The sequence below is a fragment of the Rhodanobacter sp. ANJX3 genome (assembly GCF_014200755.1).
Taxonomy (GTDB): domain Bacteria; phylum Pseudomonadota; class Gammaproteobacteria; order Xanthomonadales; family Rhodanobacteraceae; genus Rhodanobacter.
This window is the reverse complement of record NZ_JACHCM010000001.1, coordinates 646,367-702,677: the sequence shown is the minus strand read 5'-3', so window position 1 is coordinate 702,677 and position 56,311 is coordinate 646,367. Positions and strand designations below refer to the sequence as shown.

Below are 56,311 nucleotides of genomic sequence, written 5' to 3'. Positions count from 1 at the left end.
GCAAGGCGATGAACCAGATCGCCACCGCAGGCACCAACGGCAAGACGCTCGACGATATCCGTCGCGACCTGTTCTTCAAGCTGGGCTTCCAGTACGTCGACGACGCCACCATCAAGCCGAGCGATATCACGATCAAGCGCGATGCGGGCGGTGGCAACACGCTCAATGTCGATTACGACAAGCAAATCCCGTTCATGTACAACATCGATTTTCTGCTGCACTTCCACAAGAGTGTGCCGCTGCAGGGCAATGTAGGCCAGTAAATGGTGCAACTGTCCTATCGTTTTCGCGACCCGGCGCTGGCGCAGCTGGCGCTCACCCACCGCAGCGTCGGCAAGCCGAACAACGAGCGACTGGAGTTTCTTGGCGATGCGTTGCTGGGTGCCGTCATCGCCGAACTGCTGTTCGAGGTTCATCCCAAGGCCAGTGAAGGCGAGCTTTCACGGCTGCGCGCGCAGCTGGTCAACGGCCAGGCTCTCGCCGCGGTGGCGCGCGAACTGGCGCTGGGTGACGAGCTCAAGCTCGGGCCCGGGGAGCTAAAGAGCGGCGGTTTTCGTCGCGATTCGATTCTGGCCGATGCCTTTGAGGCACTGATCGCCGCGGTGTATCTCGATGGCGGCTTCGACGCCTGTCGCGAAGTGCTGCGCGGCCTGTTTGGCGAGCGGGTCATCGCGTTGCGTCGATCCTCCAAGGATGCCAAGACCCGATTGCAGGAGTATCTGCAGGCCGGCGGCTGGCCGCTGCCGCAATACGATCTGCTCGCCAGCCACGGCGAGGATCACGCCAAGACGTTCGATGTCCGTTGCGCCATCGATCAGCCGCTGCCGCTGAGCGCACAGACGCGCGGCGACAGCCGCCGCGCCGCCGAGCAGGACGCGGCCGACATCGTGCTGAGCGAGCTGCTGGAAAAGCAGCGCAAAAAATCCTGATTTCTCTCGCCATGGCCGCCCTTTGGCGTTCGGCGGGCCTCTCCCAACCCGCCGGGGACTTCGTGCGCACCGGTCACCTTTCCATGCTGTTTGCGGCGAAGCACTACACTTGCCGTCCGACTTGTCGAGCAATTCACCTCATGAACCACGAACTGGACCACCCCAAAGACACCGGCCCCGAGCTGCCGCACGAGGATTTTCGCTGCGGTACGGTGGCGCTGGCCGGCCGTCCGAACGTGGGCAAATCCACGCTGCTGAACGCGCTGATCGGCTTTCGCCTGTCGATCGTCAGCCCGCGGCCGCAGACCACGCGCCACCGCATTCTCGGTATCGCCACCAGCGAAGCGGGGCAGATTCTGTACGTCGATACGCCCGGTCTGCATCGCGGTGCCAAGCGCGCCATGAACCGCAGCCTGAATCGCGCCGCGCGTTCGGCGATCAGCGACGTCGATCTGGTGGTGCAGGTGATCGAGGCCGGTCGTTTCACCGATGAGGACGAGGCGCTATATGCGGCGTTGGTCGAGCAGTCGTCGCCACGCATTCTGGTGATCAACAAGGTCGACCTCAACAAGGACAAGACGGTGATGCTGCCGTTCGTCACCGAGTTGGTGACCAAGCATAGTTACGATGAAATCCACTACGTCAGCGCGCTGAAAAAGCAGGGTTTGAGCGAGCTCGAACAGGCGATCCTGAAGCGCCTGCCGGTGCAGCCGCCGCAGTATGCCGATGACGAGGTCACCGACCGCAGCGAGCGCTTTCTGGCCGCCGAAATGGTGCGCGAACAGCTGATGCTGCGGCTCGATCAGGAGCTGCCGTATGCCACCACGGTAGAAATCGAGCAGTTCAGCGACCGGCCCGACGGCATCGCCGAAATCCACGCCATCATCTGGGTCGAGCGCGACGGCCAGAAAGCCATCGTCATCGGCAACGGTGGCGCCCAGCTCAAGGCGATCGGCAGCGGCGCCCGCCGCAATATGGAGCGCATGTTCGAGCGCAAGGTCTTCCTCAAGCTGTGGGTCAAGGTGCGCGAAGGCTGGGTGGACGACGAGAACATGCTGAAGAAGTTCGGGTATACGGATTAGGAGCGAGGGACGAGAGGCGAGTAGCGAGGGCGCCCTCAGGAAGGCTCTTCGAAACATAACGCCGAAGAAGGCGATTCGGATTTACGCCCTCGCGACTCGTCCCTCTCCCCTAGACAGCCGCCATGCGCATCGAACAGCAACCCGCCTACGTGCTGCACGCGCGGCCTTACCGCGAGACGTCGTTGTTGCTGGAGTGTCTGACGCGCGAGCACGGCCGCATCGGTGTGATCGCGCGCGGCGTGCGCGGCGAAAAGGCCCGCCTGAAGCGGGCGCAGCTGGAGCCGTTCCAGCCGATCGCGATGGATCTGCTGCTGCGCGGCGAGCTGGCCACGTTGACCGCGGTCGAACCGGTCGGCGTGCCGCTGCGGATGGTCGGCGACGCGGCGCTGGCCAGCCTCTATCTCAACGAGCTGGTGGTGCGGCTGACCGAGCGGCAGGATCCGTTTCCCAGCCTGTTCGATGCCTATGCGACCACGCTGGTACGGCTGGCCGGCGGCGAGCCGCTGGCGTGGACGCTGCGTCGGTTCGAGCGCGATCTGCTGGAAGCGATCGGCTATGGCCTGCAGCTGGAGCTCGACGCTGAAAACGGCGAGCCGCTGGAAGCCGACGAGCACTACCGCTATCGGGCCGATCAGGGTGCCGTGCGCAGCGTAGCCAGCCATGCGCGGGCCATCCGAGGCAGCGATCTGCTCGCGCTTCAGCAGGATCGGATGCCGGACAATGCCGGCTTGCGTACGCTGCGCGACCTGATGCGCGAGATCATCCGCTTTCATCTCGGCGGCGGCGAGCTGCGCGCCTGGCGCGTGCTGGCCATGGCCAGCACGCGCCGCTGATCAGCGATCCAGCGCCTGGATCGTCGCCAGCAGCGCGCGGCGGAAACGCACCAGCGAGACCGGCGCGGCATCGGCTCGGGCCAGCTGTCTTTGCAGCAAGGCCGTCTGCGTCGAGAGCGTGGCGGCGCCGCAAAATCCGCATGACGACCGCAGCCGATGCAGGCGCTCGCCGAAGTCGACGCGATCCAGGCTGACCTGGTCCAGCTCGCGCTCGAGCACCGCCAGCTCTTCGCGCAGCAGCAGGCGCAGCGCGCGCATCGTGGTGGTATCGCCGGTGGTCATCAGCGCGGCGCCGTCGTCGAGTATGGCGATGCCGCTGCGATCCGACAGCGTCAGCAGGCGCTGCAGATCGCTCAGCCCGCAGGGCTTGAGCAAAATCTCGCTGAAGCCGGCGCCGAGCAGCGCCTTGCGATCGGCCGGCGCCAGTTCGGCGGTCGTCGCCACGGCCGTGCTGTCGGCGGACAGTGCTTCGGCGTCTTCGCGCAGCAGAGTCAGTATTTCCAGCGCACCGGCGCCAGGCATCCGGCAGTCCAGTAGCAGCAGATCGAACGTTTCCAGCCGCGCTCGCTCCAGCGCCGACAGGCCATTGCCGCAGGCCTCGGCGCGCGCGCCCATCGAGCGCAATCCATCGCACAGGAAGCGGCAGCTGCCGGGATCGTCGTCGGCGACGAGTACGCGTAAATGAGTGGCTTGCAAGGGTTTGACGGAACCAGCGGCTGGGCTGTCGATGGACGCGGCCGCCTTCGAAGATGAGTCGGAAAACCATCGATGCATAACGAAATCCATATCGTTCATCTGAGTTTGGCAGAATGGCGCGACATGCGTTCGACATCAAGCCATCTTTTGCTGTGCTGCCTGCTCCTGCTGGGCAGCCTGTGGGTAGCGCCCGCGCGGGCGGATATCGTGCTGAGCGCCAGGGCCGTCAGCGTGCCGGGCGTTCGACTGCAGTCGGTGAACGTGCGCATCGGTGAGGACGGCAAGGGCGGCCTGCGCCTGCAGCTGCATGCCGCACAGGCGGATATTGCGGCCATGGGCTGGCATCGGCTCGGCCTGACGCTGGATGGCAGCCTGCAGCGCGACTCGCAGCTGCGCTGGATTGTCGACAGCGGCGTGCAGCTGGCGAATGCGCCAGGCGGTGCGTTGAGCAACGCGCATGCGGTCATGCAGCTCAGCGAAGCGGCCAATACCCTGCAGATCGACATCGCCCAGGGCAAGGCGCAGGTCAGCACCGCCATGCCGCTGGATCAGCTGAGCCACCTGCAGATCGACCTGAAAAACCTGCCCGCCGGCTGGTTGCAGGGCCTGCTCGGCACGGTGTGGTCGGGCCACGCGACCGGCGGCAAACTCGACGCCAAGCTGGCGCTGGACGTGCGCGATGTCGGATTGCAGTCGTCCGGTCAGTTCACTCTCAGCGACGCGGGCTTCGATACGCCGTCCGGCACGCTGGCGGCGCAGCGGCTCAGCGGTGGGGGCCAGTTCGATCTGGACACTACCGACGGGCCGGCACAGATCGATCTGGAAACCAGCCTGCGTGGCGGCGAGATCCTGCTCGGGCCGATCTACGCCAAGCTGCCGAACCATGCCGTGCCGCTGAGCTTGCAGGCTACCGCGCAGAACGGTGCCTTCGCCTTGAATCGCCTGCAGATCAACGACGCCGACGCGCTGCAGCTCGAGGGCGCGCTGGCATTCGATGCCAAAGGCATGCTGAAAACCCTGAGCTTGGATCGCTTCCACGCCAGTTTTCCGGCCGCGTATCAGCGCTACGGCGAGGCGTGGCTGGCCACGATGGGTCTGCGCAACCTCACCAGTGCGGGGCAGCTCAGCGGCACCGTGGATATGCGCGCCGATGGGCTGCATGCGTTCGCCTTCAACACAGATAATCTCGATCTGGCCGAGGCAGACGGTAGTGTGGCGATCAGGAATCTGCGCGGCGGCATGGACTGGGCGGTGCAGGGCGATCGGCCGGCCACCACGCTGGGCTGGAGCGGCCTGCAATTTTATCGCCTGACCAACGGTGCCGCCCAGGCGCACTGGCAAAGTCGCGATGGCCTGCTGAGCCTGCAAAAACCACTCGACGTGCCGTTGCTGAACGGTCATCTACGCGTAGGGCAGCTGGACTGGCGCCCGGCTGCGGCGAAGGGGCAGCGGCTCACCACCTCCCTGGTTCTGCTCGGCATCGACATGAGCGCGTTCAGCCGTGCCATGGGCTGGCCCGCGTTTCCCGGCACCCTGGCCGGCGCGATTCCCTCGCTGCGCTGGATCGACGATCGCATCGAGTTGCAGGGCGGACTGTCGGCCAGCCTGTTTGGCGGCTTTGTCGACATCACTCGGCTGTCCGTGCAGCAGCCGTTCGGCCCGAGTCCCGCGCTGAGCGGTGACATGAGCCTGCGCCAGCTCGATCTGGGCGCGATGACCAGCGTATTCGACTTCGGCAGCATCACCGGCCGCATGGACGGCTCGATCGACAAGCTGCAACTGGTCGACTGGAAGCCTGTGGCGTTCGACGCACGCCTGCTGGCCGGCAGCGGCGGGCGGATCAGCCAGCGCGCGGTCAACAATCTCACCACGGTCGGCGGTGGCGGCATCGCGGCCGGCCTGCAGGGCGTGGTGCTCAAGCTGTTCAAGACCTTCGGCTACAAGCGCATCGGCCTCAACTGCACGCTGCAGGCATCGGTCTGCCGGATGAGCGGGCTGGACTCCGGCGGCGACAGCTACACTATTCTCGAAGGCAGCGGCCTGCCGCGTTTGCAGGTCGTCGGCCATCAGGCACAGGTCGACTGGCCGACCCTGGTGGAGCGTCTGCAGGGGGCCATCAACGGCGCCGCGCCGCAGGTGCGTTGAGGCGTTTCTTTCACCCCTTGTCGTTATTCAACGTTGGAAGGCTCATGCGCAAACTCGTCGTCGGACTCCTCGCCACTCTGGCCATCGCCCTGGTCGGCTGCGTCACCATCAACGTGTATTTCCCCGAGGCCGCCGCACAAAAGGCCGCCGATCAGTTCATCGGCAACGTGATCGACAGCGCCAGCCCGGCCAAGCCCGCGCCCAAGGATCCGCCGCCGGCAGCGGATAGCGGCCAGCACCCGTCGGCGATGCTGCTGGACGTGCTGATTCCCACCGCCGCCGCGGCCGATGTGCCGAACATCCGTGTGCAGACCGCCGCTACCGAAGCCATCAGCGCCCGCATGAGTGGACGCTTTCAAGGGCCGCTAGGAGCGCTGCTGGACAGCGGCGCGGTGGGCTTCACCCGCGATGGCATGGTCGCCATGCGTGACGCGTCCAAGGTGCCGCTGAGTGAGCGTGCCCAGGCGTCCGCCACGGTGGCCGACGAAAACCGCGATCGCGCCGCGCTGTATCGCGAAGTGGCCAGTGCCAACGGCCATCCCGAGTGGCAGGCGCAGATCCAGGCGACGTTTGCCAAGGGCTGGATCGATCGAGCCAAGGCCGGCTGGTATGTGCAGAACGCTTCAGGCGCCTGGCAGCAGAAATAGGCGCGTTGTCCTTGCCGCAAGGCGGCGTGGCAATCGATCTGTGATAATCGGCGGCTAATGTGTTTCGCATCCGTCGATGCGCCGATTTTCTGGCTTGCTGATTACCTATGTCCCGATCCAATTCCGTATCCACCACACCGTTCGAAGCGGTGATCACCGACCTCAGCCACGACGGTCGCGGCGTCACCCGCGTCGACGGCAAGGCGGTGTTCGTCAGCGGCGCGCTGCTGGACGAACACGTGCTGCTGCGCTTGCGCAAACGCCATCGGCATTTCGACGAGGCCGAGGTGGTCGAGCTGATCACCCGCTCGCCGCACCGGGTCGAGCCGCGCTGCCGGCATTTCGGCGAATGCAGCGGCTGTTCGTTGCAGCATTTGGACGCGGACTCGCAGATCGCCACCAAGCAGCGCGTGCTGACCGAAAACTTCGAGCGCATCGGCAAGGTGACGCCGCAGCAGTGGCTGCCGCCGCTGACCGATCAGTCGTGGGGCTATCGGCGCAAGGGCAGGCTTTCCGTTCGCAACGTGGTGAAGAAGGGCCGCGTGCTGGTCGGCTTCCGCGAAGAGAGTAACCACGCCTTTGTTGCCGACGTCCAGCAGTGCGAGGTGATGCATCCGGCGCTCGGTCCGAAGATCGGCCTGCTGGCCGATCTGATCAACGGCATGGATGCGGCCAGCGATATTCCGCAGATCGAGTTCGCTGCGGGCGACGACACTATGGGACTGGTTTTCCGGCACATGCAGCCATTGAGTGAGTCCGATCTGGCCAAGCTCACCGCGTTCGGTCAGCAGCACGATCTGGCTATCTTTTTGCAGCCCGGCGGCAACAGCAGTGTGCATCCGCTGTGGCCGGAGAACCCGCGTCTGGCCTTCCGCATTCCCAGCGCAGACACGGCCATCGACGACGTCGAGCTGGAATTTCAGCCGCTGGATTTCGTCCAGGTCAATGCCGGCATGAATGTGCGGATGATGGCGCGCACGATGGAGCTGCTCGATCCGCAGCCGACCGATCGCGTGCTCGACCTGTTCTGCGGCTTGGGCAATTTCACGTTGCCGATCGCCCGGCGCGTCGCTGAAGTCGTCGGCGTGGAAGGCGAGCACGGTCTGGTCGAACGCGCGGCGCAGAACGCCGCGCGCAACGGCATCGCCAACGCGCGCTTTCAGGTGGCCAACCTGTTCGAGGATCAGCGCAGCGCCGACTGGGCGCGCCAACCATGGGACAAGATGCTGCTCGATCCACCGCGCGCTGGCGCCGACAAGGTGCTGGAATACCTGCCGCACAAGCAGACGCGCCGCATCGTCTACGTGTCGTGCCATCCGGCGTCGCTGGCGCGCGATGCCGGCATCCTGGTCGATCGGCACGGGTTTACCCTGAAGTCCGCCGGCGTGATGGATATGTTTCCGCACACTTCGCACGTCGAATCCATTGCTGTATTTATGCGTTAGTCCTTTAACGCGAAGATCAAAAAGCGGCCATCCATGGCCGCACTTTTCAACTAAAAGCCATGGCCATCGAAATCGAACGAAAATTTCTTCTGCGCGACGACAGCTGGCGCGCCGGCGTTTCGCACAGCAAGACCATCGCGCAAGGTTATCTGGTCGGTGCGCAGGCGCTGCGCAATGGCGACGCACGCGCGTCCGTGCGCGCGCGCATCGCCGGCGACCAGGCCTGGTTGAACATCAAGGCGGCGGTGGCGGGTATCGAGCGGGCCGAGTTCGAGTACGCCATTGCGCTGGCCGACGCGCAGGCGCTGCTGGCCACGTTGTGCGACGGCGTGCTGGAAAAGATTCGTCACCACGTACACGTCGGCGAGGCACTGTTCGAGATCGATGAATTTCTGGGCGAGAACCAAGGTCTGATCGTGGCGGAGATCGAACTGTCGGCAGTGGACGCCGCGTTTCCGAAACCCGCCTGGCTGGGCGCAGAAGTGAGCGCGCTGACGCGTTACTACAACGTCAACCTGATCGCCCATCCGTTCACGCAGTGGTCGCCGGCAGAGCGCGCCGCGGAGGACGCGGCATGCTGATGATCGGTATCGCCGGCCTCGAACTGGCCGATCACGAAAAGCCCTGGCTCGCGGCGCCGGGCGTCGTCGGCGTGCTGCTGTTTTCGCGCAACTACGCCAGCCGCGAACAGCTGGTGGCGCTGTGCGATGCCATCCGCGAGGTCGGCGGCGACGAGCTGCTGATCGCGGTCGATCAGGAAGGCGGCCCGGTACAGCGCTTCCGCGACGGCTTCACCCGGCTGCCGGCGCTGGCACGCATCGGCGAGGTATACGATCGCGATCCGCTGGAAGCGGTGCGGCTGGCCGAGGAGCACGCCTGGGTCATGGCCAGCGAGCTGCGCGCCAGCGGCGTGGATTTCAGCTTTGCGCCGGTGGTCGATCTGGCGCGTGGCAACGCGGCCATCGGCCTGCGCGCGTTCCATGCCGATCCGGCGATCACCGCCGAGCTGGCGCAGGCCTATGTGCGCGGCATGCATCTGGGCGGTATGGCAGCGGTACTCAAGCATTTCCCCGGCCACGGCTCGGTCGCTGCCGATACGCACAAGGCGCAGGCGATCGACCCGCGCGATCTGGACACCATCCGCCGTGACGATCTGCTGCCGTTTGCCGAATGCATCGAGGCCAAGGTCGAGGCGGTGATGATGGCGCACGTCACCTATCCGGCGATCGACGGCGAGCCTGCCGGCTATTCGCGCGTATGGATCGAGCAGATCCTGCGCGGCGAGCTGGGTTTTGCCGGCGCGGTGATCAGCGACGACATCAGCATGGCCGCCGCCGGTGCCGCCGGCAGCGTGGAAGAGCGCGTGTGCGCCCACCTCGACGCGGGCTGCGATCTGGTACTGGCCTGTTTCCCCGACGTGGTGGCGCAGGCGATCGCCGCCGTGCAGGATCGCGCCTCCGACCGCGCGAGCCTGAGCGCCCTATCGCCCGAACTTGCCGCGCTTCGCGGCGCCATCGGCGCCAGCTGGGCCGGTCTTCTCAACAATCCACAGCGCGATCGTTTCGTCGCGCGCATCACGGCGTTGAACGCCGATCGGGAAAACGCATGAACACGCTCACACCTTCGCTCGCCGATGCGCTCGCTACTGCCGACCTGCTGCATGAGCGCCAAGAGATCGACAGCGTCATCGCCGAGATGGCGCACAAGATCGATGCGGCGCTCGACGGCGAGCGTCCGGTGTTTCTCACCGTGATGAACGGCGCGCTGATCTTCGCCGGTCAGCTGGCTCTGGCCATCCGCACCGATCTCGAATTCGACTACGTCCACGCCACGCGCTATCGCGGCGAAACCACCGGTAGCGAACTGCACTGGCTGCGCGAGCCTCAGGTGTCGCTGGTCGATCGGGTGGTGCTGCTGGTCGACGACATCCTCGACGAAGGCCACACGCTGAAAGCCGTGCGCGACGACTGCTACCAACGCGGCGCAAAAAGGGTGCTGATCGTCAGCCTGTGCACCAAGCGCCACGATCGCCTGGTCGAAGGCATCAGCGCCGACTTTCACGGCATCGAACTCCCCGACCGCTACGTGTTCGGCTTCGGCATGGACTTTCACGAGCAGGGCCGCAATCTGCCGGCCATTTATGCGTTGAAGGAGGGCTGAGCTATGAGCAACATCGACCTCGCCGTGATCGGTGGCAGCGGCCTGTACAAGTTTCCCGGGCTGGAAAATACCGTGCGGCATGCAGTGGATACGCCGTACGGCCCGGCCGCCGGTGACGTGGTGATCGGCGATTTTGCCGGCAAGCGGGTGGCCTTTCTGGCCCGTCACGGCGAAAGCCACAGCCTGCCGCCGCATCGAGTGAATTACCGTGCCAACCTGTGGGCGTTGCACAGTCTGGGCGCGCGCAAAGTCATCGGCGTCAACGCCGTCGGCGGCATTCGTGCCGATATGGGGCCACGTGTGATCGTGGTGCCCGATCAGGTCATCGATTACACCCACGGCCGCTATACCAGCTTCTGCGACGCCGACGGTGCCGAGGTAAAGCACATCGATTTCAGCGAGCCGTATACCGAGTCGCTGCGGCAGACGGTGCTGGCCGCCGCGGCCAAGGCCGGCATCGCGGTGATCGCCGGTGGTTGCTATGGCGCCACCCAGGGACCGCGACTGGAAACCCGCGCCGAGATCGCGCGCATGAAGCGCGACGGCTGCGATCTGGTCGGCATGACCGGCATGCCCGAGGCCTCGCTGGCGCGCGAGCTGGAGCTGCAATACGCCTGCCTCGCGCTGGTCGCCAACTTTGCCGCCGGCTGCGGCGACGAGTCGGAAATCAGCATCGAGGAAATCTTTGCGCACCTGGCGGCGGCCACGGCCGAGGTGCCGCGCATTCTCGCGGCACTGCTCGAGAGCTGAGGATGCCGTCGCGGTCTACGGTAATTTCCTAGGTCGCGGATATTGCGCTGAGACCGGACATGTTGATATTTTTCGGCAGGTCGGGGGCGGCGAACCAGGGGAACGAGGGTGGTTCTGCGCGCGCCTGGCGCACCCAATCCATGTTCAGAGGTTCACGCAATGCGTTTCGGTACGGTCAAGTGGTTCAACGATGCCAAGGGTTTCGGTTTCATCGCGCCCGAGGACGGTGGGGATGACGTTTTCGTCCATTTTTCGGCCATCAACACCAAGGGCTTTCGCAGCCTGCAGGAAGGCCAGCGCGTGCAGTTCGAAGTGACCCAGGGGCCGAAGGGGGCCCAGGCCTCGGCGGTCGAGGCAGCGGCCTGATCGACAGGCCTGCGTTGTGAGGCACAAAGGAACCCCGCACACTGTGCGGGGTTTTTTATTTTCCGCAATGGAGCACCGCATGACCGATCGCAGAAATTTCCTGAAGGCCTCGCTGCTGGGCGCGTCCGCCTCGGCGCTGGCATGGGCCGGCAAGCTGGCGGCGAAGCAGGCATCGACGAGCCAGGCTTTCTCCGGCGCGCGTGTCGTCTCGACCTGGGATTTCGGCGTGGCCGCCAACAAGGCGGCGTGGACGGTGCTGAGCCAGGGCGGCCACGCGCTCGATGCGGTGGAAACCGGCGTGCAGGTGCCCGAGTCCGATCTGAAAAACCATAGCGTCGGCAAGGCCGGTTATCCGGATCGCGATGGTCACGTCACGCTCGACGCCAGCATCATGGACGCCGACGGCAACTGCGGCGCGGTCGCCGCGCTCGAACATATCGAGCATCCCATTTGCGTGGCGCGCCTGGTGATGGACCGTACGCCGCACGTGCTTCTGGTCGGCGAGGGCGCGCTGCAGTTTGCGCTGGCGCAGGGCTTCAAAAAGCAGGAACTGCTGACGCCCGAATCGGACAAGGCCTGGCACGAGTGGCTGAAGACCGCGCGCTACCAGCCGTCGATCAACAGCGAAGTGCACGACTACGGCCATGGCGGCAGCCCCGGTATGCCCGGCGGCGCCGGCAATCATGACACCATCGGCATGCTCGCCATCGATGCGCAGGGCCGCCTCGCCGGCGCCTGCACCACCAGCGGCATGGCCTGGAAAATGCGCGGCCGGGTCGGCGACAGCCCGATCATCGGCGCCGGCCTGTACGTGGATGGCGAAGTCGGCGCGGCCACCTCCACCGGCGTCGGCGAAGAGGTGATCCGCAACGCGGGCAGCTTCCTCGTGGTCGAGTTGATGCGCCAGGGGCGCTCCCCGCAGGAGGCCTGCAAAGAGGCCGTGATGCGCATCATCCGCCGTCGGCCCACCCAGACGAAAGAGCTGCAGGTCGGCTTTCTCGCCATGAACAAACACGGCGACGTCGGCGCCTGGGCGATCCAGCACGGCTTCTCCTATGCCGTGTGCGATGCCAAAAAACAGGATGGCCTGATCCCCTCATCAAGCGTCTACAGCACGAGCTTTTCGTGATGTTGGAAATCGCCGCCAACTCCGTCGCCTCAGCGCTGGCCGCACAGGCAGGCGGTGCAGGGCGCGTCGAACTGTGCACCGCGCTGGAGCTGGGCGGCCTCACGCCCTCGTATGCGCAGATCGCGCTGGCGCGCGAAAAGCTCACCATTCCGCTGTACGTGCTCATTCGTCCCCGCGCCGGCGACTTTCTCTACAGCGACCTCGAATGCGAGACCATGCTGCGCGATATCGAAGCCTGCGCAAAGGCTGGTTGCGATGGTGTAGTCCTCGGCGCGCTCGATGCCGACGGCCACATCGACCTGCTGCGCTGCCGTTCGCTGATGGCCGCCACGGGCAATATGGGAGTGACCTTCCACCGCGCCTTTGATCTCACTCGCGATCCGCTTTCGGCACTCGAAGACGTGATCGCATTGGGTTGCGAGCGCGTGCTGACCTCAGGTGCGCAGTTGACGGCGATCGAGGGAGCCAAGTTGATTCGTCAGCTGGTCGAGCTGGCTGGGGGACGTATCGCCATGATGCCGGGGGCAGGGGTGAGTGTCGGAAACATCGGCGAGTTGATCGCGCTGACGGGAGCGAGCGAGTTTCATGCGTCGGCGAAGCGGCTGCTTGCGTCGCAGATGAAATGGCATCCATCGTTGCTGAAAGATATGCAGGGCGGCGAGTGGCAGAGCGATGTCGAACAAGTACGAAGCATCAGCACGGCATTGAACGAAGCGCGACATGCTAAAAATCAATTGGCCTTGGGCGGCTGACCCATGCCAGCTCATCGCGCCATCACCGTTCGAACATTCAAAGCAACAGAATTTCGGACTTATCGGAACCTGCGTTTGTCGGCGCTTGAAGAGTCGCCCAATGCTTTTTCAAGCACTCTCGCTTTAGAGCAATCGCACACCGATGATGAGTGGGATTCGCGGCTTCGTGTGGCGAGCAACTCGGGCTTCGACCTGCCATTGATCGGTTACGTCGGCGCGAAGACAGCCGGTTTGGCCTGGGGTAAAGTCGATCGCTCTGACAGCACCATCGTCAACGTTTACCAAATGTGGGTAGCGCCGGAGTGTCGAGGCCACGGTTTGGCGCGTCTTCTGTTGCGAACGATCGTTGATTGGGCGGTATCAATGCGGGCTCGCTCAGTGCAGCTTGAAGTGGTCTGTTGTGACTCATCGGCCATGCGCTTGTATGTCAGCGAGGGTTTCGTTCCGATGGAAAAAGTTGCGCCATTACGCTTTGCCCCCGTGCTGATGACCCAACGTATGCGGAGGCACATTCCTTAGGTCGGTGTCTGAATGCGGTCCGCTGAAATCGCCGCAGGAGCGCGGCAATACACGCCTTATCGATCCGAACAAAGGCGTCATCAGTATGGCTCAGGCGCGCGTGTGTTTTTAATGCAGAAGATTCGTATGGCGAGAAACGAATTGAAAGCCGGGATAAACAAGAATTTTTCAAGCGCTCCATTTATCCCACGCCAGCTACGCATACAAACATGGCAGCCGGACAGCCAAAACGCGCTTATGTGCCTGTGGCCGATTTCGCTGTTACGCTGGCAAAAGACCAGCTGCGCGATAACTATCAATCAGTGAGTCGTACAGCGCGATATCCGAACGGCTTCTTGCCATCAATTGGGCGCCAGCGACGGCCGCAAAAATGGCGCGCGCGCGTGGTTCGCTCTTTTCAGGACTGACCACGCTTGCAGCGATAAGAACCTTGGCCAGCCACGCGACATTCACGTCGGCAAAGGTCTGCACTTCTTTCTTTACCGCTTCGGGCAGGTCGTCGTACTCGGCAGCCATGAAGCTGCACATGCACATGCGGTTGTCGCTCTCCAGCGGCTTGCGGAACGTGTCTGGATAATCGCGCAGGCTTTGGATCGGATCCGAGGAATCGGCCAGCAAAGCATCCAGACGATTCGCTGAGTCCTCCCAATAACGTTTCGCTACGGCAGCGCCGAGATCGGCCTTGCTGGGGAAGTGGTGATACATGCTGGCGGCCCGGATGCCGACATCTTCGGCGAGCTCGCGAAAATTCAATCCGCCGTAGCCGCGCGCCTGCGCGGCGCTTCGTGCTGCTGCCAGGATGTTTTCCCTGGAATTTGAGCTCACATCATTTTTCACGGCTGCAGCCCTCGAGCGAAAACAGAACACGGTTGTTGACGGCGGAGATTATATCCTGCAAAGTATACCTACCAAGTGATCGGTAGGTACATTCTTCCACACGTAAATCCGCGCCGCCGTCGTCTTCCGGCATCTTCAACGCCATGCGCACCAACATTGAGGAAACAGCACCATGACAAACAAACTCCGCCTCTTCACATCCCCTTCGGCCTTCCCCAACCCCCAGCGCCTTCGCCTTTTCCTGCATGAAAAGGGTATTGCCGATCAGTTTGATGAGCGCATTTACGATATGTCGCCGGTCGGCGAGCAGCGGCAATGGCCGCATCTGAAAATGAACCCGTGGGGCGAAACGCCCACCTTGCAGCTGGCTGACGGCAGTTTTATTTCCGAGACGGCTGCCGTCGTGCGGTATCTCGATCAGTCTTTCCCCGGGCGCAAGATCATGGGCGAGAGCGCGCTGGAGCAAGGCCTCGACAACATGTGGGATAACCGCATCTGGGTGCACATCCTCTATCGCATCGTGACCGCTTTCCACGTTCTGCATCAGGGTCTTGGACCCAAGCTTGAACTCACTACCAATCACGCCTGGGGCGAGCACTGCCGCAAGGAAGCCTTGGCGCATGCGGGTCTAGTCAATCAGCATTTGTCGGATGGACGCGAGTGGCTGCTCGGCGGCGATACACCGACCTTCTCGGACATCACGCTGGCCACCGCCATCGCTTTTTCCAAGTTCCCAGTCAACGCGACCCCGTTGGATGAGCGCTTCGAACATCTGGATGCGTTCTGGAAGCGCTGGCAGCGTCGGCCGAGCTTTCAGGCGGCCTATGCCGACCGCAGCAGCGGCGTGCCGGAGTTGGATAATCCCAAGTAAAAATAATCCGAACGGACGGCGAAGGATCTGCGTGCGCTTGTCTCGAGCTTAAGTCGCAACCGGCACCAACCCCGCCGGTGTAACGGCAACAATGCGTTCGCCGGGTGTAGGCGGTGTTTCATGCAACCCCGTCAACGTACCGAACGCGGGCAGCAGTCCGCTGTGCTCGCCAAAACGAAAGGCCGGCAGGCGATGCTTTCGCCAGCCGTCGTGCAGCATGATGCCGGGGTGGACGTGCCCTGCGAGAACGTAGCGGCCCTCGATGGTGGCGGGTTCGTGGCGCAGCAGGATGTTGTCGATGCGCAGCGATTCGGGGATGACTTCGAAGCTGAGGTCGCGCGCGTCGAAATGGCGGTCGTGGTTGCCGGCGATCAGGGTCATGGTGATGGCGGCGTGTCGCTGTCGCCACGCGTTGACCTGCTGGATCCAGGGAGCATCGAGCGGCGCGGCGCCGTGAACCAGGTCACCGAGTACGAAGACGCGCGTAGGCCGGTAATGGGCGATCAATACATCGAGTCGGGCGAGATCGTGAGCCGTCTGGCCTGTCGGGACCGCCACGCCGGAACGCCGCAGAACGGAGCCTTTGCCGAAGTGCACATCGGTGACCAGTAGCGCCTTGTGCCGCGGCCAGTACATGGCCCGGTCGGCGTGCAAGGTCCAGCTATCGCCGGCGAGGCGGATACGCGATTCGATCATCGGTCGGCGGCTTTTTCGAGGGTGGCCAGCATACGCTCGACGCGGCTTTTCCAATCGTCCGCGTGCACCCCGCCGCGCAGGCGCTCCACCCACAGCGGAAACGACAGCGGCGTGAGGCGCGGCGGTTCGACGTAGAGGATTTTGCCGCGCGCGATACGGATCAGGCAGTCGCGCAGGCGCGGATAGTCGAGCTGCTGGTCGAGCACTTCGCGCTCGGCCTGCCACAGCAGCGGATGCTCGGGATCGTGCTGGCGCAGCACGTCGAACAGCAGGCCGCTGGACACCTGCAGCTGGCGCAGCGTCTTGTCCTGGCCTGGGTAGCCGTTGAACACGAGGCCGGCTACGCGCGCCACTTCGCGAAACTGCCGCCGCGCCAGTTCGGTGAGGTTGATGCTGGTGCGGATATCGCGGCGCAGGCCCCACGGATGCAGCAGCTGGCGCATGGTCTCGGCATCCAGTGCGGGCAGCCTGCGTGCGGTGATGGCGAGGCCGTAGTCGTTGACTGCGTAGCCGTAGTCCGCCTTGGCGATCTGCGCCAGCCGATAGCCGAGCACGGCGGCCAGGCCTTCGTGCGCGAGCCGGCCGGCGAACGGATAGACGAATAGATGTTCGCCGTCGCGCGTATGCGTGCGTTCGATCAGCACCTCGTCGACATTGGGCAAACGCGACTGCGCGCGCTGGATCGCCAGCAGCGGATGCAGAGCGCGCATCTCGGCTTCGGGCGCATCGGTGTCGGCCAAGGTGCGGCGCAATTCGGTCGACAGCTCGTTGGACAAAGGCATGCGCCCACCCATCCAGCGCGGCACGCCACCCTGGCGATTCGGCGCCGGCCGCACGTAGGCATTCATGTCGCGCACGCGCACCAGCTCCAGATGTTTGCCGGCAAATAGGAAACGGTCGCCCGGTCGCAGCCGCGAAACAAAACTTTCTTCCACGGCACCGAGCCGCGCGCCTTTCATATACCGCACCTGCAGGCTGCCGTCGGCCGTGATGGTGCCGATGGAAAGGCGATGCAATCGCGCGACGCGCTTGCTTTCGACGTGGAAATGGCCGTCCAAATCGCACTGCAGTTTCTGGTATTCCGGATAGCCGACCAATGCCGTGCCGCCGTTTTGCAGATAGGCCAGCACGGCATCGAACTGCGCGCGCGGCAGCTGCGCATAGGCACGCGTGGAGCGCACTTCGGCATAGGCCTGGTCCGCTTTGAAACCGCCGCCGAGCGCGCGTGTCAGCAGATGCTGGGCCAGCACATCGAGACAGCCGCGCAGCGGATGCCGCGGCTCCAGATGGTGGGCGGCCAGCGCGCGCCGCGCGGCCGCGATCTCGGCCAGCTCCAGCAGGTGCGTGGGCACGCACAGAATTTTCGACGGCAGGCCCGGCGAATGGCCGCTGCGGCCGGCGCGCTGCAGCAGCCGCGCCACGCCCTTGGGGCTGCCGATCTGGATCACCCGGTCGACGCTGGAAAAATCCACGCCGAGGTCGAGGCTCGACGTGGCGACCACGCAGCGCAGCGTGCCCTGGCGCAAACCTTCTTCCACCGCGAAGCGCAGCTTGGGATCGATCGAGCCGTGGTGCACGGCCAGCGTTTCCGGCGCTTCGGGCCACACGGCGGCGAGCGCCTCGTGCCACAGCTCGGCCTGCGATCGCGTGTTGGCGAACACCAGCGCCGAGCGTACGTCGAGTACGGCGCGTAGCACTCGCGCCAACTGCTTCAGTCCGAGATGGCCGGCCCAGGGAAAGCGTTCGCCAGCATCGGGCAGGGCGGTCTGAATCTGGATTTTCTTGTTGCCGCTGCCGCCGATCAGCACGCCGTCGCCAGCGAGCGTCTGCATCGCTTCATCGAGATTACCCAGCGTCGCCGACAGTCCCCACACGCGCACTTCGGGCTTCAGAGTGCGTAACCGCGACAGACCCAGCTGCAGCAGCGTGCCGCGCTTGTTGCCGATGAGTTCGTGCCACTCGTCCACCACCACGCCGCGCAGATGGCGAAAGCGCTCGGCGACGTCGGGATAGCTCAGCAGCAGGGCCAGACTCTCCGGCGTGGTGACCAGCAGTTCGCAGTCGCCGCGGCGCAGTCGCGCGCGCTCGGCGCTGCTGCTGTCGCCGGTGCGGCGAAGCACGCGCCACGGCAGCTCCATTGCTTCGACCGCCGTGGTCAGATGCTGCGCCGTGTCCGTGGCCAGCGAACGCAGCGGCGTGATCCACAAAAGCTGCAGGCCGCGCGCGGGATTGAGCACCGCGTCGATCAGCGGGCCGCCCACCGCCGCCAGCGTTTTGCCGGTGCCGGTGGGCGCATGGATCAAACCGTTGTGGCCTTCCGCCCATGCTTTCCATGCCGCGCGCTGAAAAGCAGCGGGCTTGCGATCGAGCGTGGCGAACCACGCGCGCAGGCGGGCTTCAGCCCGACGCCAGGCGGCGGAGGTCGTCGAGCTTGTCGGCATCAGCGATGCTCTTGTCGGTGCGCCAGCGCAGGATGCGCGGAAAGCGCGTGGCCACGCCGGATTTGTGCCGTGCGGAAAGCTGCACCGCTTCGAACGCGAGCTCGAACACGTGCGTGGCTTCTACCGCGCGCACCGGACCAAAACGGTCAGTAGTGTGCGCGCGAATCCAGCGGTCGAGCTGGCCGATCTCCTTGTCGTCGAGGCCCGAATAGGCCTTGGCCACCGGCACCAGCGTATCGCCGTCCCAGACGCCGAAGGTGTAGTCGGTGAACAGGCCGGAGCGGCGTCCGTGGCCCGGCTGCGCGTACAGCAGCACGGCGTCGAGCGTGTACGGATCGACCTTCCACTTCCACCAGTCACCGCGCTTGCGGCCCACGCGATACGGCGAGTCGAGCCGCTTCAGCATGAGGCCTTCGGTCTGGCGCTGGCGCGACTGCTGGCGCTCGACGGTCAGCGCGGTCCATGAGTCGGCAACCACGGGAGGCGACAGCATCAGCGCCGGATCGACACCGTCGATCAGTGCGGCGAGCATGTCGCGGCGTTCGCGCAGCGGCTGTTCGCGCAGATCGCTGCCGTTGTGCTCGAGCAGGTCATACGCCATGAAACACACGGGTGCGCTGGTTAGAAGCTTGGCGCCAGGCTTCAGTTTGCCGATGCGCTTCTGCAGCGCGGTGAACGGGCGCGGCAATTTTTCCTGCGCATCCCAGGCGAGGATTTCGCCGTCGATGACGCCGTCGGATTTCAGCGCGGCGGCGGCCTCTTCGATTTCGGGGAAGCGGCCGTCGAGACGCTCCTCGCCGCGCGACCACAGGCCGACGTGGCCATCGCGGCGCATCAGCTGCGCGCGGATGCCGTCCCACTTCCATTCGGCCATCCATTCGTCCATGTCGCCGAGCATTTCCACCTCGTGCTCCAGCGGCGAGGCGAGAAAAAAAGGGTAGGGGCGATCGGCCAGATGTTCGTCGTCGCCGGCGGCGTGCGTCAACGCGGTCAGCGCATCGGCGGCGGGTTTCCACTGGCCGCTCATGCGATGCGCGATAAGGTCAGTCGGCTGGCCCGACCACTGCGCGATCGCCTGCACTACGAGGCGATGCGATACGCCGACGCGCAGCGAGCCGGTGATCAGCTTGTTGAGCAGAAACACCTGCGCCGGCCTTAGCGCGCGCCACCAGGCCTGCAGCTGCGCGACGCGATCGGCGCTTTCCAGCTTCGCCAGCGCGGGCAGCTTTTGTTCCATCCATGTCTGCAAGGGCTCATCGGCCAGCGAGCCGTCGCCTTCGGGCAGCATCAGCGCAATGGTTTCGGCCAGGTCGCCGACCTGCTCGTAGCTCTCGTCGATCAGCCAGTCGGCGTAGCCGGTGCTGGCGGCCAGCGCCTGACGCAGTTCGGTCGAGGTGGCCAGCCGGCGCAGCTTGCCACCGCCGAGCACGTATGCCGCCCAGGCGGCGTCGCCCGCGGGGGCGTCGCGCAGATAGCTGGCGATGGCCCCGCGTTTGGCCAGGGTCGAGGCGGTGCGATCGAGTTCGGTATACAGCGTGGCGAAGCGGTGCATCAGCCGCCGCTCTCGTTGTCGGTGCCGCGCAATACGTGCAACGACTGCGCGTCGTGGCCGAGATCGCGCAGGTGACGAATCAGCGTATCGCCATCGCCGTGTGTGACGTAGATGCGGCTGGCCTGGCTGTCTTCGACGCTGCGGATCAGGCCGGGCCAGTCGGCGTGATCGGACACCACGAAACCGCGGTCGTAACCGCGGCGGCGACGGTTGCCGCGTATCTGCATCCAGCCCGAGGCGAAGCCGGTCGAGGCTTTGCTGAAGCGCTTCATCCACGGCGAGCCGGCGGCCGAGGGCGGCGCAAGGATCAGTTCACCGGCAAAGTTGCGGCCGCGCGCGGACTCGCTCACCGGCTCGGTCGGCACCATCCGCACGCCGGCCTCGCGATAGCTCTCGACCAGCCGCAGCATTGCGCCGTGCAGATGCACCATGCGCTCGGTGCGCGGTGCGAGCTCGGCAAGGATGCGCTGCGCCTTGCCCAGCGCGTAGCAGAACAGCACGGCCGGAATTTGTTTCTGCGCGCAGTCGTCCCACCACGCCAGCAGGTCGTCGATCACCTGCGTCATCGGCGGCCAGCGGTACACCGGCAGACCAAACGTGGACTCGGTGACGAACACATCGCAAGACACCGGCTCGAACGGCACGCAGGTGGGATCGGGATCGCGCTTGTAATCGCCCGACACCACGACCACGCGCCCGCCGTAGGCCATGCGGACCTGCGCCGAACCCAGCACGTGCCCGGCCGGATGCAGCGAGACCTCGACCTCGCCCATGCGAAAGGTTTCGCCGTAATCGTGCGCGTCGATCAGCGCATCCTGGCCCAGCCGCTCGCGCATCAGCCCGATACCCGCCGCCGCGACCTGATACCGCCCGCTGCCCGAGCGCGCGTGGTCGCCATGCGCATGCGTTACAACCGCCCGCGCCACCGGCAGCATCGGGTCGATAAAGAAATCGCCGGCCGGACAATAAAGGCCTTCGGGGCGCGGCTGGAGCAGGGGATCGGACATGCGTTGAAGTTAGGCGGTGAAGCGTCAATGCTGCGGCAATGCCCGTGACTCCGCGACGCGTCGCATTGTCACGCGTGCTTCAGGCTAGAACCTCCCGCAACGCCGCGTCTTGCGTGCGCGGAGGGTCGCTGAAAAGCACGGTCACACCCTCGGCAGTGTCGAAGAGAAAATGACATGAAGGCCCTGGCGCTCCATGTTCTGTGCTCGCACCACCCGGTCGCTAAAAGCAGGGGGAAGTTTTCCTGCGGGTTACGCGGCACCGCAACAGCGCAGCGCATTGAGCAACACGGTGAATGCCTGAGTCGGCTGGCGTCGGTTCGGGTAGTACAAGTGATAGCCGGTGAAGGGCGGCGTCCAGTCGGTGAGCAGTTGGACGAGTGCGCCGCTGTCGAGGTGCGATTGCACCTGCGTCTGGGAAAGGTAGGCGATGCCGAAGCCGTCCAGCACCGCCTCGAGCATCGGCAGGATGCTGTTGAAAATCAGCTGCCCTTCGACGCGCACGCGCAGCTCCTTGCCGTTCTTTTCGAACTCCCAGGCATAGAGGCCGCCGTAGGTCGGCAGGCGCAGGTTGATGCAGGAATGACGGGTGAGATCCTGCGGCGTTTTCAGTTTGGCTCGGCCCTTCAGATACGCCGGCGCGGCGACCACCAGCATGCGCATGGCGGGGCCGATCGGCACCGCGATCATGTCCTTGGCGACCATGCCGCCCAGGCGGACGCCGGCATCGAAGCCCTCCGCCGCGATGTCGGTCAGGCCGTAATCGGTCACGACCTCGACCTTGATGTCCGGGTAGTCCGGCAGAAATCGGCGCAGCGCTGGCCAGAGCACCGAGGTCAGCGCGTTTTCATCGGCGTTGATGCGGATGGTGCCGGCGGGCTTGTCGCGCAGGTCGCCGAGTGCGTCCAGCTCGGCCTCGATTTCGTCGAGCCGGGGGCCGACCGAGCGCAGCAGGCGCTCGCCGGCCTCGGTCGGCGTCACGCTGCGCGTGGTGCGGGTGAGCAGGCGAATGCCCAGGCGTTCCTCGAGGCCACGCATCGTATGACTAAGCGCGGACGGCGATACGCCCAGCTTGGCGGCGGCACGGGTAAAGCTGCGTTCGCGCGCCACGCTGAGAAAGGCGACCAGATCGTTGGTGTTGACGCGTGCCATTGCTGAGATTTTCTCATAACTTCATACGCATATTGGCATCTAGTCGCATGTGTCCTCGCAGACTACCTTGAACGCCGGACCTCGACGCTGGCGACGAGGTTCGCTCTTTCCACGCCAGCGACGAGGAGCATCACCATGGAACTGAAGCGCGCGGGCTCGCAGCCTTCCCAGAAAGGCCCGGACGACTATTTCACCGGCACGGTACGCATCGACCCGTTGAACAATCCGCCGGCGCCGGCGCGGGTTTCCTGTGCGGCGGTGACGTTCGAACCCGGTGCCCGCTCGGCCTGGCATACCCACCCGCTGGGCCAGACGCTGATCGTCACCGCCGGCTGTGGCTGGACGCAATGCGAGGGGGAGCCGATCGTCGAAATTCGTGCCGGCGACGTGATCTGGTGCCCGCCGGGCCACAAGCACTGGCATGGCGCGACCTCGACCACGGCGATGACGCATATCGCCGTGCAGGAGGCGCTGGACGGAAAGAACGTCATCTGGCTCGAGAAAGTCACCGACGAGGAATATCTGGCCGGTGCGACGCCGGGCTGACTAGCTTCTGGCTCCCGGGCATGGCCGCTTGTCCAGCGCGGCAGCCATGGCAAGGCGCGCCGAGCGGCGCCAAGACAACTCAAACCAAACACTTTCGAATCCGAGGAAACCATCGATGAATCCGACCTTTGACTTCAAGGGCCAGGTCGCCCTCGTCACCGGCGCCAGCTCCGGCCTGGGGCTGGCGACGGCCAAGGCATTTGCCCAGGCGGGCGCGGCAGTCGTGCTTGCCGATCGCAACGAGGCGGCATTGAGGGCTGTCACCGACGCGCTGACGGCAGTCGGTCATCAGGCCATCAGCGTTGTCTGCGACGTCACCGACGAAGCGCAGGCGGCTGCGATGGTCGAACGCACGGTCGCCACGTTCGGTCGGCTGGACATGGCGTACAACAACGCCGGCATTCTCGGCCCAATGGGCGACGTCACTGACGAAACTTCGGAGGCGTTCGACGAAGTGAATGCCGTCAATCTGCGTGGCATCTGGACCTGCATGAAGCACGAGTTGCTGCAGATGCGCCAACAGGGCAGCGGGGCGATCGTCAACTGCTCCTCGCTGGGCGGGCTCGTCGGACTGGCCGGTCGCTCGGCCTACCACGCCAGCAAGCACGGCGTGATCGGCCTGACCAAGAGCGCCGCGCTGGATTACGCCACGCGCGGCATTCGCATCAATGCCGTGTGCCCCGGTTGCATCGATACGCCGATGGGCGACGGTATCGACCCTGCGGCGATGAAAGAATTTCTGCGCGACCAGCCGATCGGCCGCATGGGCCGTCCGGAAGAAATCGCCGCGGCGGTGCTGTGGCTATGCAGCCCGGGCGCGAGCTTTGTGCTCGGCGTCGCTTTGCCGGTCGACGGCGGTTTCGTCGCTCACTGATCGTCGGTCGCTGATCCACGATCATCCCAACAACCGATCGAACGCGCTTGGCACCTACCGGAGAAATGCATGGCTGACGAACCCACCAACGCACGCCAATCGTTTGGCGATATCGCACCCCACCTGGCCGAGATCACCGACAAGGTGCTGTTCGGCGATGTCTGGGAGAACCCGGCGCTGTCGGCGCGCGATCGCAGCCTGGTGACGATTACCAGCCTGATCTCGCTCTACCGCACCAACGAGCTGCCGTTCCATTTGAAAAAGGCCCTGGACAACGGCATTACTAAAGACGAAATCATTGCCACGATGACCCATTTGGCCTTCTATTCCGGTTGGCCAACGGCGATGTCTGCGCTGCAGATCGCGCGGAAGGTATTCGAAGACAACAAAGCTTAGAAAGCACGGTTCGCCCCGGCGTCAAGGCACCGATGCGTCGGTGTTCCTGAGGCCCAGCAGGATGACGCGAATCAACGGAGCGTAAAAAAAAGAGGCCCCGCACTGCGGGGCCTCTTCCATTTCAGCGGAGGACCGATCAGCCGCCGTTCTTCTTCAACCACGCGTCGATGGCCGGCAGGCGCTTTTCGCGAATCATCATGCGATAGCGTATGCCTGCGATGGTGGTGTCGGCCGCGCGCCTCGAGCTTACGGCGATATGGGCCTTGGAATAGGCTTCGATCTTGCCGATCATCGCCGGATCCACCGACGCTGCGCCCAGGCTTGGGTAGTAACGGCTGCTGGAGGTGGAGTCGACCAGCTTGTCGACCTGGTCGCGGTGGGCCACGGCGAAGTCGAAGGCCAGGTCCGGATGACGGCGTGAGACGTCGGAAAGCATGCCCGCGCTGGTCGTGGCGCCGGGCTCGGGCGTGAGAGCGAGATCCAGCGCGCGCTTGGCCAGCGTTTCGTCCTCGCTGGTGGACAGCAGGCCGTAGAGTTCGTCCTTGATCAGCGGCGTGGTCTCGGCCTTGGCCTGGGCATGCAGCTTGTCCCAGGTGGCCGCGTCGGCGTGGCTGGCAACAACGTAGAGAATGGACTTGCGCAGCTCCGACGGCATGGTATCCGGGTGCGCATAGTAGTCGCGCGCCCTGGGGATGAGGTCCTGGTCGCCCAGCTGCGAGAGCGTAGCGATGAGTTCAGTACGCAGGATCTTGGTCGGGCCGCTTTCACCGGTCTGCGGCGTCCAGCCGATGCGAGCAAACTCCGGTGCAAGGCGTGCAATGGCGAATTTGCGCAGCACGGCCTGGCGTGCGGTATCGCCCTTGTAGTAGTTGTCCAGACCGGACAGTACGCCAGCAACTTCTTCCCATATTTCCGGGCTGGCGTCGGCCTGCACGCGCTGGACCAGATCCAGCACGTCCGACGCTGGTTGCAGGCCGGCCATGCCGAGCGACCAGGTATCGCCCATCAGGCCGAGCTGGTCGATCTCGGGCAGCTTGGTGAAGGATTCACTCAGCGCCTTGAATGCCGTCGGCGTGTACAGCGTGCGGTAGTAACCGCTCTGGCCGGCGTTGACCACGATCGGGCCGCACCCCGGCACATTGAGCGTTCCGTGACCGTCGACCAGGGTGCTTACCGGGGCACCGCCGAGCGACTGCGCGATTACCGGCACATGCCAGCGCAACGGCGTCTTGTCGGGGCGATCGCGGGTGAATTCGCCCTGCGTGAGGTTGACCGTAGTCGTGCCCGACTGGCAGCTGGCCGCTTCCACTTTGATCAGCGGAATGCCGGGCTGCAGGGTGAAGTCGTGCGCGATCGCGGTGATCGGCTTGTTGCCTTGCGCGTCCATCGCCTTCCACAAATCGTCGGACACCGTGTTGCCGTAAGCGTGCGCCTTGATATAGCGCTGAACGCCGGCACGCCAGGCGTCCTCGCCCACGTAGCCTTCGAGCATGCCGATGACGGCCTCACCCTTGGAATAGGTGATGGTGTCGAAAGCCTGGCTGGCCTGCTCGACGGTGGCGATGTTTTGCACGATGGGATGCGTGGTGGCGACCGCGTCGACGCTCATGGCGCCTTCGCGCACACCTACGGCGTAAAGGTGGGTGTGCCACTCCGGATGCAGCTTCTCGGTGGTACGGCTGGCCATCCACGAGGCAAAGCCCTCGTTGAGCCACAGGTTGTCCCACCAGCGCATGGTGACCAGATCGCCGAACCACTGGTGCGCCATTTCGTGGGCGGCGGTATTGAACACTTCCTGCTTGTCGCTCTGCGTGGCGATGGCTGGATTCAGCAGCAGGCTGTATTCGAAGGTAAAGATCGCGCCCCAGTTTTCCATCGCGCTGAAGAACTGGCTCTGCCCAGGTGCCGCGATATTGTCCAGCTTGGGCAGCGGGTAGGGCACGCCGAAATACTGGTTGTATTCGTGCAGCACGTCCTTCGCCGACTTCAGCGCAAAATCGGCCTGACCGACCGAGCCCTTCTGCGCGATCACGCCGATCTCGGTGCCATCGGACGTGGTGGTGGCACGATCGAACTGGCCGGTGCCGAAAAACAGCAGATAGGTCGACATCTTCGGCGACGGCTGGAACGTCACGCGGCTCAGGCCGTTGGCCAGCTTGGTGGTCGAGGCCGCCGGCATGTTGCTTACCGCCATCTGGTCCGATGGCACGGTGACGTCGAGGTTGAAGGTGGCCTTGTAGGCGGGCTCGTCCCACGAGGGAATGAAGCGGCGCGCGTCGGAGTTCTCGAACTGCGTGTAGAGCGCGCGCTGCTTGCCGGCCTTGCTGTCATAGTCCAGCGCAAAGAGGCCATTGGCCTGGGTGCCGATCTTGCCGGTGTAGGTCATCGCCAGCTTGTAGCTGCCGGCGGCCAGCGGCTTGGCGAAGGTGAAGGTCGCCGTCTGCGCGTCGGCATCGATGCTAACCTTCGGGGTCGCCACCGGCTTGCCGTTGACCGAGGTCAGGGCCACTTTCGAGAACACCATGTCCTCGGCATTGAGAGTGATGCTGGCGGTCGGCTGCTGCACGTCGACGGTGATGGTGACCTGACCATCGAAATTCATCGCCGCCGCGTGCGGCACGATGGAGACATCGTAATGGCTCGGCACCACGCCGCGCGGCAGTTGGGTCGGCGCCAGTGCCGATGCTTCGGCTGGCGACGTGGTCGGCGCTGCGATGCCGACGAGGCTGGCACCGCTCAGGGCCAGGGCGATACCCGATACCAGCAACCGGCGCATGTAGAGTCTCCGCATGACGATCTGCTCCCCAAAACCGTCGATGCTGGAGGGGATGCGTTCCGGCGGACACTGCCGAAAGTCATGCCTGCTACGCTAGGGGCCTCAGGCGACGAACTGAAGCTTCGCGAGTTCCGAATACAGCCCACCCTCAGCCAGCAGGTCGTCGTGCGTGCCTTGCGCCACAATACGACCGCCGTCCATCACCACGATCCGGTCGGCGCGTTTGACGGTAGCCAGGCGATGGGCGATGACTAGGGTCGTGCGGCCTTTTTCCAGCCGCTCTAGCGCTTGCTGGATGGCGGCTTCGGACTGCGCGTCGAGCGCGGAGGTGGCTTCGTCGAGCAGCAGCAGCGGCGCATCGCGCAGGATCGCGCGGGCAATCGCTATGCGCTGGCGCTGGCCGCCGGACAGGCGCACGCCACGCTCGCCCATTTCGGCCGCGTAGCCGTCGTTGAGTGCGCTGATGAAACCATCTGCTTCCGCGGAGCGCGCAGCCTCGCGTACTTCCTCGTCACTGGCCTCCTGTCGGCCGAAGCGGATATTGTCCGCCGCGCTGCCGCTGAAGATGATGGTTTCCTGCGGCACCAGGGCAATCGTTTTGCGTAGGTCGTCCAGCGCCAGCGCGCGCAGGTCGACGCCGTCGATGCATATCCGTCCGGCCTGCGGGTCGTAGAAACGCAGCAGCATCGACAGCACCGTGCTCTTGCCGGCACCGGATGGGCCGACCAGCGCGACCGTCTCTCCCGGGTTGATGACGAGGGTGAAGTCATGCAGTGCCGCAGCGTCCGGGCGGGTGGGATAGTTGAACGTCACGCCCTCGAAACGAATCTCACCGCGCACGGGCTGGGCGAGCCGCGTCGGGTTGGCCGGTGCGGTGATGCTGGCGCGCTCGGCCAGCAGTTCGCCGATGCGTTCCATCGCGCCGGCCGCACGCAGCACGTCGCCCCAGACTTCGGACAGTCCGGCGACCGAGCCGGCAGCGAAAATGGCGTACAGCACGAACTGGCCCAGCACGCCGGCATCCATCGTGCCCTGCAGCACATGACGTGCGCCGACCCACAGCACCAGCGTGATGGCGCCGAAGACCAGCACGATGACCGCCGTGGTCAGCAGCGAGCGCATGCCGATGCGGCGACGGGCGGTGGCCAGCGCGCGGTAGATGGCCGAACCGTAGCGGCTGCTTTCGATGTCCTCGCGGGCATAGGCCTTGACCGCCGTGGAGGCGTTCAAGGTTTCGTTGGCGATGGCCGCGGCGTCAGCCAGCCGGTCCTGGCTGGCGCGCGACAGCTTCTGCACGCGCTGGCCGAAGATCAAGATCGGCAGCATGACGCCGGGAATCACCAGCGCGGTGAGGCCAGCCAGCGAGGGCGCCGTCCAGACCATCGCCACGGCCGCGCCCAGCAGCATGACCGCACTGCGCAGCGCAATCGATACACCCGATCCGATCAAGGCCTGCACCACTTCGGTATCGGCGCTCAGGCGCGAGGTCAGTTCACCCACGCGGCTCTTTTCGAAAAAACCGACGTCGAGGCGAATCAGATGCGAATAGAGCTTGTCGCGCAGCGACGCCAGCGCCCGCTCGCTCAGCAGGGTGATGCAGAAGTAGCGTGCGGCAGTGGCAAAGGCCAGCACCAGCGCCACGCCGAACAGTGCGATAAAGGTGGCGTTGATAACGCCCAGACTGGAGTGACCAAAACCCTGGTCGATGATGTGCCGAAAAGCCATCGGCAGCACCAGCGACGCGCCCGATGAAAGCGCCAGAAAGAACAGCCACCCAATGGCCAGCGCGCGATGCGGTTTGATGAAAGGCCAGAGCTGGCGCAATGCGCCTACGCGGCGAACAGAGCGGGGTTTGTCAGTCGAGGAGTCGCTCATGAGTTCTCGCAAGATGGGTCGATAAATTTTTGGCTGTCCGAAGCGCGCAGATCAGGTCGGCAAGCCACCCTCACCGTTCACCCTCGGCGCGCCGACACGAAGTCGAAGGGCCGCGGGCTGGAACTTTCAGCGATTGCGCGCCCGCTGTCGAACGCAGACGTTGCCATTGAAGTGGGGCGCATGATCGCCGATTCAATCCAGCCATACGGCCATGCCGCGCCCGCGGCTGATGTCCATGATGCGCGCCTGCGCCTCGGCGACGCGACTTTCCGGTAACTGCAATTGCAGCTCTACGCCGTCGGCGTCGAAGGTTTCGCTGTGAATATCGGCCTGCCAGTCCTTCAGTCGCCCCTTCAGCAAACTCAGTTCGGCGAAATCGCAGTGCAGACCGAGGCGTGCCATCGATACGATCGGCAGCCGCTCGGCGCGTCGCAGGCATTCCGCCGCGGTGCCGCCATACGCGCGCACCAAGCCACCCGCGCCGAGCTTGATCCCGCCGTACCAGCGCGTGACCACGACCACGACGCGATCCATGCCCTGACCTTCGATCGCCTGCAGGATCGGTCGTCCGGCGGTGCCGCCGGGTTCGCCGTCGTCGTTGAAGCGATAGTCCTGGCCGGTGCGATAAGCCCAACAGTTGTGTGTGGCCGTGGCATCGGCCACCTCCTGCACAAACGCCAGCGCTGCCGCCGTCGATTCCACGGGCGCAGCCTGCGCCAGAAAACGGCTTTTCTTGATGTCGTCCTGATGCCGGCATGGGCCGGCCAACGTATGCGGCAATTCGCTCATGGTGGGGCAAGTTTCGCATGCGGCAAGAGGATCGGGCGGCCTATGGCCGCAGTCACTTTACCGTCGCGGTAGCATGGCGGTCTTTTCCACGCTTTTGTCGGACCCTCGATGATCAACAACGACGTCATACGCAGCATCCGCTACATGCTCGATCTCAGCGACGGCAAGGTGGTGGAGATCACCAAGCTGGCAGATGCGAATTTTCCGATCGAGAAAGAGAATGTGCAGGCCTTTCTGAAAAAGGACGGCGAGGAGGGCTACGTCGAGTGCAGCAATACCGTCCTGGCACATTTTCTCGACGGCCTGGTGGTGCAGCGCCGCGGCCGCGACGAGAGCCAGCCGCCGCGACCGATCGAAAAGCGCGTCACCAATAACGTGGTGTTGAAAAAGCTGCGCGTCGCGTTCGAGCTTAAGGACGTCGACATGCACCAGATTCTGGCCGACGCCGGTTTCCCGATTTCCAAGCCCGAACTCAGCGCGCTGTTCCGCCAGCCCGATCACAAGAATTTTCGCCTCTGCGGCGACCAGCTGCTGCGGAATTTTCTGAAGGGACTGATGCTGCGCCTACGCGGCGCTTGAAAGTACACGCCTTGCTTGGAGCAACGCGGCACGACGTTAGAGCCGGTTCAATATCTCCGCGTTGCCCGCGCCGAAGCCGTCTTTGGCACGGTGTACGTGGCCAGCGCGCTAGCGGTGGTGCCGGCCCTGGCGAGAAAACGTCGACGGCCGGCGTGCTGGTTCGCCAGCGCATCGGAAGACTCGGATTCGGTATCTCCGACTGACCTCTTATTTGGCGAGGGCGCCGATCTGCTGCAGGAAGGTCAGGTTGTCTTCCAGATGCCAGTTCTCAGCGATGCGGCCTTCGGCAATCCGGTATATGTCGGTAGCGATAAAGTCGATCGCCTGACCTTTGCCGTGCATGCCCTTGAACTGGCCGGTGAAGTGACCCGTGAAATGCAGGTGCGCGACGACGCGGTCACCCGCGACGATCATCTGCTCGACCGTGCAGTGCAAGTCGGGAACGGCCGCGTGGAACGCTTTTGACGCGGCGAGTGGACCGGCAACGCCCTGCGGACGTCCCGATGGCAGGGTGCGGTCGATGAAACCGGGAGCCAGCGCTGCGCGCGCCAGCGCTTCGTCACCGCTGGTCCAGAACGTGTCATAACGACGCGCGGCCAATAGCTGGGAGTCGAGCCGATCTTTCGGCAGACTCCTGTCGACCACTACCGTCTCCGGCTCGACCAGTGTGTCCGTGGCCGACAAGGCCGGCGCGGCCAAGACGACGCCCCACGACGCAAGCAGCAGAAAACGAGTGGATCGGCGGCGTTTGATCGGTGCTGGTGACATGAGATGGCTCCATTGCTAAAGAGGCAGCGCGACAGGGCGCCCGGTCGGTAGTTTTGCCGGCCGAAGCAGAGCATCACTCTTTGTTTGCAGCCGAAATACTGGCGTGGAAAGGATGAATCCTTTCCATTTTGTAGATAATCATCGCCATGATCGATAGCCTCCCGAACCTCGCCGCGTTTGCCCGCATCGTTTCTGCCGGGAGCCTGTCGGCCGCCGCACGTGAGCTTGATATCTCACTGGCGGTCGTCAGCAAACGGCTGGCGCAGCTGGAAAAGAGTCTGGGTGTGCGCCTGATCCAGCGCACCACGCGACGCCAGACGCTGACCGAGGAGGGCGTACTGTTTTACGCGCAGGTCGTGCGGATTCTGGCCGAGGTGGAAGAGGCCGAAGCCTTGATTTCACGCCGTCGGGGAACCGTCGGCGGATTGCTTCGCCTGAGCGCGCCGAGGGCGTTCGGCCGGCAGTGGATCGCGCCGATCGTCAGCGATTTTCAGCGGCTGCATCCGCGGCTGAGCGTGCAGCTCGAATTGACCGATACCGTTATCGATCTGCTGGAGAACGGTGCGGATATGGCCATCCGTTTCGGCAGCCTCGCCGATTCGTCACTGATCGCACGGCAGCTGGCGCCGAATTATCGCGTGCTGTGCGCGGCGCCTGCCTATCTGAAAAAGTACGGCGTCCCTAAGCATCCCGACGAGCTGGTCGGGCACCGCTGCATCATCATGCGTGACCAGCCCTGGACCGACTGGCGCTTCGAAAACGGTGACTCCATGACTGTGCGCGTCACCGGTCCGTTGCTCAGCAACGACGGTAGCGCAGCGCACACCTGGGCACTGGAAGGCGCAGGCATTGTGCTGAAGTCGATCTGGGACGTCGGTGACGATATCGCCGCCGGCCGCCTGCGCCGCGTGTTGCCGAAGTACCGCATATCTTCCGCACCGCTGCACGCCATCTATCCACACAGCCGCCATCTCGCACCGCGCGTGCGTGCGTTCATCGAATATCTCGGTGAGCGGTTGCGTGAGGCTTGGCGCTGGGATGAAGGTTGACGGATTTTTCGACTTTTGCCGTCGTGCAAGAGTCTCTTGATCCCTGAAGAGGTTGGCACGGCTATGTCGATGGCGATGGCGAGATTCCCTTCGGCAGGCTCGTATCGATCCATTTGTCGATGAAAACCTCAATCGCCACGCGCTGAGGCACATCGATACCGGCCTCCCGCACAAAGGCCGCCGCTGACTTGACGAGCGACTGCCTCGCCACGTTGCCGGCTTGTCGCGTGGCGGCCTGCTTCTGCCGAAGCCCGACGATGTGCGGCGAGGGCTGCCCGGGTTTGGAGAATTTCTGGTATCGGCGAAGTTCGTCGGCGACCAGCGCGGTGTCGAACGTCGTCTGGAGTAAAGCTTTGCGGGCTTTCAGCAGCGCGATCAGCTCGTGGGCCGCCCGGGTCAGCGTGCCGCTTCCATCGGCGTTCAAAACTAGCGTCGTCAGCTGCGAAGGCAGTTGCACCTCGGCAGCGGGTGTCGGGGCATCGGCGAGACGCTCCAGATGGGCGAGAAATCCGCTTTGCGCAAAGGGCTGCAGTGTCGTCATGGGCGTATTTCATCAGGCTCGGATCGGAGGCATGGACGATACGCGTTAAACAGGCGCTAAGGGCATACGACATCGGGCGTCCGAACATGGCGCTGGGCGCCATCGCACCCACGCGGAGTAGCCTTGACCTCCTAGTTCCACTTTTGGCGAGCGCTAGAAGCGGGGTGATCACCATGCCTACTTCCCCACATCTCCTCCCTTCAAATCGATCATCGGGATCGAGCCGGCGCCGACGACCTGGGGCAGGATGCCGTTCCAGCGCTGCATACCGTAGAAGTGGACGTAGTCGGGGTTGGTTTTCAGCGCGTTGCCGACGGTGGCGATGGCCTTGGCCTGAGCGTCGGCCTGCAGCACGGTGGCCTGGGCTTCGCCGTTGGCGCTTTCGACCGCGGCCTGTGCTTCGGCGGAGGCGGTGACGGTTTTCTGCTGGCCTTCGAACTTTTTCTGCGCGACGGTGTTTTCCGCCTGCACCGCGAGGTTCTTGGCGCGCACGGCTTCCTCGATGGACTGGTCGAACACGGGCGAGTAGTGGATGCCGGTGAGCTGCACGTCGATGGTCTCCACGCCGAACAGTCGCAGCAGCGCTTCGCTGACGTCCTTGCGCATCTGCAGAGTGATCTGCGAGCGCTGGTCGGAAATGGTCAGCGTGTTGTAGCGTGCGAAGGCGGCCAGCGCGCGGTCGCGCACCACCGGCAGGATGGTGCCGTCGATATCGAAGGCGCCGGCGCGGCCGACGTGGTAAAGCAGGTTCATCACTGCGGCGCTGGGGATCTGATAAATGATGCTGACGTCGATGGTGACTTTCTGATTGTCGTTGGTATAGACGTCCAGCGCGTTGAGCGTGTAGACCGAGCGGCTGGTCTGAATGCGGTCGACGTTTTCGAAGAACGGCACCTTGAAGTGCATGCCGGTGGTCAGCGGCGCGGTCGTCATCGGTGTACCCCCGAGCCAACGCGTGCCGGCCTCCTCGCTGGGCGAGATGACGAAGACGCTGTTCAACAGAAGAACAATGACGATAACGACGATCAGAATCGCACCGACCGAAAATTTTCCGGCGGCGCCTGTGCCGCTGTTCAACAGCAGATTTTTCATGTGCTTTCCCTTTCCCCTGGCTATCGCTTGCGCAGATCGCGGCGAGGGTGGGGAGCGTACACCGGTGCCGATACGGGTAGCTAGCGAGGGCTGGCTGGTAGTCGCCAAGGGTTACTGACAGCATTACGGCGTCGCTTCAGCGTCGGCGCTGAGCGTTCCGCAAGAAAGCGCGTTCGTACGGGTTCGACTGCGGCAGCGAGATGCCTGCGCTGGCAAATTTTGTGAACGGCATGCGGGCCTTTCACCGCCGCGACACAGCGTCATCACCTAGGCGCGGCCATCTTATCGTCAAAGATGCTGTATTTTTTTGCGCCGCAGGAAATCGCGGACCGACGAGGAGGCTATCCATGACTTACAAACCGCGCGTACTGATGGTCGAAGATGAGGTGTTCATCGCGATGGTGCTGGACGACCTGCTTTCCGATGCGGGCTACGAAGTCCACGGCGTGACCAGCCTCGCCGAAGGGCTTCGGGTATCGAAGATCGACGGTTTCGACGCCGCCATTCTCGATGTAAACCTTGGTCGCGATCTGGTATTTCCCCTGGCGGAACAGTTGCGCGAGCAAGGCGTGCCGTTCGTATTTGCATCCGGGTACGGCAAGGAAGAGATACCGCAGGATTTTCACAACTACGAAACCCTGCTCAAGCCGTACGACTCGAAAACGATGTTGAAAGCTGTCGCCACGTTGCTGTGCGACCGCGAGAAGGTCTGAGCCATTCCATAGACCGACATTGGCCCGATACCAGTGACCAACGGATACGAAAAAGGCGCCTGCTTGGCGCCTTTTTCGTATCCGTAACGCTAACGGCAGCTAGGCACCGAGAAACGCCAGCAGATCGTGGTTGAGCTGATCCTTGTGCGTGATGTACAGCCCGTGTGGAGCGCCGTCATAGGCTTTGAATGTGGCAGAAGGAAGCAGTTTGGCGGTGCGTTCACCGCTGGTCTCGAACGGTACGGTCTTGTCGCTCTTGCCGTGGACGATCAAGGTAGGAACGTCGATCTTTTTCAGGTCGTCGCGGAAATCGGTTTCGCTGAACGAACGCACGCAGTCGAGCGTAGCTTTCAGCGACGCGCGCAGCGCCAGCGACTGGTTCCAGTCCAGCACGGCCGAACTCACGGCGTGGTGCAGGGCACTGACGCCGAAAAAGCCCTTGGCGAAGCTTTCCAAAAAATCTGGACGGTCCTTGGTGATGCCTTCGACCATGCCGTCGAATACGCTTTTGTCCACGCCATCCGGGTTGTTGTCGGTCTTCAGCATGAACGGCGTTACTGCGCTGATGAAGGCCACCTTGCTGACACGCTCGCCGCCATGCCGGCTCATATAGCGAGCGATTTCGCCGCCGCCCATCGAAAAGCCCACGAGCGTGACGCCGGTGAGGTCGAGCCCCACCAGCAAGCCTTTCAGATCGTCGGCCAGCGTGTCGTAGTCGTAGCCGTCCCACGGTTTGGACGACTCGCCGAAACCGCGGCGGTCGTAGCTGATGACGCGAAAACCCTTGCCGGCCAGAGCCAGGATCTGGTTTTCCCACATCTGCTGGCTGACCGGCCAGCCGTGGATCAACACCACCGGCGCGCCGCTGCCGACGTCTTCGTAGAAAAGCTCGACCGGCTTGCCGCTTCGGTCCTGATTGACTTGGATGGTGGTCATCGAATGCTACCTATATCGGGGAGGGGACACTCTTGATATCAGCGCATCGATGAAAAACGTGGCAATGAAAACCGCGTGAGTCAACGCTCAAGAGCGACGCCGCTCTTGAGCGCTACATGGCGTGCCTATGACCGACTGCTGCCTATTGCACGGCTACGCGGGACGTCGGCGCGGATTCCAGCAGATCGTCGTCCTTCATCCGGCTGACCAGACGCAGCGGCTGGCCCCATGGCGTAAGAAAAGTCACGGCAAGCTTGCCCGCGTCCTGGCCGGTGGTCAGACGGATCGGCGATCCCACCAGATGGACGTGATTGGCGCGCAGCCAGCTGGCGACGGCAGGCGCATCGTCGGCGTCGAGCGTGAGCGTCGGTGAAGCCCCGATCGCACGCGGCGCGGGATGTGTGGAGACCTGAGTGATTTCGACCGTGGTGTCGCGTCCGCAGGCCATCAGCGAAGCGGCGGCGGATGCCGTATCGCCACCGTCGCTGATGACGCTGCAGTTCATCACGTCGCGGAAAAACGTGACAGCCTGGGGCAGGTTGGGAACCTGCACGGCGACATAGTCGCCCGAGTCATGAGTCGCATGGACCAGCGCGGGTAGCGTAGCAACGGTCAGCAATAGCGCGGCAAAGAGGTGCAGCAGTGGCTTGTTCACGACAGGCGTCCGGTGGAGTGACAGCAACGTGGTCACGGCAGGTCGGTCGTTCAATAGGCCGATCGTCACCAGTGTGTTTCCTGCAAGGAACGATCCGGCGCGGCGTCCCGTGCCGACAGACGACCGGCTGCGCTACTCTGCAGGCGCCGCTCCGGACTACCTCATGTCGCTCTCCCTGCTTGGATTGCTTGTGCTTTTTTCGTTCGCCGCCGGTCGCGCGGGATGGCGCTGGTTGGCCCGTAGCATCGGCGTGATCGCCCTGGCGTTGTTTCTGGCCGTGGCCTGCGGGCCGGTGCCGGCATGGCTGCTGGGTCATTTGCAACGGGAGTATTCCGCCACGCCTTTCGTGCACTGGTCACCGCGCAATGTGATCGTGCTGCTCGGCGCGGGCACGGCACGTATCGACGATGACGGCCCATTGCGTCCGACGTTGTTCGCCAACGGCCGCATCCTCGAAGCCGTCACGCTTTATCGCAGCTGCAAGCTTTCGGGTGGCCAGTGCCTGATTTTCGTCAGCGGCGGCGATGCGCAGCACCACGGCACCGCGGAGTCCACCGTCTACGCCGGTATATTGGCCAAGCTGGGTGTGGCGCCACAGGACATCCAAACCGAAACGCAGAGCACCAACACGTTCGACAACGCGCGCTATAGCCGCGGCTTGATGCTGGTCTGCGATCCGCAGACGCTGGTGCTGGTGACCTCGGGCGCGCATCTGCGTCGCAGCCTGCTGTATTTCCAGCATTTCGGCATGAGGCCCATCCCTGCCAGTGGCGATGTGGTATCGGCGACGCTGGGTTTCTGGCCGCAGGCGGCGAATCTCGAACTCTGCGACCTGGCTCTGCACGAATACATCGGCGTGGCGCAGTTTCATGTCTACGAGGCGCTGGGATGGAACACCATGCCGGTACGCGGGCCGATGAAACCCAGCGGCCGGGCATGACTTTAGCTGACGGCCAGTCGGCGCCGCAGGCTCAACGCTCGCGCATCACCATCAACCGCATTTCGGTCATGTCCTCGATCGCATAGCGCACGCCTTCGCGGCCCAGGCCGGAAAGCTTCACGCCGCCGTAGGGCATGTTGTCCACGCGAAAGCTGGGAATATCGTTGACCACCACGCCGCCCTGTTCCAGCTCGTTCCAGGCGCGCATGGCGTGCGCCAGGCTATCGGTGAAGATGCCGGCCTGCAGGCCGAAGTCGGAGTCGTTGACCATCGCGATGGCGTCATCGAATTGGCTGAAGCGGGTGAGCAGGGCGAACGGGCCGAACGCTTCCATCCGGTTGGCCTTGGCGTCGTGCGGCACGTTTTCCATCAGCGTGGCGTCGAGCATGTTGCCGTTGCGCTTGCCGCCGCACAGCAGCTTGCCGCCGGCCTTGCGGGCCTCCTCGATCCAGCCGTACAGGCGCTCGGCCGCTGCCACGTCGATCATCGGGCCGAGAAAGGTGTCCTTGCGTTTCGGATCGCCGGCCTTGAGCTTTTTCACGGCAGCGACCAGCTTCTTTTTCAGCGCGTCGTAGATGTCGTCGTGCGCGATGATGCGCTGCACGCCGATGCAGCTCTGGCCCGACTGATAAAACGCGCCGAACACCAGCCGCTCGACCACGTAGTCCAGTTTCGGCCCCTGGTCCGCGTCGACGATGCACGCTGCGTTGCCGCCGAGTTCCAGCGTCACTTTTTTGTGGCCGGCGCGCGCCTTGATGTCCCAGCCGATCTGGCCGCCGGTGAAGGACAGCAGCTTGAAGCGCTCGTCCTCGACCAGCGCATTGGCGTGCTTACCGTCGAGCGTGAGAATCGAGAACGCCCCTTTGGGCAGATCGGTTTCGGCCAGCACTTCCCCGATGATCAGCGCGCCGATCGGCGTTTTCTCCGAGGGCTTCAGGACGAACGGGCAGCCGGCCGCAATTGCCGGCGCCACCTTGTGCGCGACCAGATTCAGCGGAAAATTGAACGGACTGATCAGCGAGACCGGCCCCAGCGGTACGCGCCGCGTATAGCCGTGGTAACCGTCCAGTCGACTGGCCAGCTCGAGGTTCAAGGTTTCGCCATTGGTACGCACGGATTCCTCCGCGGCGATCTGGAACGTTTCGATCAGGCGAGTGACTTCGCCGGCGGCATCCTTGATCGGCTTGCCGGCCTCGATGCACAGCGCTTCGGCCAACTCGTCGCGGCGCTCGGCAAAGCGCTTCGCGCAATGCTGCAAGACCGCTTGACGCGCCCACGGCTTGAAATCGCGCATCGGTCTGGTGGCCTTCACCGCGGCCACGATCGCCTTTTCGGTCGCCTTGGCGTTCGGTACCGCCACGCGGGTGGCGACCTCACCCGTGTACTTGTCCAGCACCTCGAGATCGGTGTTCGGCTGCTGCGGCTGGTTGGCAAGGTAGTAGGGATAGGTTTTTTTGAGCATGGCGGGAGTCCTGCGACCGATAGTTCGCAAAGGATAGAAGAGCGGCATGTTCAGCGATCGTGAGATGCGATAAGCCCGCCAGTGGCCGTCATCGGTCGAAGGCGTTGTCGGCATAGGGCAGGCGTACAATGGCGGTCTGCAACTTCCTCATGTCGTGGGTGCAACGTCCATGTCTCTGCTGATACCGATCGTCTTTATCGCTTTTCTATTTATTTCCGGCCTGCGGGTTCTGCAGCAGTATCAGCGCGGCTTGGTGTTTCGGCTCGGCAAGTATCAGACCACCAAGGGGCCGGGTCTGACCTGGATCATTCCGGTAGTGGACCGCATGCAGATGATCGATATGCGCGTGGTCACGCAGGACATCGAGCCGCAGGAAACCATGACCAACGACAACGTGCCGGTGAAGGTGCGCGCGGTCGTCTGGTACAAGGTGATCAACCCCGAGCGCGCGATCATCGAGGTGGCCAACTTCGAGGACGCTGTGCGCCAGACGGCGCTCACCAGCCTGCGCAGCGTGATGGGTCAGCACTCGCTGGACGAGTTGCTGAAGGAGCAGGAAAAGCTTTCCAGCATGCTGGGCGACATCATCGACAAGGTCACCGAGCCGTGGGGCGTGATGGTCGATCGCGTGCAGATCAAGGACGTGGAAATTCCTCAGTCGATGCAGCGCGCGATGGCGCAGGAAGCGGAGGCTCATCGCGAAAAGCGCGCTCGCATCATCAAGGCCGAAGCCGAGCACGATGCTGCGCTTATGCTCACCGAAGCGGCCACCAAGATGGGCCAGACGCCGATGGCGATGGAGCTGCGCCGCATGCAGATGCTCACCGAGGTTGGCGCCGAACAGAACACTATGACCATCGTGATGATGCCGTCGGAGTTTGTCAGCGCGGCCAGTGCGCTGGTGCGGCTGGCGGACAAGGCCACGGACGCCCCGGGCTAGTCAAAGCTCGGGCTAGCCGAGACGCTTATGCGCAGGCAGTGTCAGGTCTGATCAGTCGTCGGTGACCTTGACGCGCAGCTCGCCATCGGCAAGCCGCGCGGTCAGTCGATCGCCCGGTTGGGTGGCGGCGACCGAGCGAAGCACATGCCCGGTGTCGTCGAACACGATCGCGTAGCCGCGCTCAAGCGTGGCCAGTGGACTGATCGCGTGCAGCGCGCGAGCGATATGGCGGATGGACGTCTGTTTGCGCTCCAGCGTGAGCGCCATGGCGCGACGCAAACGCTGATCCTGTTCGGCCAACCGGCGCGCCAGCAGCGGCAGCCTTGTGCGCGGATGCTGCGCTAGCAAGCGGTTGTGCAGTCGTTCGAGTCGCGTATGGCGCTGCTGGCTCTGTTCGCGCAGCACCGCGGTGAGCCGGCTCTGCAAATGGATCAGCCGCTCGCGATCGCGGGCCAGGCGCGCCTGCGGACGCTGTGCCTGCAGTCGAGCCAGCAAATGATCGACACGCTGCGAATGCGCCTGCAGTTTGCGCTGTTGCAGCGTCAGCAGGCGCTGCTGCAGCTGCTGCAGATGCCGGGCAACCGCCACGGCATCGGGCACCAGCAGCTCGGCCGCGGCCGAGGGCGTGGGTGCGCGCAGGTCGGCAACGAAGTCGGCGATGCTGAAGTCGATTTCATGGCCGACGGCCGACACGACGGGCACGGCGCTGGCATGGATGGCGCGCGCGACGGCTTCGTCGTTGAACGCCCAGAGGTCTTCCAGCGAACCGCCGCCACGGGTCAGCAGCAGCACGTCGTAGCGCTGGCTGGCGGAGGCTTTCTTCAGCATTTTCACGATGGCCGGGGGGGCGTCGCGGCCCTGCACAGGCACGGGCAACACCTCGACGTCAGCGAGCGGCCAGCGCCGGGCCAGCACGCTGAGCACATCGCGCACCGCCGCGCCGGTGGCCGAGGTGATCACGCCGATGCGCCGGGCGTAGCGCGGCAGCGGACGCTTGCGCGCAGGCGCGAACAGGCCTTCGGCATCGAGCCGCGCCTTGAGCTGCTCGAATTCGCGCTGCAGCGCGCCTTCGCCCGCTGGCTCCATCGACTCGGCAACCAGCTGAAACTCGCCGCGGGGCTCGTACAGGCCGACCTTTGCGCGCAGCAGCACCTGCATGCCGTCGACCGGACGAAAGCGCAGCGACGCACTTTTCGGTTTGAACATCGCGCAGCGCACCTGCGCGCCGCTGTCCTTCAGGGTGAAGTACAGATGCCCCGATGCCGGCCTGGCGACGTTCGACAGCTCGCCCTCGATCCATACGAACGGAAACACGTCGCCCAGTAAGTCACGCACCAGCCGGTTCAGCGTGCTGGGTGTGAGAATCGATTTGGCGCTTTTTTCTTCAGGTACAAACATGGGAGAGCGAGCCTACCATGCGTGCGCTTGAAGAAATGAACGATTGCGGGCGGTCGCGTTAAGTTGGCGAGAGGTGCGATATTGCCGTGCCGGTGTCGATGGGATCGTCCGGCACGGCCGATATGGGCAGGCCCGTTGCGCATTGGGCCGTCGAAAGAGCTCTTGCCCGTCTTGCTCTACTCAGGATTTGCCGAGCTCTGCCTTGAGCTTTTCCAATTCGGCATCCACGGCATTGTTGCTGCGCAGGGTCTGAAGCTCTTTTTCCACATTGCTTCGATGATCCAGCGGATCGTTGAGCACCCCCGACTGCAGCAGTCCGTCCATAGCTTCCGCCTTGGCCTGCATGCCGTTGACCTTGTCTTCGGCACGGCGCATCGCGTCGGTCACATTACCCAGGCGATTGCCGATGCCGGTGAGCGACTCGGTGACCTTGACCTGCGCCTGCGCGGCGGCGTAGCTGCTTTTCATCACGTCTTTCTGGGTGCGGAACTGCTCGATGCGATTTTCCAGCGTGCTTTGGTAGTCGATCAGCTTCTTCGCCTGCGCGGAGATGTTTTCATGCGCCTTGTTCAGTGTCACTTGTTTCTCCAGCGCCGCCTGCCGCTGCGCCAGGGCGGCCTTGGCAAGGTCTTCGCGAGATGACTGTAGCGCCAGTCGCGCATTGTCCTGCGCGGTGTCGGCTTCCTGCTGGATCTGGGCGATCTGTCGTTCGAGCAGCTTTTGCTCGGTCACCACGTCAGCCAGGTGATGCTTGGTTTCCTGCAGGCCAGTGATCATTTTTTCATAGGACAGATCGAGGGTCTCGTTGGGATCCTCCATCTTGTCCAGCAGCTTGTTGGTCTTGGCATGCAGCAAATCAGCCATGCGTTCGAAGATGCTCATCGGTGTTCTCCGGATGTGACGGGCGTTAATTGTTGACGGACAGAACCAGTTGCGGGTCCGGGATGGTCGATGCATCCAGCTCTTTCGAAATGGGCACGACGGCGGTACCAACGGCAAAAAATTCGATGATGTGCGGCTGCCAGTTGTGCGAGCCCTCGTGCAGGTCGACTCCCACCACGCCTTCAGCTTCCGCCTCAATGGCTTCGTGCTGCATGCGCTCCATGGCGATCTCCCTCGCGTCGTACAGCGCTTGCGAAAAATTGATCAGCTCCACGTTGTTGCCGGCGTTGCCGAGCGTCTTGAACATGCCCTGGTGGGCTACGTGATACACGCACGATCCCATCACCATTTCCAGCGGGCGATAGCCTGCCTGCAGCAAGGTCCAGAAATCCTGGCCGGAAAGATCCGAGGTGAACGGCTGGCCCTTGGGTCCCTTGAATCCGCCATGGCCCTTCGCGTGCACCACACCGGTGCCGATGGCCATGAACTCCAGCACATCACTGTCCCACTCTAGCCGCTTCACCGTGAGATCGACGCCGACAATGCCGTCGGCGCCCATGCTCTTGGCTTCCTCGCGCATGCGCGTCATGGCGAGTTCGCGCGCCTCATACATCGCTTGCGATAGCACATCCATTTCCTGATTCTTGCTCCAGCGTCCGTACTGTACGCCCAGGTGGTAGATGCAGGTGCCAACGCAAAGTCCGACTGGCTCGAAGCCCGCCTTGCGCACCAGCAGGAACTCATTGACCGAGAAATCGGAGGTGAAGATGCCGCCCGAATGCCCCTCGCTGCGCAACCCCTTGAGTCGCTCCAGCGCGTGCTGCGGAATGGTGTTGGTATCGGTCATATCGAGCCTTCTTCCTCATTGGTGGCGTATACGTTGTGTCCGTTCGGTGCTGCATTGAGCAGCGGCGATTCGCCGTCGCACATGTCGACCACAGGTCGGATCGCGTGATGGAAGGAATCCATGCTTTTACAGTCGACGACGGTGCCGACCACGATATGGCGCCCGAGATAGCTGCGGTTCCGTTCATCGCCTGCTTCGACCAGTTGCCCGAAATGCGTGTGCGCAAGAATGCCGTTGCCCATCGATCGGGCGCTATTGCGCAGATCCTGCATCGCTCGGCGTCGCACGCTTTCCCAAAAGTGCCCCAGTTGCGTCAGCGGCTGGTTATACCAACTCGCCTGGCCGGCTAGGCTGCGGTTCCACGAGTTCAACCACTCGTAGTGCGCGCCGATGGCGATGCCGGCAGGAACGATGTCGGCCTCCAGCAGACGCACGAATTCAAGCGCGTCGACGGTAGCCACGATGGGATTGGGACTGGGCGGCAGATCCTTGACACGCACCGCGGTGCCGATGACGGTGAAATCCATGCTCGCTTCGAACTCCATGCTGATCTTTCGCATGCGTACGTCGACGATGGCATTTGCTCCGGCCGCGGCGGCTTCCATCTGCATGCGCTTGATCGCCGTCTGCCATCCGGCGGCGTGTCCCTTGGTCCAGGAAAAACCGTAGTGATACCAACACGTGCCCGAAACCAACGCAATGGGTTGCATGCCATGGCTGCGAGCTGTCAGGAGCTCGACCGGCGTCATGGTGGCAAGCCATGGCGTTTTGCCAGTGGCGGCGGCGGTTAGGCGATCCTTGACGAATGGCGGCAACTGCTTTTTCTGCAGCGCTTCTTCCCATTGCACCAGGCGCTCCGCATCGCTGAGTCCAGCGTCGTGCTGTGTCCTTCCATCACTTCCGGAAAGCGCAGGATCGTGGCGGTTATCGCGCGGACTTTTGAACCGATCAAACCAGGACATCCAGATCTCCGGTGAGGCCTATTGTGAATTTTTCTGAGCTTTGCTGCCGAAATCAGGACATCAGAAAGTCATGCAGCACGTTTTGTGCGGAGCCGCTGTGAGTGGCGAGTGCTTCTACGTCCATGCCAAGTGACTCAAGCCAAGCCGGTACTTCCATCGGCTCGTTCTTTAACGTCACGCCGCGCACGACCTTGCTTCGTTCGGCCGAAAGACGGCCGGCCTGAAAGCTCAGTGCATAACGATGATTCACTGTTTCGATGGAAACGTTCACGACATGGCTCTGTTTCGAAAACAGGCCATCTTTTTTTCGTTGCACAACGGTCTGCGAGGGGAGGGCGCTTTCCATGCGCACGGCGAAGGCTTCTATGAAGGCGCGAAGGTCGCTTTCTGACCGGCGAAAACCTGCTGCGCTCAAATCAAAATCGTTGGGGCCGCTCAAAGCGATATCTTCCTTGGACCACGGTTGCGAAAACCGGCTCATAACTTCGGCCGTGCAAAGCCCGGAAACGTTCCAGTCTCGTTGGAGGGCTTGGCGAATGTGGGGAATCCTAAACCAGCCGGCGACCGTTTCGCACGCTAAAAATTTAAGCGAAAGAAATTGCGTCATTTATGGTTCGGGCGATCATTCAAGTTGCTGTATTTGCTATGACTTATCCGAAGATGTCCGAGTTTGAGTGCGCCGAGGCGGAATTTATCGCGATAAAGCTCGTTGGCGAATGAGCTATCTGCTTACGCTTGCTTTGGACCGATTGGAGTCAATCGATCTGCGGTCGGCGACGCGCACGAATACGCCAGCCGCGAACCCCCAGATTGAGAGCGAACCAGGCGGCCAATACAGCGAATGGCCACGCTATACAGGCTGGCCACAAGATGGCAATCACCATCAACATCGCCAGCCCCAATGTCCCCAGGAGCATCGGCCCGATCGAGGCATCGCCGAGCACGCGGCGATTGGTCAGCACGGCGCCGACGCTGTTGGCGATGCGCAGTGCGCCAACCGCGGCGCGGCTGGAGCTGCCGCCGCCGTGGCGTACGCGCGGCGGCCGCGTTTCGCTGCTGCGTACTTTTTCGGTGGTGTGGCGACGGTGCTGGCGGGGCACCAGCACGATCTCGGTGGCGTTATCCAGATCGCGCTCGTATTGCGCGGCGAGCTGGCCGGCGAAGGTTTCGTCCTCTACCGCCACGTCGATTTCGTGATTGCTCAGCCAGCTGGCGATATTGAGATTGGACGACCCCACGCGCGCCCACTGGCCGTCGGCGACGGCGGTTTTGGCGTGCAGCATCGAGCCGTTCCATTCGAAGACGCGGATGCCGGCCTTCAGCAGCGGCCGGTAGCCGGCGCGCGACATGCCGGCTACGATCGGGATATCGCTGCTGCCAGGCACAAGCAGGCGCACGTCGACGCCGTCGCGCGCAGCCGAAACCAGCGCCTGCACATAGGGCGACACGCCGACAAAGTACGCATCGGTGAGCCACAGCGTTTTGGTCGCCATGGCGGCGATCAGCTGATCGAGCCGATACATGCTGGCGCTGGCTGGTTGCGTGGCGATGATGCGCACGTCCGTGGAGCCGACCGGATCGATCGGATCAGCCACGGCGGAAAACGCCGGTAGTGCAGGGCTGACCACGCCGCTCCAGCTCTGTTGAAACGCGGCCTCGATTTCCGCCACGGCGGGGCCGCGTATGGCCACGCCGGTATCGCGCCACGGCGGCACGTTGCGCGAAGCGTCGCCCAGCCACTTCGCGCTGATGCACACGCCGGAGAGAAAGCCCTGCACGCCGTCCACCACCAGCAGCTTGCGGTGATCGCGGCTGAGCCAGCCGAACGATTCGCCCAGCTGCGGCGGGTTGAACAAGTGCACATGCCCGCCGGCCGCGCGCAGCGGATTCCAGAACGAGGAGCGCGACTGGCCCAGGCAGCCGGCCCAGTCGGTGATCACGGCGACCATCACGCCGGCTTTCGCTCGCTCGGTCAGCGCGTCGCGAAATTCGCGGCCGACCGCGTCGTCGCGGATGATGTAGTTCTCCAGCAGCACGCGCCGGGTGGCGCCGCGGATCGCCTCGAGCCAGGCCTCGTAGTGCGCGGCGGCGTCGATCAGCAGTTCGACCGCGTTGCCGGTGATCAGTGGCGCGCCGGCCGCGCGGCTGAGCGCCTGCTGCGCCAGCAGGCGGTGCGTTGGTGAGGCGATGAGTGGCTTGACGGTCATGCCGCGAGTCTAGGCCATGCTTCGTCAATGTCGTGCGTCCGAAGCCGGCGGCGTTTGGTCAGGCCGCGTTTGCTGGCGTGGCTTAATCATCGACGCGTCTGGCATGATTTGGCCCATGCCGATTGAGCACTGTTATACCGACACCGAGGCGTGCGCCAAGCACGTTAGCGATCGTGTCGGCGTCGATCTTCGCGTGGCGGCGCCGCTTGGTCTGGGCAAACCGCATGGTTTGCTCAACGCGTTATACAAGCACACCGCCAACGACAGGTCGCGTTCGATGCGGCTGTTTACCGCGCTGTCGCTGACGCGGCCGCAGCCCAAGCCGGGGCTGGAGGCGCGTTTTCTGAAGCCGTTTCTCGAGCGGCATTTCGGCGCCGATCAGGTCGACCCGCAGTACGCGCTGGATCAGGCGCGCGACGCGGTGCCGTCGAATATCGAGGTGCACGAGTTCTACATGCAGTCCGGCGCGCTGCTGCACTCGGGTTCGGCGCAGCGGCAGTACATCAGTCAGAACTATACACACGTGGCGCGCGACCTCGCGTTGCAGGACATCAACGTGATCGTGCAGCTGGTGGCGCGGCGCGAGGGGCCGGACGGCGTGCACTACAGCCTGTCGTGCAATCCCGATCTCACGCTCGACCTTCTGCAACAGATCGAGGCCGCCGGCAAGCCGCGACCGTTGTGTGTGGCCGTGGTGCATCCCGACTTGCCGTACATGAGCGGCATGGCGCAGGTGGCGGACGATTTTTTCGACGTCGAGCTGCGGCCGGCATGCTCGCCCAGGCTGTTCGCGCTGCCGCGCCTGCCGGTCGATACGGCCGAATACGCGCTCGGCCTGCACGCCAGCGCGATGGTGAAGGACGGCGGCTGCCTGCAGATCGGTATCGGCGCACTGTCCGATGCGCTGGTCAAAGGCCTGCTGCTGCGCCAGCAGGAAAACGAGCAGTGGCAGCGCGCGCTGGCAGCATTGGATATCACCGGCAGTACGCGGGCGATGGCGGAACGCATCGGTGGCCTGGCGCCGTTCGCGCAAGGCCTTTATGGCGCCAGCGAAATGGTGCTCGACGGTTTCATGCATCTGCAGCGTGCCGGTGTGCTCAAGCGCCGCAGCTGGGACAATCTCGCACTGGAGCGCGCGTCGGCCCAGGGGCGGCTCAACCCGGCAACGCCGGGCGGTCACTATCTGCGCGGGGCGTTTTTTCTGGGCACGCGCGAGCTGTACGAATGGCTCGCCGAAACCGAACGCGTCGATCCCGATGCGATCGACATGTGCCCGGTGTCCAACGTCAATCATCTGTACGGCGATCATCAGGCGCTGGCGAGCTTGCAGCGGCGCGGCGCGCGTTTCTTCAACACCTGCATGATGGCGACACTGCTCGGCGCCGCGGTTTCGGAGACGCTCGACAACGGCAGCGTGGTCAGCGGCGTCGGGGGGCAGTACAACTTTGTGGCCATGGCGCACGAACTGCCGGACGGCCGTTCGGCGCTGCTGCTGCGTGCCACGCGTCAAAGCGGCGCGGGCGTGGAAAGCAATATCCGCTGGAACTACGCGCAGGCGACGATTCCGCGGCATCTGCGCGATCTGTACATCACCGAATACGGCGTCGCCGACCTGCGCGGCAAGACCGACAGCGAATGCATCGCGGCGATGCTGTCGATCAGCGACGCGCGCTTTCTGGACGCGCTGTGCGCGCAGGCCAAAGCGCAGCGCAAGCTGCCGCTCGACTTTGCGATACCCGACGCGTGGCGGCGCAATACGCCGGAGCATCTGCACGAAGCGCTGGCGCCGTTTCAACGCAACGGCCTGCTGCCGCCGTTCCCGTTCGGCAGCGACTTCACCGATATCGAACTGCGCCTGCTCGACGGCCTGAACTGGCTGAAATCATCGCAGGCGAGCTGGCGCGGTCGTTTACAGCTGCTGCGCGCGGCGTTGAATCCGGGCGAGGCCGTGCCCGAGGAGCCGGCTGCGCTGGCGCGGATGCAGCTGGAACATCCGCAGACCTTGGCCGAACGCGTGGAGCGACGGCTGCTGCTGGCGGCAATGCGGCGGAAATCGTCGCCTGGCTGATGGACCCCGAATCAAGCCCGCGGCATTTCCACCGAAAACCGGCTGCCGCGGCCGGGCGCCGACGCCACGCGCACTTGATGACCGAGCGATTCGGCGGTGCTGCGCACGATCCACAGGCCCAGGCCGAGGCCTTCGCTGTGCGGATCGACCTGGTGAAACGCGCCGAACATGTCGCCGGTTTGCCGCTCGTCCATGCCCAGGCCGGTGTCGATGATCTCCACCACCGCGCGATCGCCGCGACGGCGGCAGCCGACCAGCACCGAGCCTTTCTCGGTGTACTTCACCGCGTTGGCCAGCAGGTTGCCGAGCAGGGTGGACAGCAAGGCCGGGTGGCTGCACACGCGCAGCCGCGTCGGCACGTAGCGCAGGCGCAGGCCCTTGGCTGACGCCGCCTCTCGCCAGAGTTCCAGCAGCGGTGCCAGCACGTCGGCCAGCGCTACGTCGGTCTGATCCGGGGCGACCAGTGCGCCTTCGGTACCGGCCATCGCCGCCAGCTGGGAGAATTCGCGATCGATGCGCGCCAGCGCTTCGGTCGCCACATTCAGCGGCGCGCCCTGCTCGGGCGTCAGCGTGCGCTGCACCTTGCGGATGGCGTACGAAGCGGTGCGCACCGGCGTTTTCAGATCGTGGCCTGCGATCGCCATCAGCTGGCGCCGGTAGTGGTTCGACTCCTGCGATTGGGCCAGCAGCTGGCGCAGTTCGATCTGTGCCATGGTTTGTCGCGCCAGCGCCTGCAGTGCGTCGGCCTGTGCCGCCGTGAGTTTGCGCGGTTGGCTGTCCAGCACACAGACCGTGCCCAGCGGGACACCGTCGGCGGTGTGTAGCGGTGCGCCTGCATAGAAACGCAGGTTGGGCTCGCCGGTGACCAGCGGGTTGTGGACGAAGCGGGCGTCGGCCAGGGTGTCCGGCACCACGAACAGGCCGTCTTGTTGAATGGCGTGCGCGCAGATCGAGCTGCCGATGGGTGTTTCGCTGACGCCCAGGCCCACCTCGCTCTTGAACCACTGACGGTTCTGCTCGACCAAGCTGATCAGCGCCATGGGCGTGCCGCAGATCAGCGCCGCCAGCCGGGTAATGTCGTCGAAGGCCGCCTCGCGCGCCGTATCCAGAATCTGATAACGGCGCAAAGTGGCCAGCCGATGGAGTTCGGCGGACCGGGCGGGCGGCGCTGGCTGCACCGTCGAGTCCGACATGGCGGACGGTTCAAGTGGGGTCATGGGCAACGGTGGCAGATAGGGAAAGGTATCGGCTCACGAGCCGCATCATTTTGCGCAGCTTAAGCGACTGTCTTGCTGCTGTCTTGGTGCATACGGAGCATCGGGTATTCTTAAGGCTTATCGCGCGATGTTGCGCCTGTGCTTGCCGGTTACCTTTATGAGCCCCGAATCCCCCTACCAGCCGCGCCCGGCCGAATCCGCGCCCCGCCGCCCCAGCGTCAGCGTCCAGATCGGCAAGATCATCGTTGGCGGCGGCGCGCCGATCGTCGTGCAGTCGATGACCAATACCGACACCGAGGACCCGATCAGCACGGCCAAGCAGATCGCCGAGCTGGCCCGCGCCGGCTCCGAGCTGGTGCGCATCACGGTCAATACGCCTGCCGCCGCCGCCGCGGTGCCGCGCATTGCCGACCGTCTGGCGATGATGGGCGTGGACGTGCCGATCATCGGCGACTTCCACTACAACGGTCACCAGCTGCTGGAGAGCGAACCGGCCTGCGCCGAGGTGCTGGCCAAGTACCGCATCAACCCTGGCAACGTCGGTTTCGGCAAGAAGAAGGACAACCAGTTCGCCGCGATCATCGAAAAGGCGATCGAGTACAAAAAGCCCGTGCGCATCGGCGCCAACTGGGGCTCGCTCGACCAGAGCATGGTCGCCACCCTGATGGACGAAAACGCCAAACGCGCCGAACCGTGGGATGCCTCGCACGTGGCGCGCGAGGCGTTGATCCGTTCGGCGCTGGACTCCGCCGCGCGGGCCGAGGAACTCGGCCTGGCACGCGATCGCATCATCCTGTCGTGCAAGGTTTCCGGCGTGCAGGAGCTGATCGCGGTGTATCGCGATCTGGCCGCACGCTGCAATTACGCCCTGCATCTGGGTCTGACCGAGGCCGGCATGGGCTCCAAGGGCATTACCGCATCCAGCGCGGCGCTGGCCGTACTGCTGCAGGAAGGTATCGGCGACACCATCCGCATCTCGCTCACGCCCGAGCCGGGCGGTGCGCGCACCGGTGAAGTGATCGTGGCGCAGGAACTGCTGCAGACCATGGGCTTGCGCTCGTTCACGCCGCTCGTTACCGCATGCCCGGGCTGCGGCCGCACGACGAGCGAGTTTTTCCAGGAGCTGGCCAAGACCGTGCAGGAGCACGTGCGCGAGCAGATGCCGCTGTGGCGCATCAAATACGACGGCGTGGAAAACCTCACGCTGGCGGTGATGGGCTGCATCGTCAACGGCCCGGGCGAATCCAAGCACGCGAACATCGGCATCTCGCTGCCCGGCAACGGCGAATCGCCGGCCGCGCCGGTGTTTATCGACGGCGAAAAGGCGATGACCCTGCGCGGCGACAATATCGCCAGCGAGTTTGTCGGCATTCTGGACGATTACGTGGCACGTAAATACGCGGTGCGCGATACGCATTCGTCTTGATCCATCAGCGGGATGTTTTTTCTTTCGTCGAAACTTCATCTCTCAACAACCTCGTATCCTCGATTCGCTCGCTTTTGCCTTTGGTGAGACTCATTCGGTTTCTAATTTCAGTCTCAAGAGAATTAAGGCAAAAGCGAAACTTCTTAGCGCAAAAACGTGCTTGTTGACCGCGCGTATTCGTCTGGCTAATGATCCGCGCCGGGGACCTCACGGACTGATGGCATGGCGCAGGGAATCGCTCATGGTTTGAGCTTTCTGAAAAAAGCTCACGCAGGTGAATAGTCATATTCACGCTGATACGGGAAACGACAGTTTTGCTGAGGCGAGTGTCGCTGAGATAGACAGCGGGCTTGCGTGCCTTGCCCTGATTGCGCGATTCCACGGTATTGCGTTTAATCCCGCGCAGATAGCCCACGAGTTTCAGGAGCCTGGTCGTTCCTTTGGGCGTGATCTCATTCTTTTGGCCGCTAGAAAAATCGGCCTCAAAGCCAAAGCTGTGCGATCGTCACCGACGCGTATCGCCCATTTGGCTCTACCTGCCGTTGTTATCGATCACGCCGGCCATGCGTATGTGATCGCACGTGCCAACGATCAGAAAGTCTTGATCCAAGATCCGCGTCATGCGGCGCCACAGCTGCTTTCTCCGGCTGAAGTCGAAGAGCGCTGGTCCGGCGAAGTGCTGCTTTTTACTTCGCGCGCGTCGCTGGCGGGTGAGTTGTCACGCTTTGATTTCAGCTGGTTCATTCCGGCGGTGGTCAAGTATCGCAAGCTGCTTGGCGAGATCTTGGTGATCTCGTTTTTCCTGCAGATGCTTGGGCTTGTTACCCCTCTCTTTTTTCAAGTCGTGATGGATAAGGTGCTGGTCCATCATGGGCTAACCACGCTGGATGTCATTGCCGTCGGTTTGCTGATCTGCATGACTTTTGAATCGATACTTAGTGGTTTGCGCACCTACGTATTTGCGCACACTACAAGCCGTATCGATGTAGAACTTGGTGCGCGCTTGTTTCGCCATCTTTTAGCACTGCCGCTGGCCTACTTTCAGGCGCGCCGTGTCGGTGATTCCGTAGCGCGAGTCCGCGAGCTGGAAAATATCCGAAGCTTTTTGACTGGCAATGCCATTACGCTAGTGATGGACGTGCTGTTTTCGTTTGTATTTATCGCGGTGATGTGTTGCTACAGCGGTTGGCTCACGTTGGCAGTGGTTGCTTCGTTACCGCTTTACGCGTTCTTGTCCGTGGTTTTAACCCCCGCTCTACGTGCGAAGCTTCGTGACAAGTTCAATCGTGGCGCCGAGAACCAGGCCTTTCTGGTCGAGACCATCAGCGGCATCGATACCGTCAAGGCGATGGCGGTAGAACCGCAAACCACGCGGCGTTGGGACAACCAGCTGGCAGGCTATGTGGAATCCGGCTTTCGCACCACGGCGCTCGGTACGGTTGCGCGGGAAGGCGTCAATTACGTCGGCAAATTGGTCACCGTAGTCACTATCTGGGTGGGGGCGCGTTTAGTCATCGATGGCAGCATGACGGTGGGCCAGCTGATCGCCTTCAATATGCTCGCCAGTCGCGTGGCGCAACCGATCATGCGCATAGCCCAGTTATGGACGGATTTCCAGCAAACCGGTATCTCCATGCAGCGGCTGGGTGACATTTTGAACGCGCCCACTGAGTCGGCCAACAGCAATCGAAGCGCGTTGCCAAGGCTAAAAGGCAGCGTCGAACTCGATAACGTCAGCTTCCGGTATCGCCCGGGTATGCCCGAAGTGCTGAGCGGCGTGAGTCTCGTCGTACAGCCAGGTGAGGTGATCGGCATTGTCGGCCGCTCCGGTTCTGGCAAAAGCACGCTGACGAAACTTATCCAACGCCTGTACGTTCCCGAACGCGGCCGCGTACTGGTGGATGGCGTGGACCTGGCGATGGTCGACGTGTCATCGCTACGTCGGCAGATCGGCGTGGTGTTGCAGGACAACATTCTCTTCAACCGGACGCTTCGCGAAAATATCGCGCTGGTAGACTCCGGTGCGCCGCTGGAAGCCGTCATCGCGGCCGCCAAACTTGCCGGCGCGCACGATTTTATTCTCGATCTTCCCGAAGCCTACGACACCATGGTGGGCGAGCATGGCTCGACGCTATCAGGCGGGCAGCGGCAGCGGGTAGCCATCGCGCGTGCGCTGATGAACAACCCGCGCATCCTGATTTTCGATGAAGCCACCAGTGCGTTGGATTATGAATCCGAACGTATTATCCAGGCCAATATGCGTTCCATCTGTCAGGGGCGAACGGTAATCATCATCGCGCACCGCCTCTCTGCGGTGCGCGATGCGAACCGCATCATCGTGATGGATCGCGGCTGCATTGTGGAGCAGGGGTCGCATACCGAGTTACTCGTTCATCAGTTGGGCCATTACGCCCGATTGCATCAACTTCAGCACGGGTGAAGCCATGAGCCTGCGTCAGCAAGCTTTAAGCGATTTGCGGGAACGTTACACGCAGGTATTCAAGGCCTCGTGGCGCCTACGCACCGAACTCGATACGGTGCCGCGTATGCGGCATGAAAACGAGTTTCAGCCGGCCGCACTGGCCTTGCGCGATACGCCGATGCATCCGGCGCCGCGCGTTGCAATGTTTGTCATTGCGGCACTATTGACCGTGGCTCTTGCCTGGGCCTGCTTCGGCAGCCTCGATATCGTGGCCACCGCCAAAGGCAAAATCGTACCTACGGGCGAAGTGAAGACGATCCAGTCGCAGGATACCGCGGTAGTGACGGCCATCCATGTCGTCGACGGACAACAGGTCAAGCGTGGTCAGCCCCTGCTTGACCTGGATGCCACCGATGCGCAGACCAACGCCGTCCATGCGCAATCCGACCTCAGCGCGACCCGTATCGAAGCGTTACGCGGTCGCGCGATGCTCGATGCAATCGACAAGGGTCACGAGCCGGTGTTGGGCCAAGATAACGACTTGGATCGAGCTACGGCGGAGGCAGAGCGCCATGTATTGGAAGGCGAGTATGCCGATTACCTCAGTACCGTGCAGGAAATGGGCGCCGATATCGCACAGAACGCAGCCACCTTGCATGAAATCGATGCGCAGATTCGAAAGCTCGCCGACACCTTGCCCATCGAACAAAAAAAGGAAAAGGACTTTGCCGGCCTGATCGTCAACGGCGACGTCGGCCTGCACGACTATTACAACGAACAGCAGGCTGTCATCCAGATACAGCAAGATCTCTCGGCCGAACGCGCCAAACTGGCGGAAGCCGAGGCAACGCTCGATGCATCCCAGCGCAAACGCGAGGCTTATATAGCGCAGACGCGTCGTACCTGGCTGGAAAAAATCCACGATGACGATGCTAAGGCGGCCGGTCTTGTCCAAGACCTGACCAAGGCGCAGCAGCGTGGCCGGCTTATGCGCCTACTAGCGCCGGTGGATGGCACCGTGCAGCAACTCGCCGTCCATACCGTGGGCGGCGTCGTGACTCCTGCGCAGGTGATCATGACGCTGGTGCCCGATCAAGGTCCGCTGATGGTGGAAGTCACCATAGACAACCAGGACATCGGTTTCATCAAGAATGGCCAGATCGCTGAGGTAAAAGTGGAAACCTTCCCGTTCACCCGCTACGGCACGCTGCACGGCACCGTCGTGCAGGTATCCAACGATGCCAAGCAGGACGATGCCGACAAAAAGAGCTGGGTGTTCACCGCTCAGCTGGCGCTGTCGCAGAACACCATGCAGATCGAGGATCGGGAAATTCGCCTAACGCCGGGTATGACCGTGACCGCGGAAATCAAGACCGGGCGGCGGCGGATTATTGGCTATTTGCTCAGTCCGTTGATGCAGCATGCGAGGGAGAGTCTGCATGAGCGGTGAAGTGGTTTGTGAAACCGAATGTCGAAGATGTTTCAAGGCTAGTACATGTTATGGAATGAGTGATTCCGTTAAACAATCAACATGGCGATTATAGAAATAATGAGGATAAAAGATGAAATTGATACGCGATGGCTTGTTCTTTCTAATCAGCTTGGCAATGTTAGTAATAAGCGTGTGCCCTGCGGTTGGCCATGAAGAAATTTCAATGGCGTTGAATGATCAAGTGGCTCGGATGAAGGCAAATCCACCCTACACCGGACCGGAGCTTTGGGGCAAGGTTATGACATTGATTGGTCGCAAAGATGGATTCATAACGGCTTCCGATGTCGATGCGGTGATGGGGATGAAATTAGAAAGATTTAAAGACTTTCCAGATGGTGGGCACAGTGATTATTTTCCACGTTATCCTGTGTCTTTTAGTTATATGTATAAAGTAAGTAAACCATCTGCAGGAAAAGACGGCGCGGCCAGTGCAGCATCGACATTCCGAGTTGATTGGCCCTTTATGTCCGACGATAAAAAAGAGCAATGTGTACGAGCAGATGTGGCATTTGGGGATGTCGTCAAGTCAGGCTGGGAGGTTCATCATGAAAAGCCAGATGGCATAACAGAATTCGCTGATCCCAATCACATTACGTTCGTGAAAAAAGGTGCGCATATCGCTTTGGCGTATACAGGGACATACAATCAGTCGAAATATCGCGAATCTGTAAAGCCTGAAGACGGCTGCATCACTTTCATTCAAATCGATGGGAATCTTGAAAAATAAATGTTAACGCGGTTGGTATGCTTCAGATATGAGGCGCAAGGCAAATAAGGTAGGTCGCTCCTCCGTTTGTCTACAACCAGGCATTATTTTATCTAATTAAATATAAATAATTTTCCCAAATACTCAGGTAGATATTTATGTCAATTAATGTTCAAGATATCAATGCGATGTCCGAGGCTGGCCCCAATGATGCAGCTCCTGCGACGACGCCTCCATCGATACCTCCCAATAATCCAGCGTTTAATGATGACGTCAATAAGATGTTTGGCGCTCTTCAATCAGCGATGTCTGGGAATATTACTTTGGTGAACGATTTCAATACTATTTATAACGATTTACTTTCTTCGCCAACAGCTATCAATGAAATCAATCAGTCTCAGTCGCAAAATTTGCTGAAATCTTTTACTTACGACACTAACTACTCCAATCCTCCCGGATCGACTCTTAACTATAACTCTGGTGCTTACGACCCGTTGAGCGACTCGATGATTCTTGGCTCGAACTTTGTGGCGAACCAGCTTTTTTCGCAAGCAGTACAATCAAACGCTCAATTGCAAAGCGAGGACATCGCATCTTTTTTTGGTCACGAAATGCAGCACGCGTTAGATGCGCCTGGCATTGCAAATGCCGATAGCCAATTTGCAGCTGCCGCTTCATCTGAGGCAGGGAATGCATCGGAGCTTGATTCCATTATCGAAGATAATGTTACTGCAAACCTGGGCGATGAGGGTTCAGCGGCGATTAGCGGTTTTAATTCTGCGGTGGATATTGCAGCGGCAGCAAACGGTGGTCAAGTAAATCAGATTGTCATTAATTCGGCTATTAATAATTACGGATATCTTTCAACAGTAGAAAGTATCATCTATAATTCGGATGGAAGTATAAATTACGGAGCCTTTGATGCGAATGGTCATATCGCTTCAAGCGATCAGAATATTCAGGCTGCCGGTGCTTCGTTCGCTTCCTTGCAGCCTTCTGGGTATCCCAGTGACGTTACTTATCTTGACAAGGATACGGCATATGATCTTAATGTGGCAGAGCAAGAATCAAATAATCATACGGTTAGCATAAATACTAGCGATCTTGAGTTGAATAACCCTAGTCCGTCTTCTGGTAACAGTAACTTGTTAACTACTGACGACGTTATGCAACAGTTGGTCGATGCGGGATTTAACTGTGGTGGAATGACGTCATGTGCGATAAGTAACGCTGCAGATAGTTCAACAACTTTTTTTAGTTTTAGTTCTTCTGGAGTTTTCCAAGGATACGGCGTTGTAGATGGACTCAGTCCTCTTAGTTCTACAAATGCCAACAATTTTTTTCAATCGAACCAATCTGACGATCAGATTGATGCTGACGTATCGAATGCTGATCTTTATTTTAATAATGACTTGACGCCTTCAATAAATATTAATGGTGTCGATGATGAGGTATCTGTCAATCAGGATTCTTTGACCATACAAGGCAACAACAACACCGTCACCGCCACAGGCGGTACGATCGACGCTGCTTCGGGTGATACTGGTGAAACATTCAACCTAACTGACAACAGCGGCAGCGACGTCACGTTTGGCGGTTACTCGAGCGGCGCGGTCAACGGTGCCGGCGCGAGCGTCAACCTCGGCTACGGCGCGTCGGTAAACTGGAACCTGGACGCCAACGGCAGCGATGCGGCAGCGGGAAGCACCGACGCGCTCAGCGGTTACTACAGCAACGCGACGATCAA

General features: G+C 62.7%; 54 protein-coding genes (1 of these 54 only partly in view). 30 read left to right on the top strand and 24 right to left on the bottom strand.

Features of this window, described 5'->3' with window-relative positions:
* The 4 genes from HDE76_RS02950 to recO all read left to right on the top strand — a co-directional run.
* On the top strand, window positions 1–263 hold the final stretch of the coding sequence (locus HDE76_RS02950; protein ID WP_255481390.1) for a DUF4845 domain-containing protein. Its footprint begins 286 nt before the window's first position; 263 of the gene's 549 nt are visible here — the last part of the coding sequence; its start codon lies beyond the left edge, outside the window; its stop codon occupies window positions 261–263.
* Between the two features lie 3 nt (window positions 264–266).
* The gene (rnc, locus tag HDE76_RS02945; RefSeq protein WP_179477108.1) at window positions 267–929 is read left to right on the top strand and encodes a ribonuclease III; all 663 of its coding nucleotides are present in this window, start codon (window positions 267–269) and stop codon (window positions 927–929) included.
* A gap of 140 nt (window positions 930–1,069) precedes the next feature.
* Entirely contained in the window at window positions 1,070–2,011 is a 942-nt protein-coding gene (era, locus tag HDE76_RS02940; RefSeq protein WP_184505330.1) for a GTPase Era, read from the top strand.
* A 122-nt stretch (window positions 2,012–2,133) separates the two neighbouring features.
* Window positions 2,134–2,844, top strand: a complete 711-nt coding sequence (gene recO, locus HDE76_RS02935; RefSeq protein ID WP_184505328.1) for a DNA repair protein RecO — start codon at window positions 2,134–2,136, stop codon at window positions 2,842–2,844.
* On the opposite strand, the gene HDE76_RS02930 is transcribed toward recO, so the two are convergent.
* Window positions 2,845–3,540 carry a response regulator gene (locus HDE76_RS02930; protein WP_255457552.1) on the bottom strand — a complete coding sequence of 232 codons (696 nt, stop codon included), beginning with the start codon at window positions 3,538–3,540 and terminating at the stop codon, window positions 2,845–2,847.
* A gap of 123 nt (window positions 3,541–3,663) precedes the next feature.
* Here HDE76_RS02930 and HDE76_RS02925 point away from each other — a divergent pair, with 123 nt between their 5' ends.
* The 11 genes from HDE76_RS02925 to HDE76_RS02875 all read left to right on the top strand — a co-directional run bounded on the left by HDE76_RS02925 (window position 3,664) and on the right by HDE76_RS02875 (window position 13,453).
* On the top strand, window positions 3,664–5,685 hold the full coding sequence (locus HDE76_RS02925; RefSeq protein ID WP_184505705.1) for a hypothetical protein: 2,022 nt from the start codon (window positions 3,664–3,666) through the stop codon (window positions 5,683–5,685).
* Between the two features lie 44 nt (window positions 5,686–5,729).
* On the top strand, window positions 5,730–6,332 hold the full coding sequence (locus HDE76_RS02920; RefSeq protein ID WP_179476828.1) for a YdbL family protein: 603 nt from the start codon (window positions 5,730–5,732) through the stop codon (window positions 6,330–6,332).
* A gap of 107 nt (window positions 6,333–6,439) precedes the next feature.
* Window positions 6,440–7,777: a 23S rRNA (uracil(1939)-C(5))-methyltransferase RlmD gene (rlmD, locus tag HDE76_RS02915; RefSeq protein WP_179476827.1), complete on the top strand. Its 1,338-nt coding sequence runs from the start codon at window positions 6,440–6,442 to the stop codon at window positions 7,775–7,777.
* A 59-nt stretch (window positions 7,778–7,836) separates the two neighbouring features.
* Window positions 7,837–8,358, top strand: coding sequence for a CYTH domain-containing protein (locus HDE76_RS02910; protein ID WP_179476826.1), 522 nt, complete (start codon window positions 7,837–7,839; stop codon window positions 8,356–8,358).
* Window positions 8,352–9,386: a beta-N-acetylhexosaminidase gene (nagZ, locus tag HDE76_RS02905; RefSeq protein ID WP_179476825.1), complete on the top strand. Its 1,035-nt coding sequence runs from the start codon at window positions 8,352–8,354 to the stop codon at window positions 9,384–9,386. Before HDE76_RS02910 ends, nagZ begins: the two co-directional genes overlap by 7 nt.
* The gene (locus HDE76_RS02900) at window positions 9,383–9,937 is read left to right on the top strand and encodes a hypoxanthine-guanine phosphoribosyltransferase (RefSeq protein WP_184505326.1); all 555 of its coding nucleotides are present in this window, start codon (window positions 9,383–9,385) and stop codon (window positions 9,935–9,937) included. The genes nagZ and HDE76_RS02900 overlap by 4 nt, the downstream gene beginning before the upstream one ends.
* 3 nt (window positions 9,938–9,940) lie before the next feature.
* On the top strand, window positions 9,941–10,687 hold the full coding sequence (locus HDE76_RS02895; protein WP_179476823.1) for an S-methyl-5'-thioinosine phosphorylase: 747 nt from the start codon (window positions 9,941–9,943) through the stop codon (window positions 10,685–10,687).
* Between the two features lie 159 nt (window positions 10,688–10,846).
* The gene (locus HDE76_RS02890; RefSeq protein ID WP_179476822.1) at window positions 10,847–11,053 is read left to right on the top strand and encodes a cold-shock protein; all 207 of its coding nucleotides are present in this window, start codon (window positions 10,847–10,849) and stop codon (window positions 11,051–11,053) included.
* Window positions 11,054–11,132: 79 nt separating this feature from the next.
* A complete protein-coding gene (locus HDE76_RS02885) occupies window positions 11,133–12,182 on the top strand; it encodes a N(4)-(beta-N-acetylglucosaminyl)-L-asparaginase (protein ID WP_179476821.1) in 1,050 nt (349 codons plus the stop codon).
* The gene (locus tag HDE76_RS02880; protein WP_179476820.1) at window positions 12,179–12,934 is read left to right on the top strand and encodes a copper homeostasis protein CutC; all 756 of its coding nucleotides are present in this window, start codon (window positions 12,179–12,181) and stop codon (window positions 12,932–12,934) included. Before HDE76_RS02885 ends, HDE76_RS02880 begins: the two co-directional genes overlap by 4 nt.
* Before the next feature lie 3 nt (window positions 12,935–12,937).
* Entirely contained in the window at window positions 12,938–13,453 is a 516-nt protein-coding gene (locus HDE76_RS02875) for a GNAT family N-acetyltransferase (RefSeq protein WP_179476819.1), read from the top strand.
* Between the two features lie 261 nt (window positions 13,454–13,714).
* Here HDE76_RS02875 and HDE76_RS02870 read toward each other — a convergent pair whose 3' ends face one another.
* Both HDE76_RS02870 and HDE76_RS20690 read right to left on the bottom strand, forming a co-directional pair.
* On the bottom strand, window positions 13,715–14,278 hold the full coding sequence (locus tag HDE76_RS02870; RefSeq protein WP_221262259.1) for a TetR/AcrR family transcriptional regulator: 564 nt from the start codon (window positions 14,276–14,278) through the stop codon (window positions 13,715–13,717).
* Window position 14,279: 1 nt separating this feature from the next.
* The gene (locus HDE76_RS20690; protein ID WP_255457609.1) at window positions 14,280–14,606 is read right to left on the bottom strand and encodes a hypothetical protein; all 327 of its coding nucleotides are present in this window, start codon (window positions 14,604–14,606) and stop codon (window positions 14,280–14,282) included.
* Here HDE76_RS20690 and HDE76_RS02865 point away from each other — a divergent pair.
* Window positions 14,532–15,161 carry a glutathione S-transferase family protein gene (locus HDE76_RS02865; RefSeq protein WP_255457600.1) on the top strand — a complete coding sequence of 210 codons (630 nt, stop codon included), beginning with the start codon at window positions 14,532–14,534 and terminating at the stop codon, window positions 15,159–15,161. The genes HDE76_RS20690 and HDE76_RS02865 overlap by 75 nt on opposite strands.
* A gap of 48 nt (window positions 15,162–15,209) precedes the next feature.
* Here HDE76_RS02865 and pdeM read toward each other — a convergent pair whose 3' ends face one another.
* From pdeM to HDE76_RS02840, 5 genes are all read right to left on the bottom strand, one after another.
* On the bottom strand, window positions 15,210–15,857 hold the full coding sequence (gene pdeM, locus HDE76_RS02860) for a ligase-associated DNA damage response endonuclease PdeM (RefSeq protein WP_179476816.1): 648 nt from the start codon (window positions 15,855–15,857) through the stop codon (window positions 15,210–15,212).
* The gene (locus HDE76_RS02855; protein WP_179476815.1) at window positions 15,854–18,298 is read right to left on the bottom strand and encodes a ligase-associated DNA damage response DEXH box helicase; all 2,445 of its coding nucleotides are present in this window, start codon (window positions 18,296–18,298) and stop codon (window positions 15,854–15,856) included. Before HDE76_RS02855 ends, pdeM begins: the two co-directional genes overlap by 4 nt.
* Entirely contained in the window at window positions 18,255–19,850 is a 1,596-nt protein-coding gene (locus tag HDE76_RS02850; protein ID WP_184505322.1) for an ATP-dependent DNA ligase, read from the bottom strand. Before HDE76_RS02850 ends, HDE76_RS02855 begins: the two co-directional genes overlap by 44 nt.
* Window positions 19,850–20,857: a ligase-associated DNA damage response exonuclease gene (locus tag HDE76_RS02845; protein ID WP_179476813.1), complete on the bottom strand. Its 1,008-nt coding sequence runs from the start codon at window positions 20,855–20,857 to the stop codon at window positions 19,850–19,852. Before HDE76_RS02845 ends, HDE76_RS02850 begins: the two co-directional genes overlap by 1 nt.
* 249 nt (window positions 20,858–21,106) lie before the next feature.
* Window positions 21,107–22,006: a LysR family transcriptional regulator gene (locus HDE76_RS02840; protein ID WP_184505320.1), complete on the bottom strand. Its 900-nt coding sequence runs from the start codon at window positions 22,004–22,006 to the stop codon at window positions 21,107–21,109.
* Window positions 22,007–22,141: 135 nt separating this feature from the next.
* On the opposite strand from HDE76_RS02840, the gene HDE76_RS02835 reads away from it, so the two are divergent.
* The 3 genes from HDE76_RS02835 (at window position 22,142) to HDE76_RS02825 (ending at window position 23,822) form a co-directional block, all read left to right on the top strand.
* Window positions 22,142–22,552: a cupin domain-containing protein gene (locus HDE76_RS02835; protein WP_184505318.1), complete on the top strand. Its 411-nt coding sequence runs from the start codon at window positions 22,142–22,144 to the stop codon at window positions 22,550–22,552.
* A gap of 115 nt (window positions 22,553–22,667) precedes the next feature.
* The gene (locus HDE76_RS02830) at window positions 22,668–23,426 is read left to right on the top strand and encodes an SDR family oxidoreductase (protein ID WP_184505316.1); all 759 of its coding nucleotides are present in this window, start codon (window positions 22,668–22,670) and stop codon (window positions 23,424–23,426) included.
* Window positions 23,427–23,495: 69 nt separating this feature from the next.
* A complete protein-coding gene (locus HDE76_RS02825; RefSeq protein ID WP_184505314.1) occupies window positions 23,496–23,822 on the top strand; it encodes a carboxymuconolactone decarboxylase family protein in 327 nt (108 codons plus the stop codon).
* 136 nt (window positions 23,823–23,958) lie between these two features.
* Here the strand turns inward: HDE76_RS02825 and HDE76_RS02820 are convergent, their stop codons facing one another.
* The 3 genes from HDE76_RS02820 to HDE76_RS02810 form a co-directional block, all read right to left on the bottom strand.
* Window positions 23,959–26,598 (bottom strand): M1 family metallopeptidase, encoded by a 2,640-nt coding sequence (locus HDE76_RS02820; protein ID WP_184505312.1) that lies wholly within the window; start codon window positions 26,596–26,598, stop codon window positions 23,959–23,961.
* 102 nt (window positions 26,599–26,700) lie between these two features.
* Window positions 26,701–28,473: an ABC transporter transmembrane domain-containing protein gene (locus tag HDE76_RS02815; protein ID WP_179476807.1), complete on the bottom strand. Its 1,773-nt coding sequence runs from the start codon at window positions 28,471–28,473 to the stop codon at window positions 26,701–26,703.
* Between the two features lie 192 nt (window positions 28,474–28,665).
* The gene (locus HDE76_RS02810) at window positions 28,666–29,262 is read right to left on the bottom strand and encodes a YigZ family protein (protein WP_179476806.1); all 597 of its coding nucleotides are present in this window, start codon (window positions 29,260–29,262) and stop codon (window positions 28,666–28,668) included.
* A gap of 108 nt (window positions 29,263–29,370) precedes the next feature.
* On the opposite strand from HDE76_RS02810, the gene HDE76_RS02805 reads away from it, so the two are divergent.
* Window positions 29,371–29,841, top strand: coding sequence for a DUF1456 family protein (locus HDE76_RS02805; RefSeq protein WP_179476805.1), 471 nt, complete (start codon window positions 29,371–29,373; stop codon window positions 29,839–29,841).
* A 207-nt stretch (window positions 29,842–30,048) separates the two neighbouring features.
* On the opposite strand, the gene HDE76_RS02800 is transcribed toward HDE76_RS02805, so the two are convergent.
* Window positions 30,049–30,609: an ester cyclase gene (locus HDE76_RS02800; RefSeq protein WP_179476804.1), complete on the bottom strand. Its 561-nt coding sequence runs from the start codon at window positions 30,607–30,609 to the stop codon at window positions 30,049–30,051.
* A 146-nt stretch (window positions 30,610–30,755) separates the two neighbouring features.
* Here HDE76_RS02800 and HDE76_RS02795 point away from each other — a divergent pair, with 146 nt between their 5' ends.
* Window positions 30,756–31,658 carry a LysR family transcriptional regulator gene (locus HDE76_RS02795; protein ID WP_179476803.1) on the top strand — a complete coding sequence of 301 codons (903 nt, stop codon included), beginning with the start codon at window positions 30,756–30,758 and terminating at the stop codon, window positions 31,656–31,658.
* Between the two features lie 61 nt (window positions 31,659–31,719).
* Here HDE76_RS02795 and HDE76_RS02790 read toward each other — a convergent pair whose 3' ends face one another.
* Both HDE76_RS02790 and HDE76_RS02785 read right to left on the bottom strand, forming a co-directional pair.
* Window positions 31,720–32,199: a hypothetical protein gene (locus tag HDE76_RS02790; RefSeq protein ID WP_184505310.1), complete on the bottom strand. Its 480-nt coding sequence runs from the start codon at window positions 32,197–32,199 to the stop codon at window positions 31,720–31,722.
* A 177-nt stretch (window positions 32,200–32,376) separates the two neighbouring features.
* Window positions 32,377–33,291, bottom strand: coding sequence for an SPFH domain-containing protein (locus HDE76_RS02785; protein WP_179476801.1), 915 nt, complete (start codon window positions 33,289–33,291; stop codon window positions 32,377–32,379).
* Between the two features lie 347 nt (window positions 33,292–33,638).
* On the opposite strand from HDE76_RS02785, the gene HDE76_RS02780 reads away from it, so the two are divergent.
* Window positions 33,639–34,004, top strand: a complete 366-nt coding sequence (locus HDE76_RS02780) for a response regulator (protein WP_184505308.1) — start codon at window positions 33,639–33,641, stop codon at window positions 34,002–34,004.
* 99 nt (window positions 34,005–34,103) lie between these two features.
* Here HDE76_RS02780 and HDE76_RS02775 read toward each other — a convergent pair whose 3' ends face one another.
* Both HDE76_RS02775 and HDE76_RS02770 read right to left on the bottom strand, forming a co-directional pair.
* A complete protein-coding gene (locus HDE76_RS02775) occupies window positions 34,104–34,940 on the bottom strand; it encodes an alpha/beta hydrolase (RefSeq protein ID WP_179476799.1) in 837 nt (278 codons plus the stop codon).
* Window positions 34,941–35,082: 142 nt separating this feature from the next.
* Complete coding sequence (locus HDE76_RS02770; protein ID WP_184505306.1) at window positions 35,083–35,595, bottom strand: VOC family protein; 513 nt, start codon at window positions 35,593–35,595, stop codon at window positions 35,083–35,085.
* Between the two features lie 163 nt (window positions 35,596–35,758).
* On the opposite strand from HDE76_RS02770, the gene HDE76_RS02765 reads away from it, so the two are divergent.
* Window positions 35,759–36,535: a YdcF family protein gene (locus HDE76_RS02765; RefSeq protein ID WP_184505304.1), complete on the top strand. Its 777-nt coding sequence runs from the start codon at window positions 35,759–35,761 to the stop codon at window positions 36,533–36,535.
* Window positions 36,536–36,566: 31 nt separating this feature from the next.
* Here the strand turns inward: HDE76_RS02765 and HDE76_RS02760 are convergent, their stop codons facing one another.
* Complete coding sequence (locus HDE76_RS02760; protein WP_179476796.1) at window positions 36,567–37,997, bottom strand: aldehyde dehydrogenase family protein; 1,431 nt, start codon at window positions 37,995–37,997, stop codon at window positions 36,567–36,569.
* A 169-nt stretch (window positions 37,998–38,166) separates the two neighbouring features.
* Here HDE76_RS02760 and HDE76_RS02755 point away from each other — a divergent pair, with 169 nt between their 5' ends.
* Entirely contained in the window at window positions 38,167–38,937 is a 771-nt protein-coding gene (locus HDE76_RS02755) for a slipin family protein (protein WP_179476795.1), read from the top strand.
* 51 nt (window positions 38,938–38,988) lie between these two features.
* Here the strand turns inward: HDE76_RS02755 and xseA are convergent, their stop codons facing one another.
* From xseA to HDE76_RS02725, 6 genes are all read right to left on the bottom strand, one after another.
* On the bottom strand, window positions 38,989–40,335 hold the full coding sequence (xseA, locus tag HDE76_RS02750) for an exodeoxyribonuclease VII large subunit (RefSeq protein ID WP_179476794.1): 1,347 nt from the start codon (window positions 40,333–40,335) through the stop codon (window positions 38,989–38,991).
* A gap of 180 nt (window positions 40,336–40,515) precedes the next feature.
* Window positions 40,516–41,217: a PspA/IM30 family protein gene (locus HDE76_RS02745; RefSeq protein WP_184505302.1), complete on the bottom strand. Its 702-nt coding sequence runs from the start codon at window positions 41,215–41,217 to the stop codon at window positions 40,516–40,518.
* A 25-nt stretch (window positions 41,218–41,242) separates the two neighbouring features.
* Complete coding sequence (locus HDE76_RS02740) at window positions 41,243–42,064, bottom strand: heavy metal-binding domain-containing protein (RefSeq protein ID WP_179476792.1); 822 nt, start codon at window positions 42,062–42,064, stop codon at window positions 41,243–41,245.
* Window positions 42,061–43,026, bottom strand: a complete 966-nt coding sequence (locus tag HDE76_RS02735; protein ID WP_179476791.1) for a heavy metal-binding domain-containing protein — start codon at window positions 43,024–43,026, stop codon at window positions 42,061–42,063. Before HDE76_RS02735 ends, HDE76_RS02740 begins: the two co-directional genes overlap by 4 nt.
* Window positions 43,027–43,078: 52 nt before the next feature.
* Window positions 43,079–43,633 carry a hypothetical protein gene (locus HDE76_RS02730; RefSeq protein WP_179476790.1) on the bottom strand — a complete coding sequence of 185 codons (555 nt, stop codon included), beginning with the start codon at window positions 43,631–43,633 and terminating at the stop codon, window positions 43,079–43,081.
* A gap of 148 nt (window positions 43,634–43,781) precedes the next feature.
* On the bottom strand, window positions 43,782–45,233 hold the full coding sequence (locus tag HDE76_RS02725; protein WP_179476789.1) for a phospholipase D-like domain-containing protein: 1,452 nt from the start codon (window positions 45,231–45,233) through the stop codon (window positions 43,782–43,784).
* A gap of 115 nt (window positions 45,234–45,348) precedes the next feature.
* Here HDE76_RS02725 and HDE76_RS02720 point away from each other — a divergent pair, with 115 nt between their 5' ends.
* Window positions 45,349–47,301, top strand: a complete 1,953-nt coding sequence (locus HDE76_RS02720) for an acetyl-CoA hydrolase/transferase C-terminal domain-containing protein (protein WP_255481388.1) — start codon at window positions 45,349–45,351, stop codon at window positions 47,299–47,301.
* Window positions 47,302–47,312: 11 nt separating this feature from the next.
* Here HDE76_RS02720 and HDE76_RS02715 read toward each other — a convergent pair whose 3' ends face one another.
* Window positions 47,313–48,494, bottom strand: a complete 1,182-nt coding sequence (locus HDE76_RS02715; RefSeq protein WP_255457549.1) for a GAF domain-containing sensor histidine kinase — start codon at window positions 48,492–48,494, stop codon at window positions 47,313–47,315.
* A gap of 181 nt (window positions 48,495–48,675) precedes the next feature.
* Here HDE76_RS02715 and ispG point away from each other — a divergent pair, with 181 nt between their 5' ends.
* From ispG to HDE76_RS02690, 5 genes are all read left to right on the top strand, one after another.
* Window positions 48,676–49,944: a flavodoxin-dependent (E)-4-hydroxy-3-methylbut-2-enyl-diphosphate synthase gene (ispG, locus tag HDE76_RS02710; protein WP_179476786.1), complete on the top strand. Its 1,269-nt coding sequence runs from the start codon at window positions 48,676–48,678 to the stop codon at window positions 49,942–49,944.
* Between the two features lie 337 nt (window positions 49,945–50,281).
* The gene (locus HDE76_RS02705; RefSeq protein WP_343205651.1) at window positions 50,282–52,384 is read left to right on the top strand and encodes a type I secretion system permease/ATPase; all 2,103 of its coding nucleotides are present in this window, start codon (window positions 50,282–50,284) and stop codon (window positions 52,382–52,384) included.
* Between the two features lie 4 nt (window positions 52,385–52,388).
* The gene (locus HDE76_RS02700) at window positions 52,389–53,816 is read left to right on the top strand and encodes an HlyD family type I secretion periplasmic adaptor subunit (protein ID WP_184505298.1); all 1,428 of its coding nucleotides are present in this window, start codon (window positions 52,389–52,391) and stop codon (window positions 53,814–53,816) included.
* 112 nt (window positions 53,817–53,928) lie between these two features.
* Window positions 53,929–54,585 (top strand): hypothetical protein, encoded by a 657-nt coding sequence (locus tag HDE76_RS02695; protein ID WP_184505296.1) that lies wholly within the window; start codon window positions 53,929–53,931, stop codon window positions 54,583–54,585.
* 137 nt (window positions 54,586–54,722) lie between these two features.
* On the top strand, window positions 54,723–56,311 hold a 1,589-nt coding region (locus HDE76_RS02690), incomplete at its 3' end, for a hypothetical protein (RefSeq protein ID WP_184505294.1).

Bases quoted from the DNA above. Each gene is read 5' to 3' on its own strand.
- era (WP_184505330.1), top strand. From the start codon at position 1,070: ATGAACCACGAACTGGACCACCCCAAAGACACCGGCCCCGAGCTGCCG.
- recO (WP_184505328.1), top strand. From the start codon at position 2,134: ATGCGCATCGAACAGCAACCCGCCTACGTGCTGCACGCGCGGCCTTAC.
- HDE76_RS02925 (WP_184505705.1), top strand. From the start codon at position 3,664: ATGCGTTCGACATCAAGCCATCTTTTGCTGTGCTGCCTGCTCCTGCTG.
- HDE76_RS02920 (WP_179476828.1), top strand. From the start codon at position 5,730: ATGCGCAAACTCGTCGTCGGACTCCTCGCCACTCTGGCCATCGCCCTG.
- rlmD (WP_179476827.1), top strand. From the start codon at position 6,440: ATGTCCCGATCCAATTCCGTATCCACCACACCGTTCGAAGCGGTGATC.
- HDE76_RS02910 (WP_179476826.1), top strand. From the start codon at position 7,837: ATGGCCATCGAAATCGAACGAAAATTTCTTCTGCGCGACGACAGCTGG.
- nagZ (WP_179476825.1), top strand. From the start codon at position 8,352: ATGCTGATGATCGGTATCGCCGGCCTCGAACTGGCCGATCACGAAAAG.
- HDE76_RS02900 (WP_184505326.1), top strand. From the start codon at position 9,383: ATGAACACGCTCACACCTTCGCTCGCCGATGCGCTCGCTACTGCCGAC.
- HDE76_RS02895 (WP_179476823.1), top strand. From the start codon at position 9,941: ATGAGCAACATCGACCTCGCCGTGATCGGTGGCAGCGGCCTGTACAAG.
- HDE76_RS02890 (WP_179476822.1), top strand. From the start codon at position 10,847: ATGCGTTTCGGTACGGTCAAGTGGTTCAACGATGCCAAGGGTTTCGGT.
- HDE76_RS02885 (WP_179476821.1), top strand. From the start codon at position 11,133: ATGACCGATCGCAGAAATTTCCTGAAGGCCTCGCTGCTGGGCGCGTCC.
- HDE76_RS02875 (WP_179476819.1), top strand. From the start codon at position 12,938: ATGCCAGCTCATCGCGCCATCACCGTTCGAACATTCAAAGCAACAGAA.
- pdeM (WP_179476816.1), bottom strand. From the start codon at position 15,857: ATGATCGAATCGCGTATCCGCCTCGCCGGCGATAGCTGGACCTTGCAC.
- HDE76_RS02855 (WP_179476815.1), bottom strand. From the start codon at position 18,298: ATGCCGACAAGCTCGACGACCTCCGCCGCCTGGCGTCGGGCTGAAGCC.
- HDE76_RS02850 (WP_184505322.1), bottom strand. From the start codon at position 19,850: ATGCACCGCTTCGCCACGCTGTATACCGAACTCGATCGCACCGCCTCG.
- HDE76_RS02845 (WP_179476813.1), bottom strand. From the start codon at position 20,857: ATGTCCGATCCCCTGCTCCAGCCGCGCCCCGAAGGCCTTTATTGTCCG.
- HDE76_RS02840 (WP_184505320.1), bottom strand. From the start codon at position 22,006: ATGGCACGCGTCAACACCAACGATCTGGTCGCCTTTCTCAGCGTGGCG.
- HDE76_RS02835 (WP_184505318.1), top strand. From the start codon at position 22,142: ATGGAACTGAAGCGCGCGGGCTCGCAGCCTTCCCAGAAAGGCCCGGAC.
- HDE76_RS02830 (WP_184505316.1), top strand. From the start codon at position 22,668: ATGAATCCGACCTTTGACTTCAAGGGCCAGGTCGCCCTCGTCACCGGC.
- HDE76_RS02825 (WP_184505314.1), top strand. From the start codon at position 23,496: ATGGCTGACGAACCCACCAACGCACGCCAATCGTTTGGCGATATCGCA.
- HDE76_RS02820 (WP_184505312.1), bottom strand. From the start codon at position 26,598: ATGCGCCGGTTGCTGGTATCGGGTATCGCCCTGGCCCTGAGCGGTGCC.
- HDE76_RS02815 (WP_179476807.1), bottom strand. From the start codon at position 28,473: ATGAGCGACTCCTCGACTGACAAACCCCGCTCTGTTCGCCGCGTAGGC.
- HDE76_RS02810 (WP_179476806.1), bottom strand. From the start codon at position 29,262: ATGAGCGAATTGCCGCATACGTTGGCCGGCCCATGCCGGCATCAGGAC.
- HDE76_RS02805 (WP_179476805.1), top strand. From the start codon at position 29,371: ATGATCAACAACGACGTCATACGCAGCATCCGCTACATGCTCGATCTC.
- HDE76_RS02800 (WP_179476804.1), bottom strand. From the start codon at position 30,609: ATGTCACCAGCACCGATCAAACGCCGCCGATCCACTCGTTTTCTGCTG.
- HDE76_RS02795 (WP_179476803.1), top strand. From the start codon at position 30,756: ATGATCGATAGCCTCCCGAACCTCGCCGCGTTTGCCCGCATCGTTTCT.
- HDE76_RS02790 (WP_184505310.1), bottom strand. From the start codon at position 32,199: ATGACGACACTGCAGCCCTTTGCGCAAAGCGGATTTCTCGCCCATCTG.
- HDE76_RS02785 (WP_179476801.1), bottom strand. From the start codon at position 33,291: ATGAAAAATCTGCTGTTGAACAGCGGCACAGGCGCCGCCGGAAAATTT.
- HDE76_RS02780 (WP_184505308.1), top strand. From the start codon at position 33,639: ATGACTTACAAACCGCGCGTACTGATGGTCGAAGATGAGGTGTTCATC.
- HDE76_RS02775 (WP_179476799.1), bottom strand. From the start codon at position 34,940: ATGACCACCATCCAAGTCAATCAGGACCGAAGCGGCAAGCCGGTCGAG.
- HDE76_RS02765 (WP_184505304.1), top strand. From the start codon at position 35,759: ATGTCGCTCTCCCTGCTTGGATTGCTTGTGCTTTTTTCGTTCGCCGCC.
- HDE76_RS02760 (WP_179476796.1), bottom strand. From the start codon at position 37,997: ATGCTCAAAAAAACCTATCCCTACTACCTTGCCAACCAGCCGCAGCAG.
- HDE76_RS02755 (WP_179476795.1), top strand. From the start codon at position 38,167: ATGTCTCTGCTGATACCGATCGTCTTTATCGCTTTTCTATTTATTTCC.
- xseA (WP_179476794.1), bottom strand. From the start codon at position 40,335: ATGTTTGTACCTGAAGAAAAAAGCGCCAAATCGATTCTCACACCCAGC.
- HDE76_RS02745 (WP_184505302.1), bottom strand. From the start codon at position 41,217: ATGAGCATCTTCGAACGCATGGCTGATTTGCTGCATGCCAAGACCAAC.
- HDE76_RS02740 (WP_179476792.1), bottom strand. From the start codon at position 42,064: ATGACCGATACCAACACCATTCCGCAGCACGCGCTGGAGCGACTCAAG.
- HDE76_RS02735 (WP_179476791.1), bottom strand. From the start codon at position 43,026: ATGTCCTGGTTTGATCGGTTCAAAAGTCCGCGCGATAACCGCCACGAT.
- HDE76_RS02730 (WP_179476790.1), bottom strand. From the start codon at position 43,633: ATGACGCAATTTCTTTCGCTTAAATTTTTAGCGTGCGAAACGGTCGCC.
- HDE76_RS02725 (WP_179476789.1), bottom strand. From the start codon at position 45,233: ATGACCGTCAAGCCACTCATCGCCTCACCAACGCACCGCCTGCTGGCG.
- HDE76_RS02720 (WP_255481388.1), top strand. From the start codon at position 45,349: ATGCCGATTGAGCACTGTTATACCGACACCGAGGCGTGCGCCAAGCAC.
- HDE76_RS02715 (WP_255457549.1), bottom strand. From the start codon at position 48,494: ATGTCGGACTCGACGGTGCAGCCAGCGCCGCCCGCCCGGTCCGCCGAA.
- ispG (WP_179476786.1), top strand. From the start codon at position 48,676: ATGAGCCCCGAATCCCCCTACCAGCCGCGCCCGGCCGAATCCGCGCCC.
- HDE76_RS02700 (WP_184505298.1), top strand. From the start codon at position 52,389: ATGAGCCTGCGTCAGCAAGCTTTAAGCGATTTGCGGGAACGTTACACG.
- HDE76_RS02695 (WP_184505296.1), top strand. From the start codon at position 53,929: ATGAAATTGATACGCGATGGCTTGTTCTTTCTAATCAGCTTGGCAATG.